The sequence below is a fragment of the Marinimicrobium koreense genome (assembly GCF_003762925.1).
Taxonomy (GTDB): Bacteria; Pseudomonadota; Gammaproteobacteria; order Pseudomonadales; family Cellvibrionaceae; genus Marinimicrobium; species Marinimicrobium koreense.
Window position 1 is genome coordinate 803,916 of the sequence record NZ_RJUK01000001.1, and the last position, 56,803, is coordinate 860,718.

51 protein-coding genes and 5 tRNA genes (2 of these 56 only partly in view) are annotated in these 56,803 nt (G+C 59.7%); 42 read left to right on the forward strand and 14 right to left on the reverse strand.

Annotated features, from left to right (window positions below; all coding sequences use genetic code 11):
- A protein-coding gene (gene uvrC / locus EDC38_RS03425; protein WP_123637335.1) for an excinuclease ABC subunit UvrC crosses the window boundary here: on the forward strand, nucleotides 1–134 show its 3' end. 1,696 nt of this gene lie to the left of the window's left edge; only the last 134 of its 1,830 coding nucleotides appear in the window; its start codon lies off the left edge, out of view; its stop codon occupies nucleotides 132–134.
- Between the two features lie 17 nt (nucleotides 135–151).
- Here the strand turns inward: uvrC and EDC38_RS03430 are convergent.
- The 5 genes from EDC38_RS03430 to EDC38_RS03450 all read right to left on the reverse strand — a co-directional run bounded on the left by EDC38_RS03430 (nucleotide 152) and on the right by EDC38_RS03450 (nucleotide 1,813).
- Nucleotides 152–246: transfer RNA gene (locus EDC38_RS03430), tRNA-Leu, on the reverse strand.
- Between the two features lie 45 nt (nucleotides 247–291).
- Nucleotides 292–379, reverse strand: a tRNA-Leu gene (locus EDC38_RS03435).
- A 26-nt stretch (nucleotides 380–405) separates the two neighbouring features.
- Nucleotides 406–479 (reverse strand) — tRNA-Cys (locus tag EDC38_RS03440).
- A gap of 195 nt (nucleotides 480–674) precedes the next feature.
- Nucleotides 675–1,220: a CDP-diacylglycerol--glycerol-3-phosphate 3-phosphatidyltransferase gene (pgsA, locus tag EDC38_RS03445; protein ID WP_024460117.1), complete on the reverse strand. Its 546-nt coding sequence runs from the start codon at nucleotides 1,218–1,220 to the stop codon at nucleotides 675–677.
- 98 nt (nucleotides 1,221–1,318) lie between these two features.
- Nucleotides 1,319–1,813 (reverse strand): MarR family winged helix-turn-helix transcriptional regulator, encoded by a 495-nt coding sequence (locus EDC38_RS03450; RefSeq protein WP_211331093.1) that lies wholly within the window; start codon nucleotides 1,811–1,813, stop codon nucleotides 1,319–1,321.
- Nucleotides 1,814–2,070: 257 nt separating this feature from the next.
- Between EDC38_RS03450 and ectA the strand changes: the two genes are divergently transcribed.
- From ectA to EDC38_RS03535, 17 genes are all read left to right on the forward strand, one after another.
- On the forward strand, nucleotides 2,071–2,583 hold the full coding sequence (gene ectA, locus EDC38_RS03455; protein ID WP_024460119.1) for a diaminobutyrate acetyltransferase: 513 nt from the start codon (nucleotides 2,071–2,073) through the stop codon (nucleotides 2,581–2,583).
- A 142-nt stretch (nucleotides 2,584–2,725) separates the two neighbouring features.
- Nucleotides 2,726–4,162, forward strand: coding sequence for an aspartate kinase (locus tag EDC38_RS03460; protein WP_024460120.1), 1,437 nt, complete (start codon nucleotides 2,726–2,728; stop codon nucleotides 4,160–4,162).
- Entirely contained in the window at nucleotides 4,150–5,043 is an 894-nt protein-coding gene (locus tag EDC38_RS03465; RefSeq protein WP_123637336.1) for a tetratricopeptide repeat protein, read from the forward strand. Before EDC38_RS03460 ends, EDC38_RS03465 begins: the two co-directional genes overlap by 13 nt.
- Nucleotides 5,044–5,281: 238 nt before the next feature.
- Nucleotides 5,282–6,889 carry a BCCT family transporter gene (locus EDC38_RS03470; RefSeq protein WP_123637337.1) on the forward strand — a complete coding sequence of 536 codons (1,608 nt, stop codon included), beginning with the start codon at nucleotides 5,282–5,284 and terminating at the stop codon, nucleotides 6,887–6,889.
- A complete protein-coding gene (locus tag EDC38_RS03475) occupies nucleotides 6,886–7,866 on the forward strand; it encodes a quinone oxidoreductase family protein (protein ID WP_123637338.1) in 981 nt (326 codons plus the stop codon). Before EDC38_RS03470 ends, EDC38_RS03475 begins: the two co-directional genes overlap by 4 nt.
- Before the next feature lie 173 nt (nucleotides 7,867–8,039).
- The gene (locus EDC38_RS03480) at nucleotides 8,040–8,948 is read left to right on the forward strand and encodes a 5'-nucleotidase (protein WP_024460124.1); all 909 of its coding nucleotides are present in this window, start codon (nucleotides 8,040–8,042) and stop codon (nucleotides 8,946–8,948) included.
- A gap of 256 nt (nucleotides 8,949–9,204) precedes the next feature.
- Nucleotides 9,205–10,179 carry an HTH-type transcriptional regulator CysB gene (gene cysB, locus EDC38_RS03485; protein ID WP_024460125.1) on the forward strand — a complete coding sequence of 325 codons (975 nt, stop codon included), beginning with the start codon at nucleotides 9,205–9,207 and terminating at the stop codon, nucleotides 10,177–10,179.
- Between the two features lie 468 nt (nucleotides 10,180–10,647).
- Nucleotides 10,648–11,613: a YbgA family protein gene (locus tag EDC38_RS03490; RefSeq protein WP_024460126.1), complete on the forward strand. Its 966-nt coding sequence runs from the start codon at nucleotides 10,648–10,650 to the stop codon at nucleotides 11,611–11,613.
- The gene (locus tag EDC38_RS03495) at nucleotides 11,600–12,568 is read left to right on the forward strand and encodes a MerR family transcriptional regulator (protein WP_211331035.1); all 969 of its coding nucleotides are present in this window, start codon (nucleotides 11,600–11,602) and stop codon (nucleotides 12,566–12,568) included. The genes EDC38_RS03490 and EDC38_RS03495 overlap by 14 nt, the downstream gene beginning before the upstream one ends.
- Nucleotides 12,568–13,008, forward strand: coding sequence for a nuclear transport factor 2 family protein (locus EDC38_RS03500; protein WP_024460128.1), 441 nt, complete (start codon nucleotides 12,568–12,570; stop codon nucleotides 13,006–13,008). The genes EDC38_RS03495 and EDC38_RS03500 overlap by 1 nt, the downstream gene beginning before the upstream one ends.
- Nucleotides 13,008–14,453: a cryptochrome/photolyase family protein gene (locus tag EDC38_RS03505; protein ID WP_123637339.1), complete on the forward strand. Its 1,446-nt coding sequence runs from the start codon at nucleotides 13,008–13,010 to the stop codon at nucleotides 14,451–14,453. Before EDC38_RS03500 ends, EDC38_RS03505 begins: the two co-directional genes overlap by 1 nt.
- 11 nt (nucleotides 14,454–14,464) lie before the next feature.
- The gene (locus EDC38_RS03510) at nucleotides 14,465–15,220 is read left to right on the forward strand and encodes an SDR family NAD(P)-dependent oxidoreductase (RefSeq protein WP_024460130.1); all 756 of its coding nucleotides are present in this window, start codon (nucleotides 14,465–14,467) and stop codon (nucleotides 15,218–15,220) included.
- A gap of 23 nt (nucleotides 15,221–15,243) precedes the next feature.
- The gene (locus tag EDC38_RS03515) at nucleotides 15,244–16,518 is read left to right on the forward strand and encodes an NAD(P)/FAD-dependent oxidoreductase (RefSeq protein ID WP_123637340.1); all 1,275 of its coding nucleotides are present in this window, start codon (nucleotides 15,244–15,246) and stop codon (nucleotides 16,516–16,518) included.
- Nucleotides 16,518–17,306, forward strand: a complete 789-nt coding sequence (locus EDC38_RS03520; protein WP_123637341.1) for a DUF1365 domain-containing protein — start codon at nucleotides 16,518–16,520, stop codon at nucleotides 17,304–17,306. The genes EDC38_RS03515 and EDC38_RS03520 overlap by 1 nt, the downstream gene beginning before the upstream one ends.
- A 2-nt stretch (nucleotides 17,307–17,308) precedes the next feature.
- Entirely contained in the window at nucleotides 17,309–18,577 is a 1,269-nt protein-coding gene (locus EDC38_RS03525) for an SAM-dependent methyltransferase (protein ID WP_024460133.1), read from the forward strand.
- Nucleotide 18,578: 1 nt separating this feature from the next.
- Nucleotides 18,579–19,103, forward strand: a complete 525-nt coding sequence (locus EDC38_RS03530) for a DUF2878 domain-containing protein (protein ID WP_024460134.1) — start codon at nucleotides 18,579–18,581, stop codon at nucleotides 19,101–19,103.
- On the forward strand, nucleotides 19,088–19,816 hold the full coding sequence (locus EDC38_RS03535; RefSeq protein ID WP_123637342.1) for a hypothetical protein: 729 nt from the start codon (nucleotides 19,088–19,090) through the stop codon (nucleotides 19,814–19,816). Before EDC38_RS03530 ends, EDC38_RS03535 begins: the two co-directional genes overlap by 16 nt.
- 20 nt (nucleotides 19,817–19,836) lie before the next feature.
- Here EDC38_RS03535 and EDC38_RS03540 read toward each other — a convergent pair whose 3' ends face one another.
- Nucleotides 19,837–20,154: an EscU/YscU/HrcU family type III secretion system export apparatus switch protein gene (locus EDC38_RS03540; RefSeq protein ID WP_123637343.1), complete on the reverse strand. Its 318-nt coding sequence runs from the start codon at nucleotides 20,152–20,154 to the stop codon at nucleotides 19,837–19,839.
- Entirely contained in the window at nucleotides 20,151–21,659 is a 1,509-nt protein-coding gene (fliK, locus tag EDC38_RS03545) for a flagellar hook-length control protein FliK (RefSeq protein ID WP_170162842.1), read from the reverse strand. The genes EDC38_RS03540 and fliK overlap by 4 nt, the downstream gene beginning before the upstream one ends.
- A 93-nt stretch (nucleotides 21,660–21,752) precedes the next feature.
- On the opposite strand from fliK, the gene ccmA reads away from it, so the two are divergent.
- The 7 genes from ccmA (at nucleotide 21,753) to EDC38_RS03580 (ending at nucleotide 27,126) form a co-directional block, all read left to right on the forward strand.
- The gene (gene ccmA, locus EDC38_RS03550; protein WP_123637345.1) at nucleotides 21,753–22,433 is read left to right on the forward strand and encodes a cytochrome c biogenesis heme-transporting ATPase CcmA; all 681 of its coding nucleotides are present in this window, start codon (nucleotides 21,753–21,755) and stop codon (nucleotides 22,431–22,433) included.
- Entirely contained in the window at nucleotides 22,423–23,109 is a 687-nt protein-coding gene (gene ccmB / locus EDC38_RS03555) for a heme exporter protein CcmB (protein WP_123637346.1), read from the forward strand. The genes ccmA and ccmB overlap by 11 nt, the downstream gene beginning before the upstream one ends.
- Nucleotides 23,110–23,135: 26 nt before the next feature.
- Nucleotides 23,136–23,888, forward strand: coding sequence for a heme ABC transporter permease (locus EDC38_RS03560; RefSeq protein WP_024460140.1), 753 nt, complete (start codon nucleotides 23,136–23,138; stop codon nucleotides 23,886–23,888).
- The gene (gene ccmD, locus EDC38_RS03565; protein ID WP_024460141.1) at nucleotides 23,888–24,076 is read left to right on the forward strand and encodes a heme exporter protein CcmD; all 189 of its coding nucleotides are present in this window, start codon (nucleotides 23,888–23,890) and stop codon (nucleotides 24,074–24,076) included. The genes EDC38_RS03560 and ccmD overlap by 1 nt, the downstream gene beginning before the upstream one ends.
- A gap of 77 nt (nucleotides 24,077–24,153) precedes the next feature.
- Nucleotides 24,154–24,624, forward strand: a complete 471-nt coding sequence (gene ccmE, locus EDC38_RS03570) for a cytochrome c maturation protein CcmE (protein WP_024460142.1) — start codon at nucleotides 24,154–24,156, stop codon at nucleotides 24,622–24,624.
- On the forward strand, nucleotides 24,614–26,599 hold the full coding sequence (locus EDC38_RS03575) for a heme lyase CcmF/NrfE family subunit (RefSeq protein ID WP_024460143.1): 1,986 nt from the start codon (nucleotides 24,614–24,616) through the stop codon (nucleotides 26,597–26,599). The genes ccmE and EDC38_RS03575 overlap by 11 nt, the downstream gene beginning before the upstream one ends.
- A complete protein-coding gene (locus EDC38_RS03580; protein ID WP_123637347.1) occupies nucleotides 26,596–27,126 on the forward strand; it encodes a DsbE family thiol:disulfide interchange protein in 531 nt (176 codons plus the stop codon). Before EDC38_RS03575 ends, EDC38_RS03580 begins: the two co-directional genes overlap by 4 nt.
- A 290-nt stretch (nucleotides 27,127–27,416) precedes the next feature.
- Here the strand turns inward: EDC38_RS03580 and EDC38_RS03585 are convergent.
- Nucleotides 27,417–27,493 (reverse strand) — tRNA-Asp (locus tag EDC38_RS03585).
- Nucleotides 27,494–27,513: 20 nt separating this feature from the next.
- A tRNA-Val gene (locus tag EDC38_RS03590) sits at nucleotides 27,514–27,589 on the reverse strand.
- 194 nt (nucleotides 27,590–27,783) lie between these two features.
- Here EDC38_RS03590 and EDC38_RS03595 point away from each other — a divergent pair.
- From EDC38_RS03595 to EDC38_RS03665, 15 genes are all read left to right on the forward strand, one after another.
- The gene (locus EDC38_RS03595) at nucleotides 27,784–28,260 is read left to right on the forward strand and encodes a cytochrome c-type biogenesis protein (RefSeq protein ID WP_123637348.1); all 477 of its coding nucleotides are present in this window, start codon (nucleotides 27,784–27,786) and stop codon (nucleotides 28,258–28,260) included.
- On the forward strand, nucleotides 28,257–29,534 hold the full coding sequence (gene ccmI / locus EDC38_RS03600; protein WP_123637349.1) for a c-type cytochrome biogenesis protein CcmI: 1,278 nt from the start codon (nucleotides 28,257–28,259) through the stop codon (nucleotides 29,532–29,534). The genes EDC38_RS03595 and ccmI overlap by 4 nt, the downstream gene beginning before the upstream one ends.
- A gap of 138 nt (nucleotides 29,535–29,672) precedes the next feature.
- Nucleotides 29,673–33,182 carry a chromosome segregation protein SMC gene (gene smc / locus EDC38_RS03605; protein WP_123637350.1) on the forward strand — a complete coding sequence of 1,170 codons (3,510 nt, stop codon included), beginning with the start codon at nucleotides 29,673–29,675 and terminating at the stop codon, nucleotides 33,180–33,182.
- A gap of 45 nt (nucleotides 33,183–33,227) precedes the next feature.
- Nucleotides 33,228–34,463 carry a cell division protein ZipA gene (gene zipA / locus EDC38_RS03610; RefSeq protein WP_024460148.1) on the forward strand — a complete coding sequence of 412 codons (1,236 nt, stop codon included), beginning with the start codon at nucleotides 33,228–33,230 and terminating at the stop codon, nucleotides 34,461–34,463.
- Nucleotides 34,464–34,534: 71 nt separating this feature from the next.
- Entirely contained in the window at nucleotides 34,535–36,580 is a 2,046-nt protein-coding gene (gene ligA / locus EDC38_RS03615; RefSeq protein WP_123637351.1) for an NAD-dependent DNA ligase LigA, read from the forward strand.
- Nucleotides 36,580–37,185, forward strand: a complete 606-nt coding sequence (locus tag EDC38_RS03620; RefSeq protein WP_123637352.1) for a transglycosylase SLT domain-containing protein — start codon at nucleotides 36,580–36,582, stop codon at nucleotides 37,183–37,185. The genes ligA and EDC38_RS03620 overlap by 1 nt, the downstream gene beginning before the upstream one ends.
- Nucleotides 37,186–37,302: 117 nt before the next feature.
- Entirely contained in the window at nucleotides 37,303–37,728 is a 426-nt protein-coding gene (locus EDC38_RS03625; RefSeq protein ID WP_024460151.1) for a hypothetical protein, read from the forward strand.
- Nucleotides 37,729–38,136: 408 nt separating this feature from the next.
- Nucleotides 38,137–39,120, forward strand: a complete 984-nt coding sequence (gene hemB, locus EDC38_RS03630; protein WP_024460152.1) for a porphobilinogen synthase — start codon at nucleotides 38,137–38,139, stop codon at nucleotides 39,118–39,120.
- Between the two features lie 7 nt (nucleotides 39,121–39,127).
- Nucleotides 39,128–39,403: a DUF3012 domain-containing protein gene (locus EDC38_RS03635; RefSeq protein WP_123637353.1), complete on the forward strand. Its 276-nt coding sequence runs from the start codon at nucleotides 39,128–39,130 to the stop codon at nucleotides 39,401–39,403.
- Nucleotides 39,404–39,410: 7 nt separating this feature from the next.
- Nucleotides 39,411–40,919, forward strand: a complete 1,509-nt coding sequence (locus tag EDC38_RS03640; RefSeq protein WP_123637354.1) for a Wadjet anti-phage system protein JetA family protein — start codon at nucleotides 39,411–39,413, stop codon at nucleotides 40,917–40,919.
- A complete protein-coding gene (locus tag EDC38_RS03645) occupies nucleotides 40,900–41,610 on the forward strand; it encodes a DUF4194 domain-containing protein (RefSeq protein ID WP_123637355.1) in 711 nt (236 codons plus the stop codon). The genes EDC38_RS03640 and EDC38_RS03645 overlap by 20 nt, the downstream gene beginning before the upstream one ends.
- Before the next feature lie 174 nt (nucleotides 41,611–41,784).
- Nucleotides 41,785–45,408 carry an ATP-binding protein gene (locus EDC38_RS03650; RefSeq protein ID WP_123637356.1) on the forward strand — a complete coding sequence of 1,208 codons (3,624 nt, stop codon included), beginning with the start codon at nucleotides 41,785–41,787 and terminating at the stop codon, nucleotides 45,406–45,408.
- Nucleotides 45,405–46,217 (forward strand): ion transporter, encoded by an 813-nt coding sequence (locus tag EDC38_RS03655; protein WP_425462019.1) that lies wholly within the window; start codon nucleotides 45,405–45,407, stop codon nucleotides 46,215–46,217. The genes EDC38_RS03650 and EDC38_RS03655 overlap by 4 nt, the downstream gene beginning before the upstream one ends.
- A 4-nt stretch (nucleotides 46,218–46,221) precedes the next feature.
- The gene (locus EDC38_RS03660; protein WP_123637357.1) at nucleotides 46,222–47,070 is read left to right on the forward strand and encodes an ATP-binding protein; all 849 of its coding nucleotides are present in this window, start codon (nucleotides 46,222–46,224) and stop codon (nucleotides 47,068–47,070) included.
- A 108-nt stretch (nucleotides 47,071–47,178) separates the two neighbouring features.
- Entirely contained in the window at nucleotides 47,179–47,955 is a 777-nt protein-coding gene (locus EDC38_RS03665) for a peptidylprolyl isomerase (RefSeq protein ID WP_211331036.1), read from the forward strand.
- 112 nt (nucleotides 47,956–48,067) lie between these two features.
- On the opposite strand, the gene EDC38_RS03670 is transcribed toward EDC38_RS03665, so the two are convergent.
- Genes EDC38_RS03670 through EDC38_RS03685 form a run of 4 tightly spaced genes read right to left on the reverse strand, consistent with a single transcriptional unit; the run spans nucleotide 48,068 to nucleotide 54,818 of the window.
- The gene (locus EDC38_RS03670; RefSeq protein ID WP_123637358.1) at nucleotides 48,068–48,541 is read right to left on the reverse strand and encodes a Dabb family protein; all 474 of its coding nucleotides are present in this window, start codon (nucleotides 48,539–48,541) and stop codon (nucleotides 48,068–48,070) included.
- Nucleotides 48,538–50,523, reverse strand: coding sequence for a CASTOR/POLLUX-related putative ion channel (locus EDC38_RS03675; protein ID WP_123637359.1), 1,986 nt, complete (start codon nucleotides 50,521–50,523; stop codon nucleotides 48,538–48,540). Before EDC38_RS03675 ends, EDC38_RS03670 begins: the two co-directional genes overlap by 4 nt.
- A gap of 30 nt (nucleotides 50,524–50,553) precedes the next feature.
- Nucleotides 50,554–53,706, reverse strand: coding sequence for an efflux RND transporter permease subunit (locus tag EDC38_RS03680; protein WP_123637360.1), 3,153 nt, complete (start codon nucleotides 53,704–53,706; stop codon nucleotides 50,554–50,556).
- Entirely contained in the window at nucleotides 53,706–54,818 is a 1,113-nt protein-coding gene (locus tag EDC38_RS03685) for an efflux RND transporter periplasmic adaptor subunit (protein WP_123637361.1), read from the reverse strand. The genes EDC38_RS03680 and EDC38_RS03685 overlap by 1 nt, the downstream gene beginning before the upstream one ends.
- A gap of 215 nt (nucleotides 54,819–55,033) precedes the next feature.
- Between EDC38_RS03685 and EDC38_RS03690 the strand changes: the two genes are divergently transcribed.
- On the forward strand, nucleotides 55,034–55,396 hold the full coding sequence (locus tag EDC38_RS03690) for an FxsA family protein (RefSeq protein WP_123637362.1): 363 nt from the start codon (nucleotides 55,034–55,036) through the stop codon (nucleotides 55,394–55,396).
- Nucleotides 55,383–55,937, forward strand: coding sequence for a hypothetical protein (locus EDC38_RS03695; protein WP_123637363.1), 555 nt, complete (start codon nucleotides 55,383–55,385; stop codon nucleotides 55,935–55,937). The genes EDC38_RS03690 and EDC38_RS03695 overlap by 14 nt, the downstream gene beginning before the upstream one ends.
- A 28-nt stretch (nucleotides 55,938–55,965) precedes the next feature.
- On the opposite strand, the gene EDC38_RS03700 is transcribed toward EDC38_RS03695, so the two are convergent.
- Nucleotides 55,966–56,803 carry the 3' portion of a phosphorylase b kinase regulatory subunit alpha/beta gene (locus EDC38_RS03700; RefSeq protein WP_123637364.1) on the reverse strand. The gene runs 2,237 nt beyond the window's last position, so the window shows 838 of its 3,075 coding nt (coding positions 2,238–3,075); its start codon lies off the right edge, out of view; it ends in the stop codon at nucleotides 55,966–55,968.

Here is a 56,803-nt window from a genome sequence, read left to right on the forward strand (position 1 = left end):
GCCGCCGTCGGGAGCTGTTGCGTCATTTTGGTGGGCTGCAGGAGGTACAGAAGGCCAGCGTGGCGGATCTCGCCAAGGTGCCGGGAATCAGCAAACGCCTGGCGGAGGAAATTTACGGCCATTTTCATGGCTGAATACTAGGGTGTGTAGGTGGTGCCCGGAGCCGGAATTGAACCGGCACGACTGCAATAGTCGGCAGATTTTAAGTCTGCTGTGGCCGCTCTCGGACTTCCTGTCCTCCGCGGCACTTGGGCTTCCTGCCCGGCGTCTACCAATTCCGCGGGTACTAAATGGTGCCGGGAGCGGGACTTGAACCCGCACGACCATCACGGTCGCAAGATTTTAAGTCTTGTGTGTCTACCAATTTCACCATCCCGGCGGGGGAGAGTACTTCGAAGGGAAAGTTGGAGGCGCGAGCCGGAGTCGAACCGGCCTAACCGGATTTGCAATCCGGGGCATAACCGCTTTGCTATCGCGCCTTGCTTGAAGAGGGGCGAATTCTAAAGGAATCGCCGAAAAAATCCTAGGGGTTTCCGTGGGTTATCCGGGAATTTTTTGTGTTGGTTGATATTTGACCAAGGTTCCGGGTTGGGTAACGGCGGATGCGCGCTACGCGACCTCCGCAGTTTGCGTAGGGCGGATAAGGCCGCAGGCCGCATCCGCCGTTGCCCAAGCTATTTCAACCTCATAAACGGCCAGGCGGCGCGCAGGTAGAGGATCATGGACCAAAGGGTCAGTAGCGCGGCGCTGTACAGGGTGATGTATCCGAGCCAGTAAAAGAGCGCAAAGGGCAGGTCGGCCAGCAGGACAATCAGGGCCGTCATCTGCAGGGTGGTTTTGATCTTGCCAATGTAGGACACCGCGACGCTGGCGCGTTCGCCCAGCTCGGCCATCCATTCCCGCAGGGCCGAAATTACAATCTCCCGGCCGATAATCACAATGGCCGGGGCGGTGAACCAGGGTGTGGCGTGCAGCTCAACCAGAAGGGCCAGGGCGATGACCACCATCAGCTTGTCCGCCACCGGGTCCAGGAAGGCGCCAAAGGGGGTGGACTGGTCGTATTTGCGAGCGACGTAGCCATCGGCCCAGTCGGTGATGGCGGCAACACTGAATATCATGGCGGAGGCGAAGTGGGCCCACCCGAACGGAAGATAGAAGACCACTACAAACAGCGGGATGAAAACAATGCGGATCAGGGTCAGTTGGTTCGCCAGGGTCATGGGATAGATCGGTCTCTGGTTCTGTCGTTGGGCGAATCATACAGCCGTGAGGCGGGGGTGACCAGTGTTGCGTCGGACCGATCCAACCTACCATGGAGCTATAGGGGCGGGATGGCGCGATCCAGGGCGCCGACGTCCAGGAAGGGCGAGGCATCAATGTCTTTGGCGTCCATCATTTCCGCCACGCGCTGCAGGGCGGCGATGATCATGCTCTGTTCCCATTCATCCAATTCCCGAAACCGTTCCACAAAGTTGTCCTGCAGCGCCGTGGGCGCTGAGGCCAGGATTTTTCGGCCGTGGTCGGTCAAACGGGGGTAGACCTTGCGCTTGTCGGTTTCCGAGCGGATGCGCTCGATCAGCTCCCGCTTCTGCAGGCGGTCCAGAATGGTGGTGACGGTGGCCTGACTCAGGCTCATATCCCGGGCCAGCTCGCTGATGGTCATGTCGCCCTTGGCATGAACGATCTGCAGGAGCAATAACTGTGGCCCCGTGACGCTGGCGGTTTTCACCAGCTTCTTCGAATGCAGGTCGGTCGCCCGGATGACCCGACGCAGCGAAACCAATACCTCTTCAATCTTGTCCGAGGTGCTCATGGACTTGAGCGCCGTCATGTTGCGTTCGGCGCGGGAAGCCAGGCCCTGAGGCAGGTGAGATTCGTCTTTGGTCATGCGCGTGTCTCCGAAGGGCTGCATGGGTTCGGGTGGACTGATCATTTAGCTTAGTGTACTATAGATTTTTATTTAGTTCTCTAACTATTTCAATTCATTCGAATTGTCGGGGCAAACCTTGATTTTTTGCGGGTTTGGGATCATACCCCTATATTGTTGTTATAAACGGGAAGGAGCAGACCATGACCGACACACCCAGTGACAATCTGGATTTTCGCAAGCCCACCGCTGAGGTCGGCTACCTCCTGAATCAGCTGGTGGCTGCCAGCCCGCCCCTTGACCCCAATTCCATTTACTGCAATCTGCTCCAGTGCTCTCACTTCGCCGATACCGCCGTGGCCGTATTCGATGGCGAGCAACTGGTCGGTTTCGTGTCCGGTTACGTAGAACCCAACAAACCGGACACACTGTTTGTCTGGCAGGTGGTGATTGCCGAGGCTGCGCGCGGTAAAGGTCTGGCCAAACGGATGCTCAAACATCTGCTGGGCCGTGAAGCCTGCGCGGAGGTGCGCTACATCGAAACCACGATCACTCCGGACAACGAGGCGTCTTGGGCGCTGTTCCGCAGCCTGGCCCGGGACCTGGATACTGAGCTGAACAGCGAAGTGTTTTTTGAGCGCAACACCCACTTCGGTGGTGAGCACGATGATGAACACCTGCTGGTCATCGGACCGTTCCAGACCAGTCGTCACTGATTGGTCGGACACGGTCCGATAGAAACTGACACCGGCCGACCTGTCGGCCATAAGGTGCCTCGAGATGAGTAGAGGTATCGAACAGGCGGGTTAGCGGGGCGGCACCCCGGTAATCGGCACAATGCTTCAGAATGGAGGACTTATGTCACACACAGTCGAAAAAATCGGCGGCACGTCAATGAGTGAGTACGATGCCGTACGCGACAATGTGGTTATGAAAAACGGGAAAGACGAGGACCTCTACCATCGGATTTTTGTGGTCTCCGCCTACGGCGGCCTGACCGACCTGCTGTTGGAGAACAAGAAAAACGGCCAGCCCGGCGTCTATGGCCTGTTTGCCAGCACCAATGACGATGACCCCTGGATGGAAGCCTTTGACAAGGTGCGCAAGCGCGTGCTGGAACTGAACAAGCAGTATTTTGGCGATACCGACCTTCGCAAAGAAGCTGATGCCTATATCAAGGAACGCCTGGACGATGCAGAACGCTGCCTGACCGATCTGCAGCGCCTGTGTCAGCACGGCCACTTTGAACTGGACGCGCACCTGTTCACCGTGCGTGAAATGTTGGCCAGTATTGGCGAAGCCCACAGTGCCTGGAATATGGCCAAATTGCTCCAGCGTGATGGCGTCAACGCCCGGTTTGTCGATCTCTCCGGCTGGAAAGCGGATGGTGCACTGGCGCTGGATGACATGATCAAACAGTCCTTTGCGGGCATCGATTTTGCCAAAGAGCTGCCCATTGTCACGGGCTACACTCACTGTAAAGAAGGCCTGATGGCCAGCTTTGACCGTGGCTACAGCGAGATGACGTTCAGCCGTATCGCGGTGCTGACCGGTGCCCATGAGGCGATCATCCATAAGGAATTCCACCTGAGCAGTGCCGATCCGCGCCTTGTAGGTGCGGATAAAGTGGTTCCCATCGGTCGTACCAACTACGATGTGGCCGATCAGCTCGCGAATTTGGGGATGGAGGCCATTCACCCCCGCGCCGCCAAGGGCCTGCGCCAGAACGGCATCGCACTGCGGGTGAAAAACACCTTCGATCCGGATCACGACGGCACCCTGATCACCGGCGATTACGTCAGTGAAAAACCCTGTGCGGAAATCATTGCCGGTCGCAAAGGTGTGTACGCGATTGAGGTGTTCGACCAGGACATGATGGGCAATATCGAGAAGTATGATTCCGGTATTCTGCATCAGATTTCGCGCTTCAAGGCGCATGTGGTCAGCAAGGACATCAACGCCAACACCATTGTCCATTACGTTGCCGGCAACCTGAAAACCGTCAACCGCATTCGCAACATGCTGGAAGAGAAGTACCCGGATGCGGAAGTGGATGTGCGCAAAGTGGCCGTTGTGTCCGCCATCGGCAGTGATATGAAGGTGTCCGGTATGCTGGCCAAGTCGGCAACGGCACTGTCCAGCGCCAACATCAGTGTGCTGGCCATTCACCAGTCGATCCGTCAGGTGGATATGCAGTTTATCGTGGACGAGGACGACTACGATCAAGCCGTTAAGAGTCTGCACAAGGCCCTGGTGGAAGTCCATGACCATGGGGACGCCATATGCGCAGCCTGATCAGGCTGGCCGCGCTCTTTCTACTGTGTGCCTCGGTATCGGTGTTCGCCCAGAGCGACGCCGATGGCGAGGCACGTCAGCGTGTGGCCGAAGAAATCGAGAAGCTGGAAGAACCGATGTACAGCCCCTTCATTGAGCGCTATATGCTCGATGAGCTGAAGCAGTTGCGGATCGATCTGTCCAACCAGCGCGCCGAGCTGATTCAGCAGGTGGTGGACCGGGAGATCGAGTCCATTGACCGGGGCGTGACCTATGCAACCAACACGGTCACTTACTTTTTCTATCTGATCGCGGCGGTGAGTTCGATTCTGGTGTTGCTGGGCTGGAACTCCATTCGCGATATGAAAGAAAAAATGAGTAGCCTGGCGGACGAGGAAGTGGGCAAGCTGGTCAACGCCTATGAGGTGCGTCTGCGGGGTATCGAGAAACAGCTGACCCAGAAAACCCGGCATATTGATGCTAACCGCGAGGAGATTGAGCGCACCCAGGAAATTCATTCACTCTGGCTGCGCGCCAATCTTGAGCACACGCCGGCGAATAAAATCGCCATCTACGACCAGATTCTGGCCGTGAAGCCCGAGGATTGTGAGGCGCTAACCTACAAGGCGGATGTGGTGCTCGAGTTGGGCGAACCCCAGTGGGCAGTGAATCTGTGTCAGCAGGCGCTGTCGATCGACTCGGACAATGCCCATGCGTTTTATCAGTTGGCCTGTGCCCACACGGCGTTGGGGCATTACGAAGACGGCGTGCATTTCCTGGGCGAGGCACTGAGCCGCGCGGAAAGTTATCGCGAGTCTCTGATGCAGGATCCGGCGTTGTTCCCATTGCACGACATGCCCGCATTCAAGGAATTGTTGGGGATTCGGGAAGAGGAGTCGTAGATTCTCGTTACGGCGGATGCGCTTCGCTTATCCGCCCTACGCGGGTTGATGAGCTATCCGTAGGGCGGATAAGGCCGAAGGCCGCATCCGCCATAATTAAGCCCCGATAAACACCATAAGCTTGCGTAGGGCGGATAAGCGAAGCGCATCCGCCGTTACCTAACATTCCGCATCCACCGTCGCCATACATTAAAACGACACAACCAATAAACAATAACAGGCCACCGAGGAGTTTCCGATGTTCGACAAACTCGCACAACGCCTGAACTTGAGTGCGATTCCGCAAATCTTCTTTATCTCCGTCGGCATTATCATTCTGTTTGTCGGCTTCGCGATTCCCTTCAATGAACCCTTTGCCCGCTTTTTTGACATGCTGGGCGGTTTTACCTTCACCAACTTTGGTTGGTTCTACGTCCTCAGCGTCAGCGGCTTGCTGTTGTTTCTGATCTGGGTGGCCAGCAGTCGCTATGGTCGGATCCGGTTGGGGCCGGACGGGGAGGGGCCCGAGTACGATACGTTGACCTGGTTCTGCATGTTATTCGCGGCCGGTATCGGTACCATTCTGATGTTCTGGGGCGTGGCTGAGCCGATGTCCCACTTCGCCAACCCGCCGCTTGAAGGTGTGGAAGGCGGCACCAAAGACGCCGCTCGCCTGGCGATGAATATCTCCCTTTACCATTACGGGCTGCATACCTGGACCATTTTCACACTGCCGGCTTTGGCGATAGGGTATTTCACCTATCGTCAGGGATTACCCATGCGCATCAGCAGCGTGTTCTATTCGGTGCTGGGGGATCGCATCTACGGCCCGCTCGGCTGGGCCATTGATATTGTCGCGTTGCTCGGCACGCTGTTTGGGGTCGCGGTGTCGGTCGGGCTGGGGACGCTACAGCTCAATACCGGGATGAATTATCTGTTCGGCCTGCCCAAAGGGCAGGTGGCGGAAATGGCCATTGTGGCTGCCATTACCCTGGTGGCTTCCGTGTCCGTGGCGCTGGGGCTCGATCGGGGCATCAAGCGGTTGTCGGAGTTCAACATCGTTGTGGCTCTGGTCATTCTGCTGTTCGTGGCGGTGGCGGGGCCGACCCTGTTTATTGTTTCCGGTACCGTGCAGAACATCGGCGCCTACCTGCACAATCTGCCCTGGCTGGCTTTCTGGACCGAAGCCTACAACGAGGGCAACTGGCAGCGGCAGTGGACGGTGTTCTATTTTGCCTGGACGATCTCCTGGGCGCCCTACGTGGGCATTTTTATTGCCCGGATTTCCAAGGGCCGCACCATCCGCCAGTTTGTGGCGGGCGCACTGGGGGCGCCGTTGCTGTTTACCATTGTCTGGTTTTCCGTGTTCGGCATGGCCGCCATCGATCTGGATCTGAACCACGGCACGGACATCGCCGGGCAGGTGCAGGCGGATGTGTCCGTGGCGCTGTTCAGTTTCCTCGAGCAGTTTCCGATCGCCACCCTGATCTCGACCCTGGCGGTGATTGTGATTGTGGTATTTCTGACCACCTCCGCCGATTCGGCGGCACTGGTGGTGGACCTGTTGTCGCGCAAGGACAGCCAACCTTCGCGCACCGCTCAGCGCGTGTTCTGGACCCTGCTCCTGGGGTTGGTTGCCGCAACGCTGTTGCTGGGGGGCGGACTGCAGGCGCTGCAGAATGTGATTACTGCGCTGGGCTTCCCGTTCTGTGTGCTACTGGTGTTCATGGCTTACTCATTGACCCGCGCCCTGCATGCGGACTATCTGGGGTATTCTATGGAGGAGCTCGCCGAAGGTAAGGCACCGGCGATGGGACCCATGGGTTCTCTGCCCAGTGATCGCAAAGGTCGAGGAGATGACGAGTGACTGAACATCGTGCCTACCGGGTTCACCAGCCCGGTGATGAAAACGCCCTGAGTCTGGAGCACACGCCCGTGCCCGAACCGCGTGCGGGGCAGGTGAGGGTACGCCACAAGGCCATCGGCCTGAACTTTATCGACATATACCACCGCACGGGCCTGTATCCCCTGGACCTGCCGACGGGGCTGGGGCTGGAGGCCGCCGGGGTGATCGAGGCTCTGGGTCCGGACGTCCATGGCTGGAAGAAGGGCGATCGGGTGGCCTATTGCAGCGGCCCGCCCGGGGCCTATGCGGACTCCCACGTCGTCGCGGCGGATCGGCTATTGGCCTTGCCGGATGGCGTCGAGTATGAGGTTGCCGCCGCCACCTTGCTCAAGGGCCTGACCGCGGCCTACCTGTTACACCAGACCCATCCCGTTCAAGCCGGGGAAACCCTGCTGTGGCACGCCGCCGCTGGTGGTGTCGGGCTGCTGGCCTGTCAGTGGGCATCGCATATGGGGGCTCGTGTTATTGGTACCGTCGGTTCTGATGCTAAAGCGAAGCTGGCGCTGGCGCGGGGCTGTGCGGAAGTAATTCGTTACCGCGAGGAATCCGTGGTGGATCGGGTTATGGCCCTGACAGACGGCAAGGGCGTGCCGGTGGTGTATGACTCGGTGGGCAAGGATACCTTTGATGTCTCTCTGGATTGCCTGGCCCGGCGCGGGCTGATGGTGAGCTTTGGCAACGCCTCCGGCGCCGTGCCGGAGTTCAGTCCCTTGCTACTGGCTCAGAAAGGTTCTCTTTTTATCACCCGACCCACGCTGGGGCATTACGCAACCACGCGGGAGGAGTTGGAGACTCTGGCCGGGCTCTGGTTTGAGGCGGTGCTGTCCGGTGCGGTCACGGTGGATATCAATCAGACCTACCGGCTGGACGAGGTGCCTCGGGCGCATCGCGAGCTGGCAAACCGGCAGACCACCGGGGCCAGTGTTATTATTCCGTAAAGCGGATTGGGTTGCGGCGGATGCGCGCTGCATCTTTACGTTGGGTAACGGCGGATGCGCTTCGCTTATCCGCCCTACGGAAACCACGGCAGTCCGCGTAGGGCGGATAAGGCCGAAGGCCGCATCCGCCGCAACCCAACTCGAACATCATCAACCATCAGGACCCCAACACCATGCCCAAAGGCTTCGGCACCAAACTGGTCATCGCCATTTCGTCCCGCGCGCTGTTCGACCTGGATGAGAGTCACCAGGTGTTCATCAACGAAGGCCTAGAAGCTTATGCCAACTATCAGATCGAGCGAGAGGACGAACCTCTGAAGCCGGGCGATGCCTTTCCCATGGTACAAAAGCTGCTCCACCTGAATGAAAGCCTCGAAGGCGACCCCCGGGTCGAAGTGATTCTGCTGTCCCGCAACAGCGCCGATACCGGCCTGCGGGTGTTCAACTCCATTGAGCATTACGGTCTCAATATCACCCGGGCCGCGTTCTGCAGTGGCAGCAGTCCGTACCGCTATATCTCCGCGTTCGGCTGCCACCTGTTCCTCTCCACCGATGGCGAAGACGTGCGTCAGGCGCTCAACCAGGGCGTGGCGGCCGCGACCCTGGTCGCCGCCAAGAACAAGTCCGAGCAAGAAGAGGAGCTGCGTTTTGCCTTTGACGGCGATGCGGTGCTGTTTTCCGATGAGGCGGAGCAGGTGTTCAAAAGCCAGGGCCTGAGTGCCTTCGCCGAGAGCGAGAAAGCCTCTGCTAAAACCCCCTTGAGTGGTGGACCGTTCAAGGCGTTCCTGTCCGCACTGCAGGGGTTACAGAGCGAGTTCACCGAGAGCCGCTGCCCTATCCGCACGGCCCTGGTGACGGCCCGTTCGGCGCCCGCCCACGAACGGGTCATCCGCACCCTGCGCGCCTGGAATGTGCGTATTGATGAGTCCCTGTTCCTTGGCGGACTGCCGAAAGGGGAGTTCCTGAAAGCCTACGGGGCTGATGTGTTTTTCGACGACCAACAGCAGCACATCGAGTCGGCCAGCGAACACGTTGCCAGTGGCCATGTCCCCCATGGCGTGGCCAATCAGGCCAAGGGTTGAGCGTCGGGTCGGCCGCACAATTGCAGGCGGCAGCGGGAGTCTATATAGTCTAAAGTTATAGCGAAGGGTTATTTTTTGATCAGAGGCTGGCAATTTGGCTTCTGAGGCTCTATTCTACAAAAGAATAATTACCGCAATTTTTATAACACCGTCCTTTTGTTAACACCGCGCTCTGGGTGCTCGAGTCGACGGGTGGGTTCAACGGTCTTTCGTGTCGGGGCGCACGGGACTGTCCGAAGGACGATCGGAGGACATTATGAAGCTGCAACAACTGCGTTATATCTGGGAAGTGGCGCACCACGACCTGAATGTGTCCGCGACCGCCCAGAGCCTGTACACCTCTCAGCCGGGCATCAGCAAGCAGATACGCCTGCTGGAAGACGAGCTGGGTGTGGAGATCTTCTCCCGCAGCGGCAAACACCTGACCCGCATTACCCCCGCCGGTGAGGCGATTCTGAAAACCGCCGGTGAGATTCTGCGCAAGGTCGACAGCATCAAGCAGGTGGCGCAGGAGTTCAGCAACGAGCGCAAGGGCAGTCTGTCCATTGCCACTACTCACACCCAGGCGCGCTATGCCTTGCCGCCGGTCATTCAGTCCTTCATTCAGCAGTATCCCGATGTGTCCCTGCACATGCATCAGGGAACACCCATGCAGATCTCCGAAATGGCCGCCGATGGCACGGTGGATTTTGCCATCGCCACCGAAGCCATGGAGCTGTTCAGTGATCTGGTGATGATGCCATGCTACCGCTGGAACCGCTGCATTGTGGTGCCGCGCGAGCATCCGCTGGCACAGGTTGAGCCGCTGACCCTAGAAGCGGTCGCCAAGTATCCCATCGTGACCTATGTGTTTGGATTCACCGGCCGCTCGAAGCTGGATGAAGCCTTTATGAACCGGGGACTGGCACCGAAGGTGGTGTTCACCGCGGCGGATGCGGATGTGATCAAGACCTATGTTCGCCTCGGGCTGGGCATCGGTATTGTGGCCAAGATGGCGGTGGATGAGCGCCTGGATTCAGATCTGGTGGCGCTGGATGCGAGCCATCTGTTCGAGAGCAGTGTGACCAAGATCGGCTTCCGCCGCGGGACTTTCCTGCGGGGCTTCATGTACGACTTCATCGAGCGTTTCGCGCCCCATCTGACCCGCAATGTGATCGACGAGGCCTACAACCGCCACTCCCGCGCGGAGTTGGAGGAGCTTTTTGCCCATATAGAGCTTCCCACTTATTAGTGAGTAAGTGGGTGAATCGAGTCCGGTTTGTGGTTGACGCCCTTCGGGCTCAAAGACGTCGGACCCGGAGTGCACCTTGGGTAACGGCGGATGCGCTTCGCTTATCCGCCCTACGCAACCTCCGTGCTATCCGTAGGGCGGATAAGGCCAAAGGCCGCATCCGCCGTAACCCAAGTCGCGGTCAGGAGGGCAAATAGCTCCTGGAACGTAATATTGGCACTGAGGGGCGCGGAGGGGATACCCTTTCAAGACCGTAAGCGGAGGGACTCCGCGCGTCGAGCCCCCAGGGATGGGTTCACGGCGTGTCTTGAAAGGGTATCCCCTCCACGGCCCGGACTTGATGCCTCACCTAATATCGATTTTTATCCTGTTACTCCCACCAAAAAACTATACAAAACCTCTTGCCTTGTACAATAAATCGGCGTACAACTTATACAAAGCCTAGCCACTTGTATAAGAGGTGCATCGATGGATACCCACGCAGACGTCAAAATTCCGGTTGGCATCAGTGAATGCCTGCTCGGCGAGCGGGTTCGCTTTGATGGCGGACACAAACGCAACCGCTTTCTGACCGACGTCATGAGCCGTTACTTCGACTATCGACCCGTCTGCCCCGAAGTGCTGATTGGCCTGGGCATTCCCCGCAAGCCCATCCGCCTGGTCGCCACCGACAAAGGCACCCGCGTGCGTGGTGTTCAGGACGACAGCCTCGATGTTACCGAGGCTCTGGCCGCCGAGGCCGACAAGGCGCTGGAACGTATGCCGGACATCTGCGGCTACGTGATGATGCAGAACTCCCCGAGCTGCGGCGCCTTCCGTATGAAACGCTACGGCGAAAACGGCTACCCGCTCGACAGCGAGGGGATCGGAGCCTATGCCGAACGTTTGATGGAATTGCACCCGCTGCTGCCGGTGGAAGAGGCTGGGCGCCTGACCGATGCCGGTCTGCGTGATAACTTCATCTCCCGGGTGTTCGCCTATCACGACTGGAAAACCTCCGTCGAGCCGGACCCCACGCCTGCCAAGTTGGTGGACTTCTACTCCCGGTACAAATACCAGGTAATGGCTCACCATGTGCCCAGCTACCAGTCCATCGGTCGGTTGGTGGCCCAGGCGGGAACGCGGGACATCCATGAACTGTGCAATGAGTTTCTGACCGCATTTATGGCCGCGCTGAGCCATAAAACCACGCGCAAGAGCAATACCAACACCATGCTGCACCTGCGTGGCTACCTGCGCGACCTGCTCGATGGCAATGAACAGCAGGAGCTGTCCGAGGTCATCGACGCCTATCACGCCGGTGATGTGCCGCTGGTGGTACCGCTGACGCTGCTCAAGCACTACCTGCGCAAGGTGGATAATCCCTACCTGCAAAAGCAGACCTTCTGGGCGCCGCATCCGGAAAAGCTGGGCCTTCGCAATGCCAACGTCTGAAGATCGGGAGTCGATGGTTTCCGAAGCGGTGCCCATCCGCAGGGTATCCGAGCTGACGGGCGTGAACAGCGTGACCCTGCGGGCCTGGGAGCGGCGCTATGGGCTGCTCAAACCGCTGCGCACCGCCAAGGGCCACCGACTGTATCGACCGGAGGATATTGCCCGGGTAGAGGCCATTCAGCGCTGGCTCGCCCGCGGCGTTGCGGTGAGTCAGGTCCGGGCGCTGCTGGATCAGGGCGCTGAGGCTACCGAGGTGGATCTGTCGCCAACCGATCCCTGGCAGCAACACCGCCAGGTGATGGCCCATGCGCTTGCCGCGCTGGACGTGCATGCTCTGCGAAAGCGGCTTGCCGCATTGACCGCCGAGTATCCGATGCCGGTTCTGGTGGATCACTGTATTGAACCGCTGCTGTCGCAGTGGCGATCCGATGTCGGTCAGGGACGGCCTCAGTATGGGGTAACGTCGCAACTGTTGTGCTTCGAATCCGTGCTGTATGACTACTTCGCCTCGGCACGCCATCGGCAGTCGGCGCCGAAGGGGGCACCGCGTCTGTTGCTGGTAGATAACGGACGCACCCCGGATTCCGTGCTGCCGATGATCTTCGCGTACAGTCTGGGCGTAAACAGGCTTCAGGTGGACTTCTTTGGCCCGGTGCCTCAGGCGGAGTGGTTGTACGCGGTGGACCAGCGGGGCGCGAATGCAGTGTTGCTCTACACCGACAGCGTTCCCGAACCAGGTTTGGAGGCCGCACACCGCGATCTGGAGCGGCAACTGGCGGTTCCGATCTGGTTGGCGGGCCGGCAGACGGCGCTGGTGGACAGCGCGCTACAGCCTCATTGCCTCGGACAATCCCATAGTGAAATTCTGGCGGCGCTGGAGGCACGGCTTCCCGTGCGGGTCGAAGGTCCTGATTTCTCTGATAACGGGTCCCCCGGCTCTGGAGCATCACGATAATGACAGACAAGCTGATCACTAAAGTCACTACCCTCTACGAGCGATTTGATCCCGCGCTGATTGGTGCTCTGGATCAGATTTACGATACCGACGTGGTGTTTGAAGACCCCCTGCATCGGGTAGAAGGCCTGGTTGCTCTGCGCCGCTACTTCTCCGGCATGGTGCATGGGCTTCAGGAATGCGGCTTTACCTTCAATCACATTCTCGAACAGCGAGGGCACGCCGATGAACCGGATCAGGCAGTCCTGCTGTGGACCATGCATTACCGCCATCCGAAGCTCAAAGGTGGTCAGCGATTGAGCCTTGAGGGGAGCAGTCATCTCCAGTTTCGGGAGCGAGTGGTGTACCACCGTGACTATTTCGATGCCGGCGCCATGCTGTATGAGCATATTCCGGTATTGGGGTACGTGATCGGTAAGCTCAAGGCGAGGTTAGGGTAATGGTGAGTTCGGAAAACCAACGTATTCTTGTCTGGCTGCGCAATGATATGCGTCTGCGCGACAATCCAGCACTCTATAACGCCGCTGAAGCAGGGGAGGGCGTGGTTGCTGTCTATGTGTTGTGCGAGGATTTTATCGAGCGGCACAGCACGGCGCCGTCACGGCTGGATTTTATTCGACGCCATTTACGTCAGATGCAAACCGATCTGGCCGAGCGGAACATCCCCCTGGTATTGCTTCGGGTTCGCCGGGCCGGTGAAATCCCCCATCAGTTGCTATCCCTGAGCCGTCGGGAAGGCTGCCATTCGCTGTATTTTAACGCGGAATATCCCCTCGATGAGCTGAACCGGGACCGCGCAGTGGCGGAGTATTTCCATGATCACGATCGCCATTACAAGCGGTTTCATGACCGGGTGATTCTGCCCCCGGGAAAAGTGCGTAACGGCCAGGGTGAGCCCTATCAGGTGTTTACCGCGTTCAAACGGCGCTGGATCCAGATGGCCCGTGAGCTGCCGATGGTGCCTCACGGCCTTCCGGCCGTGCAGCCGAAAGCCTTGGGACAGGTCAGCGACGCCGGGATGACCCTGGATAGTCTCTTCCGGGGGGTTCATCTCAAGGACCTCTCGGCACTTTGGCCTGCGGGCGAGGAGGAGGCGTTGAGCCGCCTCGCCGAGTTTGCAGACGGACCCATTCGGGACTATAAAAGCAAACGGGACCTGCCTGCGGAGGCCGCTACATCGACGCTGTCACCCTATCTGGCGGTGGGCAGCCTGTCGCCCCGCCAATGCCTGACCGCCGCGCTGAGTGCCAATGAAGGGCGCTGGGACGAGGGCAGTGAGGGCGTGACCACCTGGATCAGCGAGCTGGTCTGGCGGGACTTCTATCAGCATGTGACCGTGGATTTTCCGGTGGTGTGTAAACACAAGCCGCTCCAGGGCCACACCGACGCCTTCCCCTGGCGCGACGATGAAGAGGATTTCAACCGCTGGCGTCGCGGAGAAACCGGCATTCCCATCGTGGATGCGGCGATGCGACAGCTGCTCGACACCGGCTGGATGCACAATCGGCTCCGAATGATCGTGGCGATGTTTCTCACCAAGAATCTGCGCATTGACTGGCGTCTGGGTGAGCGCTGGTTCATGTCGCAGCTGATCGACGGCGACTTTGCGGCCAATAACGGCGGCTGGCAGTGGAGCGCGTCCACCGGGACCGATGCGGCGCCTTATTTCCGTATTTTCAATCCCGTGACCCAATCCGAGCGTTTTGATCCCGATGGCCGGTTTATCCGTAAATATGTTCCAGAGCTGGCAAGGGTTTCGACAAGACAGATACACCAGCCGCCACCGGTGCCGGGTTATCCCGCGCCGATGGTGGACCTGAAAGCCAGCCGCAAGGAGACCATTGCGTTGTTTCAGCAGCTCAATGGCTCATCGTCAAAGGGCTAGAGGAGTCGTTTATGAGCCAGTCCCAGTGGATATGGGTTACAGGTGCCTCGACCGGTATTGGTGAAGCACTGGCCCGTCGGTTATTGCAGAACGGCCACAACGTGGTGATCAGCGCCCGCTCCGCGGACAAACTGGAATCACTGGCCCGGGCGTTTCCCGAGCGATGCCACGCGCTTCCCGTCGATCTGACGGATCGAGAGGCACTGAGCCAGGTAAGCGATCGGTTGAAGACCATTACCCATCACCTTGATTCCGTCGTAATCAACGCCGGCACCTGCGAATACATCGACGTCAAGCATTTCGATGCCGCCCCTTTTGCCCCGGTGATGAACATCAATGTGGTCGGCTCGGCCAACACCGTCGAGCTGGCACTGCCGTTTCTGCGTAAATCACCCAACCGTGCCCAAGTGGTCGGGGTGGGGAGTATGGTCACGGTGCTGCCGCTGACCCGCAGCGAGGCCTATGGTGCTTCGAAGGCCGCCATGGAGTATTTCATGCACTCTCTGCGTGTCGACCTGGCACCCGAGGGCATTGATGTGACGCTGGTTCGCCCCGGTTTTGTCAAAACCCCGCTCACCGACCGCAATGACTTTGAGATGCCGTTTCTGGTGGAAGCCGAAACGGCGGCAGAGCACATTGCCCGCGGTATGGCCCGTCGTCAGCGGATCGTGCAATTTCCCTGGCAGTTGGTGTGGACCATGCGTCTTATCAGCTGGTTACCCCTGGGCTGGAAAACAGCTCTTTTGAAAAAGATGGTGAAAGATTGAGCGACACAAATAGAACAAACGCTATGAAAGAAACGGGCTACGAAACAAAACAGATTGCGATTGTCGGCTCCGGTATCAGCGGATTGACGGCGGGGCACCTGCTGGCCAAGCGTCACCGGGTCACGGTGTTTGAAGCCGGTGAGAGCATTGGCGGCCACACGGCCACCAAGCGCGTCAATGTGGCTGGACAAGATTACGATGTGGACACCGGTTTTATCGTTTTTAACGACCGTACTTATCCGAATTTCATCAAGCTGATGTCCCGACTGGGCGTTCCCAGTCAATTGACCGAAATGGGTTTTGGCGTTACTCAGCCGGGGAGTCATCACGAGTACAGCGGCAGTGGCGTCCGTGGTCTGTTCGCTCAGAAGCGCAACCTGTTTCGACCGGCGCACTGGCGGATGCTTCGGGAGATTCTGCGCTTCAATCGAGCCTGCACTCAGGCCCATGAGCAAGACCGGGTCGACCCGCAGATGACTCTGGGGGAGTACCTGGAACAGGAGCGCTATAGCCGGTTTTTCCGGGAACACTATATTCTGCCTATGGTTTCTGCGATCTGGTCCTCGGGCCTGTCCGGCGCGGCAGAGATGCCACTGATCTTCTTTATCCGGTTTTTCCACAACCACGGGCTGCTGACTGTCACCCAGCAGCCCCAGTGGTACACGGTCAAAGGCGGCTCCCACAGTTACCTGCCTCCACTGACCCGCGAATTCGCTGACAGCATTTATACCGGTTGTCCGGTTCGCCGCGTGGAGCGAACAGAGCAGGGCGTGCGCCTGACCACAGACCGCTTTGGTGAGCAGGCTTTTGATGAAGTCATTTTTGCCTGTCACAGCGATCAGGCGCTAAAGCTTTTGGTGGATCCGACCGACCGAGAATATGACATTCTGTCGGCCATTCCCTACCAAGACAACGACGTTGTCTTGCACACTGATGCCAGCATTCTGCCCAAGGCGCGGGGCGCCTGGGCCAGTTGGAATTACCGGCTCAGCCCCGGTCGGGACAATGAAGCGGTGTTGACCTACAACATGAACATGCTTCAACGGCTCGAGTGTCCGGAAACCATTTGTGTGAGTGTCAATGCCACGGAATGGCTCGATGAGCACAAAATCCTCGGACGCTATCGCTACAGTCACCCGGTATTCAACCGGGAAAGTATTGCAGCCCAGGCGCGCTGGAGTGACATCAGTGGTGTCAATCACACCCATTACTGCGGTGCTTATTGGCGCAACGGTTTTCACGAGGACGGTGTGGTATCGGGCCTGCGCGTCGCCAAAGCGCTGGGAGAGTCCTTCTGATGCACAGTGCGATCTATCAAGGCTGGGTGCGCCATCGCCGCTTTGTGCCTCGCGGGCATGAATTCCGGTATCGCTCGACCCTGTTTTACCTGGATCTGGATGAGTTGCCTCGGCTGTTTGAGGGGCTGTGGTTCTGGGGCCTTAATCGTCGCCGGTTAGGCTGGTTTCGGCGGGAGGATTACCTCCATCCCCAGAAAACGGACCTGAAAGACGCCGTGCGCGAGGAAGTGACTCGCCAGACGGGCCAGTGTCCGTCGGGTCCGATCCGGTTGTTGACCAACCTTCGCCAATGGGGGCTGTGTTTCAACCCGGTCAGTTTTTATTACTGCTTCGAACCTGACGCCGAGAAGCCCAGTGTCATCTTGGCCCAGGTGAACAATACGCCCTGGAATGAACGACATTGTTACGTGATTCCCTGCAACCCGAATACCGGCAAGAGTCGATTGGGGTTCAGGAAAGCGTTCCACGTATCGCCGTTCAATCCGATTGACATGGAATACCGGTGGATCAGCACGGCGCCGGACGAATCCCTACTGGTCCATATGGAAAACTGGCGCGAGGGCGCCTGTCATATGGATGCAACGCTCAGCCTCGAGCGGCAGGCATGGGAACCATCGCGCCTGAATCGCATTTTGTGGCAGCAGCCCTGGCTGACGATCAAGGTGCCTCTGGCCATTTATTGGCAGGCACTCAAACTCTGGTTAAAGCGGGTGCCTCCCTATGGGCATCAGACGGCCCCGGCTTCTGAACGATCCACCACCCAAATTACGCTGGCACCCAGGAGGTAGTTGTGACGCATTCCAACCCCAGCATCGCACGTTTTAAAGGTCATCGTCTGGCCAAACCGCGCTGGAACCAGGCGCTGGCCAAACGTTTGATTCTCAAAACGCTCTCCGCCATGGAGGAGGGCTGCCTTCGGCTGCACGATGGCGACGAGTGCCACGAGTTCGGTCAGCCGGCCGACCAGGCGGTGTTGGTGGCGGATCTGCATGTGCACGATCCCATGGCCTACGCCGAAGTGGCCTTTGGAGGTTCAGTGGGTGCCGGAGAAGCCTATATGAGCGGCTACTGGTCGACCCCGAACCTGACCCAGGTCACGCGCATTTTTGTCCGCAATATGCACGCGCTGGACAAGATGGACGCCAGCCAGTCTATGTTCGGAAAAGGGCTGCTTCGACTGTTCAGCTGGATGAATCGAAACTCGAAAGAGGGCGCCCGACGCAATATCGCCGCGCACTACGATCTGGGTAATGATTTTTTCCGACTCTTTCTCGACCCGAGCATGATGTATTCCTCGGCCATCTACCCGCGTGCCGAGTCCACCCTGGCGGAGGCTGCCGAGTACAAACTGCAGCGGATCTGCGAGAAGCTGGAACTTGGGCCCGATGACCACTTGTTGGAAATCGGCACCGGCTGGGGTGGTATGGCGATCTACGCCGCCCGGCATTACGGTTGCCGGGTGACGACCACCACCATCTCTCGTGCCCAGTGGGAGCATGCCCAGGCGCAAGTGAAAGAAGCGGGGCTTGAAGATCGGATAACACTGCTGTTCAAGGACTACCGGGACCTGACCGGCGAGTACACCAAACTGGTGTCGGTGGAAATGATCGAGGCGGTAGGGCATGAACACTTCCGGGAATATTTTGAGCGCTGCTCCCGTCTGTTGACCAGCGATGGGCTAATGTTGATTCAGGCCATCACCATTGCCGATCAGCGCTACGAGCACGCCCGCAAACACGTGGACTTTATCCAGCGGTATATTTTCCCCGGCGGCTCGCTGCCTTCGGTCGCATTGATGAGCGACCTGACGCGCCGCTTTACCGATCTGAACCTGCTGCATCTGGAAGATATCGGCCAACACTACGCGCGCACCCTGAGAGATTGGCGGCTCGCCTTTGAGGCGCAGCTCGACCGAGTGCGGGCAATGAAATTCGACGAGCGCTTTATCCGGATGTGGGAATACTATCTGTGCTATTGCGAGGGGGGCTTTATCGAGCGCAGCATCGGAACCGCACAGCTGTTGATGGCCAAGCCCAAGTATCGTCCGGAGCCGGTCTGACGTGGAACTCAAACGGCACTACTGGTGGATCAACGCGGTCATTTCACAAATCGGCTGGTTTGTGTGCGTACTGCTGGGCAATGTACCGGGCGTGGCATTCACGTTTCTGTTTGTCGTGCTGCACTTCCGGTTCGCGCCGGTGCACCCGCGGGACTGGCTGGCCGTCTGTGTCGCGCTGCCCATGGGTGTTGCGCACGACAACCTGCTCGGCTACTTCGGGGTGTTGGATTACAGCGCTGAGTCCGCCTCTGGATTGGCGCCGGGCTGGTTGACCTGTCTCTGGGTGATCATGGCACTGACTCTGCATCATCCTCTGAAGGCGTTGTACGAACGTCCCTGGTTGATCGGCGTGGTTGGCGCGGTGGGTGGCCCCATGGCGTATCTGGGGGGCGTTCGTCTGTCCGGTGTGGAGTGGGGCCTGCCGGTCACTCAGGGTTTCCTGATCATGATGGCCATCTGGGTCTGGTTGTTGCCGCTGCATCGGTGGCTGGTGTTACGAGGAGAACGGTTATGTGGAAAAGTCTGATATCAGGTGTGGCGGCAAGCCTGCTTCTGCTGCCGACGGCTCAGGCACTGGCCGAAGAGAGCGAGTACGAGATCATTGGCGCGGCCTATCATGCCGACAAGATAGAGCAGTTGCTGTACGAAGAGCGGTATACGCCGGTAAATGACAGCGGCAAAGGCGAAGTGCATTACGTGGACCCGGACGGAGAACGCATTGCCGAGAAAACCCTCGATTACTCCCACGGTGAAACCAGCCCGTCATTTGAGCTTCGGGATTTGCGCCAGGATCTGCACTGGAGTGCGCGCTGGAGTGATGATGAGGAGCAGATCCGCTTGACGCGAGGTTCCCGGGAAGAACCGGAAAGTGAATCGGTAGAGGTCAAAAGCCGGCAGGTGATCGACGCCGGTTTCGATCCATTCATTCAGAGTCATTGGGATCGTCTGATGGACGGGGAGCGGGTGACCTTCCACTTCGCCTTTCCCAACCGACTGACCAACGTCCGGCTGCGCGCCGAGCGCATTGAAGCCGACGACTCGCCCATTCAAAAACAGGAAGAGGGCTGGGTGTATTTCCGTATCCGGGTGAACAGCGCTGTGCTGTCACTGTTCGCGGATAATCTGTACCTGGCATATGATCCTGAGGACACACGCCTGATGGTCTTTCGCGGTCGTTCCAATATTCCGGACGCCGATGGAGAGGGACGGGATGTAGAGATTCACTATCGGTACCCCTGAGGTGCCGATAACATCCAGGGTCACGATGGCCCTGGCGTAAACCCTTCGGGTTGTTTGCCCTGTAGCTCGTAGGCGAAGGCAATGATGTGAGCCACGGCCCGGTAGAGGCTCTCGGGAATTTCGTCGCCCAGCTCCAGGGTCACGAGAAGATTCACCAATTCTCGGTTATCGCACAGCGGTACCCCCTCAGCTTCGGCAATGGCCATGATCTCCCGCGCCACATCGCCCTGGCCCTTGGCGCTGACGTGGGGCGCGTGGGTGCCGTCATAAAACAGAGCCACCGCCTTTTCAATTTCATCCGGGGTGAACCCGTTGTCCCCGTTGGTTCGCCTGTTCATGTTGTGATGTCCACCAGTGAGTAGTGAATGTCGGTCATGGGCCTGGGTGGGGCGCCTGTGTGGCATTCCAGCTGGGTCACTTCGATGCCTTCTTTTTCCAGCCGCTGCTGCAGGTCGTTCAGGCGCGCGCGGATGGTGTTGGCGGTCTGCTCCTGTTCCGCCCACAGACGTGTCGCCACTTTCTGATCCCGTACCGTCACCTGAGCGTGCAGGGTGCCGGCATCCGGCAACTCAAAACTGAGCTGCACCTGCCACTGACGGATTTTTCCGCTGCGTTTTCCCGCTTCGTCTTTTTCCGGCTCCGGCTCTATTCTCAATAGTAACGGTTGAACCTCCTGTCCCAAACGCATGGGCACTTCCAGGGTCAGAGTCTGGGGCGCAGGGCCGGCGTCCGCCGGGGCAAACTGTTGGGTCAGGGCCTGGCTCTGCTGAACCTGAATCCGGGCCAGACTGTGCAGCGTCAGCTGATGGACCATCTGTAATAATTGGGTGCGCAGACTTCTGTCGGCGAGTTCGGGTGCCGGGCGCGCCGATACCTGCTCCAGCAGCGCACTCAGATTCAGTTCATTGCCGCGCATCAGTTCCGGTGTCTGACCGAGCCGGCTCAGCTCCGTTCGTACCTGATGCAGTACTTTCAACAGTGCGCCTTTCCAGTCCCCGTTCAGGACCCGTTGCGCCGCATCAGTGCCGCCACGCTCGGCTTGGGTCGACGCCACTCCGACTCCCGCTGCGTCGCGAGCCGCCGGGCGTAGGGCGGTCAGCAGTTTATTCTCCAGAAACACACCGCTCTCGCTCAATGCTTCGCGCAATGCGCCCGGTCGGGTCAATTGGCTGGGCTCCCGCAACTGCTGAGCGGCCTGCCTCAAAGCCTGTTGCAGGTTACTGGAGAACAACGTCCGTTGTTGCCGGATGTTGAGTAGCTGGTCCATGCGGACGAGTGGCGGGGAGAGGTCCGGGGCGTCCTTCATCGGGAGTGCCCGTCTCAGCGCCTCGCTGAGCAGCGCAGGTCCATCGCTTGCGCGGGGCGCGGATGCGCCGGTCTGGAGCCCGCCCGCCTCGGAGAGCGAGGTCGCTTTGGGAGCGGCGAGCTGCCACAAGCGGTTTTCGGCCAGATAGACGGCCACCTGCTGCCCGGGTTTGAGTGGCCGATCAGTATAGGTCACCACGTTCTGCTGTTGCACGTTGAGTCGGACCAGCTTGAGCTGGGCGGCATTGAGCAACTGCTGCTCGTCGGCCAGACGGGCGAGCTGTTGGGTCCGATTGGCGCTATCGGGTCGGCTCTGCCACTGCAGTAAGGTGTCCACCAGGCGGTTGATCAATTGCTGGCGCTGCTCGGCCGTGACCGGCGCGACCTGACGGACCTCCGCCGATACCGCTGAGGCGGGGGAGCGAGCCAGGGATTCGGTCAGCAGGCGCATCAGGCCGGATTCGCCTGCGGGACGCTCGCCGGAGGCGGGGCGCGTCAAGGGCAGAATCGGATTTGTCGGAGACAGCTTATCAACCATGTCGGGTCCAATCGGGCTTTTCATTGTGGGGAGCGATGCAACCCCGTTATAATCCGTCGCTCACCAGTATAGCGGCCAGCGGGCCGTTTTCGTATGGCGAACGGCGGCACTATTTTGGCGGAGCTCCTCCTGACATTAGAGAACCTGACCTGCGAGCGCGATGAGCGCCCCCTGTTCAGTGGTCTGACCGCCCAGCTGCACGCCGGAGAGCGGGTCCAGATCCTGGGCCCAAACGGTTCCGGCAAAACCACTCTACTGCGAACCCTGGCCGGTATAGGCGTTCCTGCCCAGGGGCGCATTGAATGGCGTGGCACCCCGGTATCCGCCTGTCGCTGGGCGTTCCGTCAGTCTCTGCTCTACATCGGCCACGCCCCGGGCATCAAGGCGGCGCTCACCCCCCTGGAAAACCTGGCCTGGTATCGGGCGCTCAGCGCCGGCAGCCAGCAGGGCGATATGGTGGCGGCTCTGGAGCGGGTCGGTCTGGCCGGTTACGAAGATATTCCCTGTTATCAGCTATCGGCCGGTCAGCTGCGTCGGGTGGCTCTGGCCCGCCTGTACCTGTCCCGGGCACCGCTTTGGATTCTGGATGAACCCTTTACCGCAATCGACCAGAAAGGGGTGGCGGATCTGGAGCAGCAGCTGCAGCACCACACCCGTGAAGGGGGCCTGGTGATTCTTACCTCCCACCAGGAGGTCCGGCTGCCGGAGCTGCGCCCGCTCAACCTGCTGGATTATCCGCCGCGTGTGGAAGAGGAGGTGGGCGATGAGTACTGAGGCGGGCAGTGCCTTTATTGCCACCCTGAAACGGGATCTCCTTCTGGCCGGTCGTCACCCTGGTGACTGGATCAATCCACTGGTCTTTTTCCTGATTGCGATCACCCTGGTGCCGCTCGGTGTCGGGCCGGAGTCAGAGTTGCTCGCCGTGCTGGCGCCGGGAATTCTGTGGGTCATGGCGCTGCTCGCGACCCTGCTGTCACTCGATGGCCTGTTTCGCTCTGACTTTGACGATGGCGCTCTGGAGCAGTGTCTGGTCAGCCCGTCATTGCTCTACCTGACGGTCCTCGCTAAAGTGTTGGCCCACTGGCTGGTCACCGGGTTGCCCCTGACGTTGATGTCACCGCTGCTCGGCTTGATGCTGGCACTGCCGGAGGGCGGTTATGGGGTGCTATGTCTGTCGCTGATGATTGGCACCATCACCATGAGCCTGATTGGCTCGGTCGGGGCGGCCCTGACCGTATCGCTGCGCCGTGGCGGATTGCTGCTGTCCCTGATCGTGATGCCGCTGTATGTTCCGGTGCTGATTTTCGGCGCCAGCGCCGTCAACGACGCCGCCCTGGGCAATCAGGTGGGGGTCGCCCTGGCCGTGTTGGGCACCTTTGGGGCCATGGCCGCCGTGCTGGCCCCGTTTGCGGCGGCAGCAGCCCTGCGCATCTGCGTCGACAGTTACTGATACAAGAATCTGAGGAGCACCACCGAATGGCTTCCTGGCAATGGTTTCACCGACTTGGCTCTCCCCGCTGGTTCTATGACAAGACCGGCGCCTGGCTGCCCTGGCTGACCGCCATTGCTCTGGTGTTGCTGGTGCTCGGCACCGTCTGGGGGCTGGCCTTTTCGCCTGAGGACTTCAAGCAGGGCAACAGCTACCGGATCATCTATATCCACGTGCCCGCCGCGTTTCTCGCGCTGGCGGGCTATTACGTGATGGCACTGTGCGGGGCGGTAGGGCTGATCTGGCGAATGAAGCTGGCTTTCATGGTGATGAAATCCGCCGCCCCCATCGGCGCAGCCCTGACCTTCGTCTCCCTGGTCACCGGCGCCATCTGGGGCAAACCCACCTGGGGCACCTGGTGGGCCTGGGATGCGCGCATTACCTCGATGTTGATACTGTTTTTCCTTTATCTGGGCATCATGGCGCTGCAGAGCGCCTTCATGAGCCGCGAGGCGGCGGATAAAGCCAGTGCCGTGCTGGCTCTGGTCGGCACCGTGAATATCCCGATCATCTACAAGTCCGTGGACTGGTGGTACACCCTGCATCAGCCCGCCACGCTCAAGTTGACGTCGGCGCCCACCATTCACGCCTCGATGTTGTACCCTCTGTTGACCATGATCCTGGCGTTTTACGTATTCTATGCGGTGGTGCTGCTGCGCTACACCCGCTATGAAATACTGCGCCGCGAGAGCCGTACCGGCTGGGTGCGAGAGCTGATTGCCCAAGAGGAGCGTCACTGATGAGTTTTTACTTTGACTCGTTTGCCGAATTTTTGCGAATGGGAGGGCACGGCCCCTACGTCTGGGTGTGTTATCTGATCACCTGGGGAACGCTCCTGTACCTGTTGCTGAGCCCGGGTATCCGCCGCAAGCGCTGGTTGCGCCGACAGGCGGCACTGCTTCGCCGCTCGGCGCGGTCAGCGGAGTAACCGGCGGCGGTGACGCCCCAATCCTGATACACTGCGGCTTCTTTCGGCCGCCTTCGTGAAGAGAAGTGAAGTAGCCTATGCATCCCGTCCGTCGACAACGTCTGTTCATGGTGCTTTTTGTGGTGGTGTTCTCCACCCTGGCAGTGGGTCTGATGGCTTACGCCTTGCGCGCCAATATCAATCTGTTTTACCCGCCCGGTCAGATCGTCTCCGGTGAGGCGCCGGTGGATACCCGGATCCGCGCCGGAGGCTGTGTGCGTCCGGGCAGCGTGCAGCGCTCCCAGAGTGGCGATCTTGAGACCCGCTTCGACCTGACCGATGGCGTGGTGGACTTCACCGTGACCTATGGCGGTATCCTGCCGGATCTGTTCGCCGAGGGAGAAGCGGCGGTGGTCAACGGGACGCTGGGAGCGGATGGCGTTTTCCGGGCCACGGAAGTACTGGCCAAACACGATGAAGAATACATGCCCCCGGAAGTCGCCGACGCAATGTCGGCGGCCGGCGGCGATCATGACGAAGGCTGTGGAGTGATGGTTTATGGTCCCTGAGATTGGACATTTTGCGCTGATTCTGGCGCTGGCCTTCAGTCTCGCTCTGGCCACGGTTCCCCTTGCGGGCTCGCTGACCGGCAATCAGCTGCTGATGCACACCAGCCGCTCCCTGGCTACCGGTCTGTTCTTTTTTGTCGCCGTGTCGTTCGTCTGTCTGACGATCGCCTTTGTTCAGGATGATTTTTCCGTGTCCTACGTGGCCGGGCACTCCAACTCCCTGATGCCGGTGTACTACAAGATCAGCGCTGTCTGGGGCGGGCACGAGGGTTCACTGCTGCTTTGGGTGTTGATGCTGTCCGGCTGGACGCTCGCCATTGCACACCTGAGCAAAAGCCTGCCTCTGAGCCTGCGCGCCCAGGTTCTGGCGGTGATGGGTTTTGTGGCAATCGGCTTTTTACTGTTCATGCTGCTGACCTCGAATCCGTTTGACCGGCTGCTGCCGCTGCCGCCGGAGGAGGGCAGTGATCTGAATCCGCTGCTCCAGGACTTCGGGCTGATTGTGCATCCACCGGTGCTGTACATGGGGTACGTGGGGTTTGCAGTCAGCTTCGCCTTTGCTATCGCCGCACTGATCAGCGGCCGGATGGATGCGGCCTGGACCCGTTGGGCCCGCCCCTGGACCAATACCGCCTGGGCTTTTCTGACCCTGGGAATCGCCCTGGGGAGTTGGTGGGCTTACTACGAGCTCGGCTGGGGAGGCTGGTGGTTTTGGGATCCGGTTGAAAACGCTTCTTTCCTGCCCTGGCTGGTGGGTACCGCGTTGATTCACTCCATGGCGGTAACCGAGAAACGAGGGTTGTTCAAAAGCTGGACCCTGTTGCTGGCCATTTTTACCTTTGCTTTGAGCTTGCTGGGCACCTTTCTGGTTCGCTCAGGAGTGCTGACGTCGGTGCATGCTTTCGCGAATGATCCGGAGCGGGGTGTGTTCATTCTGATGTTCCTGTTGCTCGTGGTCGGCGGCTCATTGACCCTATATGCACTCCGGGCACCGGTGGTACACACCACAACGCGGTTCACGGCAACCGCGCGGGAAACGTTCCTGTTGGCCAATAATATCCTGCTGGTGAGCATCATGATCAGTGTGCTACTGGGCACGCTGTATCCGCTGATTGCCGATGCCCTGGGCTGGGGCAAGATTTCCGTGGGGCCGCCGTACTTCAACGTGTTTTTTGTCCCGCTGATGGGCTTGGTGTGCCTGCTTATGGCACCGGGCGTTTCCAGTAACTGGAAGCGGACCACCTGGCAACAATTGCGTCAGCTTCTGTGGAAGCCTCTGACCATCAGTGTGGCGGGCGGTGCGCTGTTTCCCGCCCTGTATGGTGACCAGTATTCCTGGCAGGCCGGCCTGGCGGTGTTTTTCGCGCTGTGGATCGTCACCGCCGGCATCTCGGATTTGAGCTACCGGCTGCGTCACAGCGAACGCTGGTGGACCGGCCTGAGAAAGCTGACCTTGAGTTATTGGGGCATGCAGCTGGCGCACGCCGGTATCGCGGTCACTACGATCGGTGTCTGTCTGAATACCGTGTACACCGAGCAGCGGGATGTCCGCATGGCGCCCGGCGAGTCAGTGCGCACAAGCCACTATGAATTTGTGCTCGAGAGTGTTGAGCGGGTCCGTGGGCCCAACTATCTGGCGGATGAAGCCCGTATCCGCGTTTCCAAAGACGGTGAGTACCTGTTTCAGATGACGCCCCAGAAGCGACGCTATCTGGCCGGCGGTAACCTGATGACAGAGGTGGCCCTGGACCCGGGACTGTTCCGGGACCTTTACGTCGCCATGGGTGAGCCGCTGGAGAATGGTGCCTGGGCCATGCGGGTGCACATCAAACCGTTCGTACGCTGGATCTGGCTCGGGGCGATTTTCATGGCCCTCGGTGGGGGGCTGGCTGTGGCCGATAAGCGCTACCGCCGGCTGGCCCAGAAGGAAGCCGATAGTCACGCGCCTACCCTGGGAGGCGAGGTCACCGAATGAATCGTCTGAAGCTGTTTATCCCGCTGATGATTTTTGCAGTACTCGCGGTGCTGTTCTGGCGCGGGCTGAGCCTTGATCCAACCGAAATGCCGTCCAGCCGAATAGGCGATCCGATGCCCGCGTTCAATCTGCCCACGGTACGGGATGCCGATGCGCAGATTACCGAGCAGACCTTCAAGGGTGAGGTGAGTCTGGTCAATGTCTGGGCCACCTGGTGCGCCGCCTGTCGGATCGAGCACCCGTTTCTGGTGCGGTTGGCCGAGCAGGGAATGCCGATTTATGGCATCAACTATAAAGACGATGTAGAAGAGGCCAAGCGCTGGTTGGCGCAGTTACATGATCCTTATCGTCTGAGTGTGGTCGATCAGGACGGTCGTCTCGGGGTGGATCTGGGCGTGTTTGGGGCGCCTGAGACCTATGTGGTCGATAAGCAGGGCGTGATCCGTCATCGCCATGTTGGGATTATCGACCAGCGTGTGTGGGATGAGGAGCTTGGGCCCTTGGTGGAGCGGTTGCAGGTCGAGTAGGGCGGATAAGCCGTAGGCGCATCCGCCGTAACCCAACCCAAAACCCAGCCGAACCGAACTTCTTGGCGGTTTATTGTCTTTGCCTGATCTCATTGGCAGCGCTTTGCGCTGCGCGGACCGGACGGGAAAGATTCGCCTCATCCTGAGGCTCACCCTTCGGGCGGCTTCGCCGTCCCAATTTGTTCCCGACAAATTGGTCGACCCCGCGGGTTCGAGCCCCGTCCGCGGCGTACCACGGCAGTTTCTTACAGGCACAAAAAAGCCCCAACTTGTGGGGCTCTTTCTTAATATGGCGGACCGGACGGGACTCGAACCCGCGACCTCCGGCGTGACAGGCCGGCATTCTAACCAACTGAACTACCGGTCCAACGGTAGCGTGAACGGATGTGGTGGGTGGTACAGGAGTCGAACCTGTGACCTACGCCTTGTAAGGGCGCCGCTCTACCAACTGAGCTAACCACCCCCGTTCAGGAGCTGCGTATTCTAATGAAACGAGGGCTCAGGTCAATTCCTTTTTGGCATTTTTTTCAAAAAACTTTCTCTGGCGAATTTATTCGGGTTTCTCGCCACCTGAGAGAGGGGCTTGTTATACTCTTCGCTCTCGAATCAGCAAAGGGGGCGTTTGCCTTGAGGTCATTGGTGCGGACTTGGTGGTTTATGGGGTGGCTGTTGGTGCTGCCCTGGTCGGCAGCGCAGGGCGCCGTGGATATCCGTGAATTTGACAGCGAGACGGACCGGCAACGGTACCAGAGCTTTATTGATGAGCTTCGCTGCCCCAAGTGTCAGAACCAGAATCTGGCGGGATCTGATTCTCCGATTGCCAAGGACCTGCGTGATCAGGTCTACCGGATGATCAAAGAAGGGCGCGCCGACAAGGAAATCACCGATTTCCTTGTCGAGCGCTACGGCGACTACGTACTTTACCGCCCCCCACTGAAAGCGGCCACGCTGGCGCTCTGGCTCGGGCCGGTAGTGGTGTTGTTGCTCGGTATCATCATCCTTATCTGGGTAGTGCGTCAGCGACGCAGCAGCGGGCTGGCCCCGACCGAGACGGCCAAAAACCTCACTGATGCCGAACGCTCCGAGCTGGACCGGCTGTTGAATTCTTCCGACGACGAGAATCCCGAACGATGATGACTCCTTTGTGGTGGGTCATGGCCCTGATGGTGGTCGTGGCTCTGGCGTTTTTTCTTTGGCCCATGCGACGCAAGGCGACCGGTTCCCACCTTGAACAGGTGCGCCGGCGCTACCTGGAAACCAATGTGGCGCTGTTTCGCAAGTACCTGGCGGAGCTTGAGGCCGACCGGGATGCCGGGCGCATCAATCAGGAAACTTTCGAGCAACTGAAACTGGAGCAGGAGCGAGCCCTGCTGCAGGAGGAGCGCGAGCTGGCCAGCAGTAAGCCGGTTCGCGGGCGGGCGCTGCCCGGCGGTCGCGTGCTGGTGATTGTGGCGGCGGCATCCATGGTAGGCAGTCTGGTGTTTTATGAGTGGCGCGGTGCCAGCGAAGATGTGTTTCTGGCAGATCTTCAGGCGAATAAGGCTCGTCTTGATCGGGAAGAGCGGATGAGCGACCAGCGGGTCGATCCCAGCCGGACCTGGGAGCTGGTGGAGCACATTCAGGCCCGCCTGAAAAAAGAACCGGACTCCACTCAATATCTGTTCCTGCTGGCGCACTATTCCCGCGAACTGGGCCACTACGACCAGGCGGTGGACGCCTACGAGCGGATACTTGCGCTCGAACCCGGCTCCGCGCGTATTCGTGCCGAATTGGCGGAAACCCTGTTCATCCGGGACGACAATCGGATTGGCGAGCGCGCCCAGACCCTGATCGAAGAAGCGCTGGCCGCCGACCCCCAGGAGACCACGGCGCTGGGGCTGGCGGGTATCAATGCCTTTGGTCAGCGCAACTTTCAGGACGCGATTGATTACTGGCAGCGCGCACTGGAGGTAATGAATCCGCAATCCGGCAACGCCATGGCGTTTCAGAGAGGGATTGACCGGGCCCGTCAGGCGCTAGGGGAGTCCGGTGAACCCCAGACAGCCGACGCCTCGGAGGGCAAGGTCAGCGTCACGGTTGAAGTGTCGCTTAGCGAGCAGGTCCAGTACGACGGTGACGAAACAGTGTTCGTTTACGCCCGTGCCTGGGATGGATCACCCATGCCCCTTGCCATTCAAAGGGTGGCGGCGAGTCAATTGCCATTATCCATTACTTTGGATGAAACTATGGCCATGTCACCGGCGGCCTCACTGGCCACAGTGGAGCAGGTAGAACTGGTCGCACGGCTATCGCCCAGTGGGGACGCTGTGCCTCAGGCCGGCGACTGGGAGGGGCGTATGGGTCCGGTTGACCTGGAGAACCGCTCTGAGCCCCTGACCCTGGTCATTGACGAGCCCATCGCCGAATAGCACAAATCCGTGTAGAATCCTCGCTTTTGCTGAGCGCTCCGAAGCCCGAGTCTTTGGAGCGCTAAAATTCTAATGATTTCAATGGGCTAGGCGACGGCAATCCGGGCGCCGAACGTCGAAACAGAGTGATAGGGACCTATGCGCCTCAAGTGTATCAAGCTGGTCGGTTTTAAATCCTTCGTCGACGCGACCACGGTCAACTTTCCCAGCAACCTGTGCGCGGTCGTGGGCCCCAACGGCTGCGGCAAGTCCAACATCATTGACGCCGTCCGCTGGGTAATGGGGGAGTCCTCCGCCAAAAACCTGCGCGGCGAAGCCATGACCGACGTCATTTTCAACGGTTCCAACGCCCGCAAGCCGGTGGGTCAGGCGTCCATCGAGCTGGTGTTTGATAACTCGGACAAAACCGTGCAGGGCGAATACGCCGCGTTCAACGAAATTTCCATCAAGCGGAAGGTCACCCGCGAAGCCCAGAACTTCTACTACTTGAACGGCACCAAGTGCCGCCGTCGGGATATTACCGACATCTTCCTCGGCACCGGCCTCGGCCCGCGCAGCTATGCCATCATCGAGCAGGGCATGATCTCACGCCTGATTGAGGCCAAGCCCGAAGAGCTGCGGGTGTATATCGAGGAAGCGGCGGGCATCTCCAAGTACAAGGAGCGGCGCCGTGACACCGAAAACCGCATGCGCCGCACCCAGGAAAACCTGGAGCGCCTGACCGACATTCGTGATGAGCTGGAGCGTCAGCTCAGCCGCCTGCAGCGCCAGGCACAGGCCGCGGAGAAGTACACCGAATACAAGAAAGAAGAACGCCAGCTCAAAGCCCAGTTACAGGCCCTTAAGTACCGAAACCTGGACGATCAGGCCAAGGCAAAGCAGACCGGTATCCGCGACCTGGAGCTGCGCATGGAGTCTTTCGTCACCGATCAGGTGAACAAGGATACCCAGATCGAGAAGTGTCGCAGCCAGTACACCGAACTTCAGGATAAATTCAATGAAGTTCAGGGCCGGTACTATGCCATTGGCGCGGACATTGCCCGCATTGAACAGACCATCCAGCACGCCCAGGAGCGCAGCCGCCAATTACAGACCGACCTGGAGCAGACCGAGCGGGACAGCCGCGAAGCGGAAGACAGCCTGCAGTTTGACCGGGAGAAAGCCGAGGGCTGGGAAGCCGAGCTGATGGAAATAGAGCCGGAGCTGGAACTGGTTCGGGCCGCCGAGGAGTCCTCCGGGGACGCTTTGCAGGAGTCGGAAGAGGCCATGCAGCGCTGGCAGACCGAATGGGATACCTTCAACCAGCGTGCCGCCGAGCCCCGCCAGCGGGCGGAAGTTCAGCAGTCCCGGATTCAGCATCTGGAACAGGTTCAGCAGCGCCTGCTGCAACGGATCGAGAAGCTCAAGGAGGAGAAATCCAACCTTCAGTTGGGCTCCGACGATGAAGAAATCGAACAGCTGAACGAACAGTTGGCCGAACTGGACCTGGTGGTCGAAGAAAAACGCGGTCGCAGCGAAGCGTTGGGCGAGGAACTGGAAACCCGCCGGGAAGACAACAACCGCCTGGCGGACGAGCTGGATCAGGCGCGCAGCAAGCTACAGAGCCTGCGCGGCCGCCACGCCTCCCTGGAAGCCCTGCAACAGGCCGCCCTGGGTGAGAAGAGCGAGGCCGTCGCCGACTGGCTGGCCGAGCAGCAACTGACCGACCAGCCGCGCGTGGCGGAAACCCTGACCGTGTCCGACGGCTGGGACAAGGCGGTCGAGACTGCCCTGGGCAATAGTCTGCAGGCCGTCTGCGTGGACGGTTTTGATGCGGTAGCCAATACCCTCGCGGGACTCAGCCAGGGTGAACTGGTATTGATGGATACGGCCCGCCGGCCGGGCGCCGTCACCGGTGACAAGGCGGAGCGCCTGCTGGACAAGGTTCAGGCCGACTGGGATCTGAGTGAGTTGCTGCGCGGCGTCTACATCGCCGAAGACTTGCCCTCCGCCCTGGCGCTGCGCTCACAGCTGGAGGCCGGCGAGTCGGTGATTACCCGCGACGGCCTGTGGCTCGGTCCCCAGTGGCTGAAAGTGGCCCGGGACACCGACGCCAGCGACGGTGTGATTGCCCGCCGTCAGGAGCTTGAAGAGCTCGACGCCAGCATTGCGGAACTCGAGGAAACCGTTGCCCGTCTGGATGAGGCCCGCACCGAAGGCCGCGAGGCCGTGCAGACCCTCGAGCGCGAGCGGGAAAACCTGCGTCGGGAATCCGACGAGCAGAGCCGCCGCGCCGGTGAGTTGCGAGCCCAGTTGAGTGCCAAGCAGGCCCGTATCGAACAGATCAGCGTTCGCCGCGAGCGCACCGAAACCGAAATCCGGGAAGCCAGTGAACAACTGGACCAGGAGGGCGAACAGCTCGCCGAAGCCCGGATGATCCTCAGCGAAGCCATCGAATCCATGGAAATGGACACCGATGAGCGTGAGCGCCTGTTGCAGCAGCGGGATGAAATCCGCTCCGGTCTGGATCAGGCCCGGCAGAAGGCCCGGCACGATCGCGACAAGGCCCATGAAATGGCCATGCGCGCCCAGTCTCTGAAAACCCAGCTGGACAGCATTCGCTTGGGTATTACCCGCCTGCAGGAGCAGACCCAGCGGCTGCGCGAACGCAAAGAACAATTGCTGGAAGCACTCGGCGAAACGCGGGATCCCGCCGAGGAGCACCAGCTTGAGCTGGAAGCGAATCTGGACAAGCGCCTGGCGGTCGAAGGGGAGTTGAGCGAGGCTCGCCGCGCCCTTGAAGAGGTCGAACAGGAGCTGCGCACCGCCGAGCAGGCCCGGCACAAGGCTGAGCAGGAAGTTCAGGCGGTGCGGGCCCATCTGGAACAGGAGCGCCTGGCCGCCCAGACCTTTGAAGTGCAGCGGGCCGGGCTCGCCCAGCAACTGAAAGAAGATGAGTTTGACCTGGACACCTTGTTGGCGGACCTGTCCGAGGACGCCGAAGTGAAGCCCCTGGAGCAGGAGCTGGAACAGGTGGCCGGCCGCATTGCGCGCTTGGGCGCCATCAACCTGGCCGCCATCGACGAGTACCAGACCGAGTCAGAGCGCAAACAGTACCTGGACGCTCAGGATGAAGACTTGCGCGAAGCGCTGGAAACCCTGGAAAACGCGATCCGCAAAATCGACCGCGAGACCCGGACACGGTTCAAGGAGACCTTTGACGAGGTCAACAAGTCCCTCCAGGAGCTGTTCCCTAAAGTGTTCGGCGGCGGACACGCCTATCTGGAACTTACCGGCGAAGATTTACTCGATACCGGTATTGCCATCATGGCGCGGCCACCGGGCAAGCGGAACAGTACCATTCACCTGCTCTCCGGTGGGGAGAAGGCGCTGACGGCCATTGCCCTGGTATTCTCGATTTTCCGCCTGAATCCGGCACCATTCTGTATGCTGGACGAAGTGGACGCGCCGCTGGATGACGCCAACGTGGGCCGCTATGCCCGCATGGTGGAAGAGATGTCCCAGCACGTGCAATTCATTTATATTACCCACAACAAGATTGCCATGGAGATGGCGCACCAGTTGATGGGTGTTACCATGCACGAACCGGGCGTATCCCGCCTGGTTACTGTGGATGTGGACGAAGCCGCGGAACTGGCAGCGGTATAATGCGCCTCGGGCGAGCAGACAACGGAGTAACTGACGGTTAACGCTATGGGTGACTGGCTGACGATACTGATTATCCTCCTGATCCTCGGGATTCTGCTCGATGGCTGGCGGCGTATGCACAATGCCCGCAAAGACTCCCTGAAGGTTTCGCCCTCGGTACGCCGCTCAGCGGGGTCGAGCAAGGCGGCCGCCGACGACTATAGCGCCGAGCTTCCCAATGGCGGTGCGCGCGTGGTGGCCTATCGGGAGACGCCGGAGGATGAGCGTCCTTTCCATCACGCCCCCGTGGATGAAGTCGATGACGATCGGGACCTTGATGGTCAGGATTTTGATGATAGAGCGTTTGACGATCGCGAAGCGCTGCAGGAAGAGGACGGTGAGCTGGCCGAGGACGACGAAACCAACCTCGATGAGCAACTGGCCGAACTGGACAGCGAAGCGGCGGAAGCCGAGACTCGGCCGCCCGCCACCTCCAAGCTGACCTCTGAACGCCAGCGCCCGGAAACCCACCGGGGCATTCCGGAGCAGGTCACGCTGAATCTGGACGAATCGGTGCCCATTCTGATGGAAACCACCGGCGAAGATACCTTTGAGGACGATCCGGAGCGGATCGAGCCCACCTTGGGTGGAAACGCCGACAGCAGCGTATCCAGCGCCAGGGCGGCCAAGCCGGAACCCTCGAGCCCCGCCCGCAGTGAGGCTAAAAAGCCCGAAGCGCCGGTGGCAAAATCGCCCAAACCCGCGCCCGCAAAACCCGAGCCCCGGAAAGCCGAAAAAGCACCCTCTGACCGTCGCACAGCCAAACCGGAGGAGCCGCCGAAGGCGCCACCGCAGCCCGAAGAGGTGCTGATCGTGAACGTGATGGCGCCCACCGGTGAGCAATTCCGTGGGGACGCTCTGTTGGACTCGCTGGTGTCAGCGGGCCTGCGCTTTGGTGACATGAACATTTTCCATCGCTACGAAGGGGCCAAAGGTGGCGGCCCGATCCTGTTCAGCCTGGCCAATATGGTCAAGCCCGGCGTCTTTGATCTGGACACCATGGCGGACTTCACAACGCCCGGCGTCAGCCTGTTCATGACGCTACCGCTTGAAGAGCGGGTCGAGCTGGACAATGTGGAAGTGTTCGACGAAATGCTCGAAGCCGCCCGGGCCATTGCCCTGGAGCTGGGGGGCGAGCTCAAGGACGAAAACCGCAGCGTCATGACCCGGCAGACCCAGGAACACTGCCGCCAGCGCATCCACGAGTTCGAGCGCAAGCAGCTGTCCCGGATGCCGCACTAGGCGACCTGGGCACGAGCCCACGCTGAACCGTCTGACAATGAAGTAACCCGACTGCCAGGATAATTCCGTACATGGCCAAATCGACCTCTGCCATTCCGGCCGAGACCAGCGCCCGGGCGCAAACGCTCCGGGCCGAGATTCAGGAACACAACTACCGCTACTACGCGCTGGACGAGCCCCGGATTCCCGATGCGGCCTATGACCGGTTGATGCGCGAGTTGCAGGATCTGGAAGCCGAGTATCCCGAGTTGGTGACGCCGGACTCACCTACCCAGCGGGTTGGACAGACACCGCTGAGCGCCTTCGCCACGGTCACTCACGAACTGCCGATGCTCTCCCTCGATAACGCGTTCGGCGAGGACGACCTGATCGCCTTCGACCGGCGGGTCCGGGATCGGCTGCAGGACGACGCCACTATTGAATACGCCTGCGAGCCCAAGCTCGACGGCATTGCAGTGAGCCTGCTGTACCGCGATGGCCTCCTGGTGCGCGGCGCCACCCGGGGAGACGGCACCCAGGGCGAAGACATTACCCAGAATGTCCGCACCATCGACTCGATTCCCCTGAAACTGCGTGGCTCCGGGTACCCACGGGTGCTCGAGGTGCGCGGTGAAATTTACATGCCCAAAGCCGGCTTCGAAGCCTTGAACGAAAAGGCCCGGGAAAAGGGCGATAAATTGTTCGTCAATCCACGCAATGCGGCCGCTGGTAGCCTGCGGCAGTTGGACGCGCGCATTACCGCGACGCGCCCCCTGGAGATGTGTGCCTACAGCGTGGGTTATGTCGAAGATGGCGAGGTACCCGCCAAGCACTCGGAAACACTCGAGGCGTTCCGTGACTGGGGCCTCAAGATCAACCGTGAAATGCGGGTAGTGCAGGGCGCAGATGCCTGTATTGAGTACTACCAGCAATTGGGCGAACGGCGGGCGCAGCTGGATTACGACATCGACGGTATCGTGTTCAAGGTCAACCGCCGGGACCTGCAGGACGAGCTGGGCTTTGTGGCCCGCGCGCCGCGCTGGGCGATCGCCTATAAATTTCCCGCTCAGGAAGAAATGACCCAACTGCTCGACGTCGAGTTTCAGGTCGGGCGCACTGGCGCGGTCACTCCGGTGGCGCGGCTGGAACCGGTGTTCGTCGGCGGCGTCACCGTTTCCAACGCCACCCTGCACAACCGTGACGAAATCGAGCGACTGGGCGTCAAAATCGGTGATACCGTCATCGTGCGCCGCGCCGGGGATGTGATTCCGCAGATCGTCTCGGTGGTCACCGACCGCCGCCCCGACGATGCGCGTGAGATTGAATTTCCAGACCACTGTCCGGTGTGCGGCTCGCCGGTCGAACGGGTACCCGGCGAGGCCGTGGCCCGCTGCGACGGCGGCCTGATCTGTGCCGCCCAGCGTAAAGAGGCCATCAAGCACTTTGTCTCCCGCAAAGCACTGGACGTGGATGGTCTTGGCGACAAGCTGGTGGATCAGCTGGTGGAAAAAGGCCTGGTTAACGCGGTGGCCGATCTTTACCACCTGACCCGTGAAGACCTGACTGGGCTGGAACGCATGGGCGAGAAGTCCGCGGACAACCTGCTCAAAGCACTGGACAACAGCAAACAGACCACCCTGGCCAAGTTCATCTACGCCCTGGGTATCCGTGAAGTGGGGGAGGCCACCGCCCGCAATCTGGCCCAGTACTACGGCAGTCTGGATGCCCTGGCCCAAGCGGATGAAGAGCATCTGCAACAAGTGGACGATATCGGCCCTGTAGTAGGCCACTTCGTCGCCGAGTTCTTTGCCCAGCCCCACAACCGCGAGGCGGTAAAGGCTCTGCGCGACGCCGGCATTTCCTGGACGGAACAGGCGCCCATTGACCGTGGGTCCTTACCCCTAGCGGGGCTGACCTACGTCCTGACCGGATCGCTGGAATCCCTGACACGGGATGAGGCCAAGGAACGTCTGCAGGCCCTGGGTGCCAAAGTGGCGGGCAGTGTGTCGAAGAAAACCGATTACCTTGTCGCCGGCCCCGGGGCCGGCTCCAAGCTGAAAAAAGCCGAGGAGTTGGACGTGGATATAATGGACGAGGCCGGCCTGCTTGAGTTGTTGAACCAGTGGGAGCAGAACTGATGCGAGCGCTGAGTCTGATACTGTTGGCACTGACCACACTGGTTGGTTGCGCCTCCGCTCCGCCCAAGAGCAGCGACAACATCTGCGACGTCTTTGACGAAAAGCGAGGTTGGTACAAAGACGCCCGGCGCGCCGAGCGCCGTTGGGGCTCGGACATCCCGACGTTGATGGCCATGATGTACCAGGAATCAACCTTTCGCCCCAAGGCCAAGCCGCCGCGCACGAAAATCCTGTGGGTGATCCCGGGTCCGAGAAAGAGCAGCGCGTTTGGCTATGCGCAAGTAAAAGACGAGACCTGGAAAGAATACCAGCGCATGAGCGGTAATCACTGGGCCAGCCGCAGCTATTTTGCAGACGCGATTGATTTTGTCGGCTGGTACAATGCCCAGAGTAAAAAGCGGGTTGGCATCGACAAAAACGACGCCCGAAATCTGTACCTGGCGTACCACGAAGGTCACGGCGGCTATAAACGGCGAACCTTTGATCAGAAAGCCTGGCTGGTGGGTGTTGCCGGTAAAGTAGAGCAACGGGCTCGCCGATATCGCGAGCAATTGAAGTCCTGCGAAAGGCGTTTCAAAGGCCCTTGGTGGTGGCCGTTGCGGTGAGATAGTGTCGGATTACGTGCTGTGCGCTAACCCGACCTACGGAACTGCGAGTAGGTCGGGTTAGCAAAGCGTAACCCGACAAAAACATTGGTCAAGCAGTCGTGAAAAGGAGCGGCTATGGATCAAGAATCGATTGTGTATGGTTGCATCAAGGACATGGCGTATCTTCCCTCGGAAGGGCAACGCCTGCTGGTCAATCGCGACGCGATGTTGACGTTGCCACATGCGGACGATTGGCCGTTTTTGTCCCAGGAGATGTTTTCGATCCCGCAGGTGGAGGTCCGTCCAGGACACTACCAGACGGAGGTGATGCATTTCGGCGCATCCTATAAAGCCGTTGAGTATGAGTGGGATCAGTGGATCGCACAGTTTGAGGATTTACTGAGCAAGATGTATTGGGTTTCGGCCACGGTACACCTGGAGACGGAGTTGTGCGGCACGCATACGTTCACTTGGGAGTCCACGGCAAGCTACCACAAGCCGGGCTCAGGAGATATGCAGGTACGCTGCGAGTGGTCGCACGAGGGTGCTCTGGCGGTTTGAAGGCGACGATACGATAACTTTCGGTTTAACCCGAGAGCCCGGCGGCTACGGGGTATAGCCATTGGAGACCCGCCGTGAACCCATCCATGGGGGCTTCTCGTCGACATCCATGTCTCCGAGAGTCTCCAATGGCTATACCCCGCATCCGCCTCAGCACTGACGTAAGCGAGTTGGGTGCGGCACCGGGATCGCTACGACCGCACGGAGGCGGATGCAAGGTAAGGGGTTTCGGAACCGTCGCTTCAGGGAGAAGCGATGGAGCCCCATGGATGGGTTTATGCGTTTCCGAAACCCCTTGCCTTGTAGCCGCCGGACCTTCAGATTGGTGCGTAAGGGACTTAGTAGACCGTCGGACATATTGAATCAAAGAGAAAACCGCCCACTTCAAAAATCGATCAGAGGTAATCAATGACCAACGATACTCATCCCGAATTTCGGTTTCGTCGGCTGCGGCGGACGGGCGCGCTGCGGGACATGGTTCGGGAGACCCGGCTTGAGGTCAGTGACCTGATATTGCCGTTGTTTGTCGAAGAAGGCATTGATCAACCCGTCGAAATCGGCAGCATGCCCGGCGTGGTTCGCTACCCAGAAGCCCAGCTCGCCGACAAAGTCACCAGCGCCTGGAAAAAAGGCATTCGGGCGGTACTGCTGTTTGGCGTGTCCCGGCATAAAGACGCCGAAGGCTGCGACACATGGAACCCCGAAGGCCTGATGGCGCGGATGATCCGCACCGTCAAAGCCGCCCAGCCCGAGATGTGCGTCATCAGCGACAACTGCTTCTGCGAATATACCGATCACGGTCACTGCGGCGTCGTCCATGGGGACGATGTCGACAACGACGCGACCCTTAAAAACCTGCAGAAGCAGGTCGTGGTGGCGGCCAAGGCCGGGGTCGACATGATTGCCCCCTCCGGCATGCAGGACGGCATGATCGCCGCCATCCGTGCCGCACTGGATGCCTCCGGTTATGGCCATATCCCGGTGATGTCCTACTCCACCAAATTTGCGTCCGCCTTCTATGGTCCCTTCCGGGATGCCGTGGACAGCAACTTTAAAGGCACCCGGGCCAGCTACCAGATGGACCCCGCCAATCGTCGGGAAGCGCTGGCGGAATCCCTGCAGGATGAGGATGAAGGGGCGGACATTCTGATGGTCAAGCCGGGTATCGCCTATCTGGACGTGCTGGCGGACATTCGAGCGCATTCCGCTCGGCCGCTGGCGGTGTATCAGGTCAGTGGCGAGTACGCCATGATCAAGGCCGGCGCCGAGGCCGGAGTGATTGACGAACGGGCGGTTGCCATGGAAAGTCTGTTGGCGTTCAAGCGCGCTGGGGCCGACTTGATCATTACCTATTTTGCCGAAACCGTAGCCGACTGGCTGAACGAATCCTGAGGTAGTCATGAAAGCGATTTTTGCCCTGATGGGCGCCAGTGTCCTGATGATTGTGGTCGGCGTGTTGCTGATTCTGAATCAGCCTGAATCCGAACCAGAGGAGCCGGCCCGGGATATCGCGGTCATTCCCGCGCCTGCCGAGCGTGATTCTGAAATCCCCCAAATCGAGGTGAATGCCGAACCCGGCAGTGAGGCCTGGTGCGAGCAGATGATGAACGTCCCCAATGCCGACTGGTCGCGGGAGGATTCCCAGACCTTTGCCGACCAGTGTATTTACGATTAACTGCTGAATGTTCTTCACCGACGAACGTCCCCATTTCTTCAATCCGCTGACGGGAAAGTACCGTGAAGTGGTCGCGGAATGCCTGCGTCTGTTGTACCAACGGCTATACACCGATCTGCGGGATTATGGCGCAGGCCTGAATCGGGAAGGGCTGCTGGATATTTTCAAGGAAGCGATAGCCCGCACTCCGGTTCTGGACAGTCGCGACGAGCCCGGTGACAGCGAGGGGCGCTTCAAAACCCAACGGGAACTGGCCGGTTTTATTGTCAATCGACTGCTCGAAGCCGGCTGGCTGGAGCGTCGGGTAGATGATGCCAACCTGCAGAGCAGCTACGGCTTTTCCCGCATGGGACGGCTGTTTACTCAGCCCTTTGCAGCCAACCAGCACAATGACTTTCGCACCCGGCACCGTAACACCCGCAATACCCGCAACAGTCTCCAGGCCTTTCTGGATCGCGGCGAAGTCCACGACCTGCTGGATGCCTACGAATACTCCGAGCGGATCATCAGCGACTTCACCGATGTGATTGCAGAGCTGGAAGAACGTAAGCGGCAGTTGGTCCGCGATGTCGAAGCCCGGCAGTTGGTGCAACAGGCCAGCGATGAATTTTTCGACTTTATGGAAAAAGTCTTCAAACCCGATCTGGAAGTCCGGCTGTCCGCCGATAGCGTAGAGAAATACCGGGACCAGGTGGCCCGGATCATCAGCCGCATTCGGCGCAAACGCAAATACGGCGAAGGCGACCCCGAAACGGCCGAGAAAGACTGGCGCGCGGTGATGGAGTTGCGCCTGCGAGCACTCTTGCCGCAACGGGTGGTGCCGGGTAGCTCGCTACTGGAAACCCTGCTGCAGACCATCGAGACGCGACTGAAAAATGCCTGCGATGTGATGTTGCCGGCCCTGCGCAAGGCCCTGAATACGTTTACCCAGCGGGCCGATATCATCATCCGCCAGCTAAGCTATATTCATGCCCAGAGCGGTGACGGCGCCCTGGAGCTGTGTCAGTTGTTGGCGGCGCAACCTCGCGAGCGACAGGACGAACTGTTGCAGCGTCACGGAGAAGACTGGTCCGCACTGCACTTGCGCTATATCGACCCAGGCCAACTGGTGCTGCGTGAGCGACGCGCCCGGGCCCCCATTCGCAGTGACCTGGACGATGATCAGCCCCTGGACCGGGACGCGCAAAGACAACTGTATATTCAACAAGCTCTTGAGCAGGCGTTTTCGCTGCAGGGCAAGGACGTGCGTGCCTACGTACAACAGGCGCTGGACGAACAGGGCCAGGTCAGCAGCCGGTCGTTGACCGCGGTGAGTCTACCCGAGCTATTGAGCCTCGCGCGGGCCACCGAAGTGGGAGCGGCGGCCAACCTGTCCTCCGAGTTCGGTTTTCGGGTGCGTCAGGATGAGGCCTGGTTGGCGGAAAGTCCGCGCATTACCGAGGGTGATTTCTTCACCCACCGCGACGAATACATTATTGAACTGACCGAGGATGCCAATGAGCCCTCTGACCGATAGCCTAGAACGGGCCCTGGAGTCTCACAACCTGACGCTAAAGGAGTGGCGGGAGTTGATTCAGCGACTGCTGGATTACGGCGTATTGTGCCGAGACGACAGTCAGGTGGAAGCCGAGCTGTACGATCGCTTTGAGCGCATTGAAGCCCTGGTGGATGACTACCTCAGCCTGATGGGGGTTCGTCTGCAACACGATACGCGCTTTCAGTTTGTCCGCCTGATCCCGCCCGGTGCGAGAGTGCCCGGCATTGAAGATGAAAGTGACGAGCCGTTTAACGGCGGTTTTCGCACCCGCCTGAATCAGGCGGAAATCGCCCTCGTGCTGATTTTACGCGCCGAGTATGACAAGGCGGTGCGCGATGGTGTGATTGACGAACAGGGCTGCGCGACCCTGTCACTGGAAGCGGTGGCGCTGGCGAGTAAGAACCTCCTGCAACGCAGCCTGCCCGAAGCCATGGCGGAGCGCCGTCAGCTGTTCCGCCGGTTGCGTCAGTTGCGGCTGATTCACTACGCCCAGGAGGCGGATCTGGAGCAGACCGATAGCTGGATCAAGGTGCGGCCTTTGATTGTGAACCTGGTGAACAACGAGTGGCTGGATAATTTGCGGCATGACATTGAAGCCGAAGCGCCGACCGCGGAGGTGTCCGGCGAGGCCGAACCGGAAGGCGCATCGATATTTTCCGGGGAGCGGTGATGGCGGCCGAGGTGGGTTACGGCGGATGCGCTGCGCTTATCCGCCCTACGCAAACCACGGCAGTCCGCGTAGGGCGGATAAGGCCAAAGGCCGCATCCGCCGTAACCCAAACTTGCCGTAACCCCAGCCACATGACCGAACAAGAACCAAGACGCACTTGGTGAGACCTGATTTATGTATCTGAAGAAGTTCATCTACATCCACTGGGGCAACATCCCCAATACCGAATGTGAATTCGGCCCGATCAATCTCTTCTCCGGAGGGAATGGTTCGGGTAAAACCACTGCGGCGGATGCCATTCAGACCATCATGACCGCCGCCCACGACAACCTGTTCCATTTCAACCCCGGGCAGGACGAAGCCAGCCAGCGCGGGCGCGGTGGCAAGCAGGTGCGCACGCTCGCCTCCTACGTACTCGGCTGTGACGACGGTGCCTACGCGCGGCCCGAAGGTTGTGATGGTTACCTCGGTGCGGTGTTTTACCCGACCCCGGGAGAAGCCAGTGAGCCGTTCACCGCACTGATCGGAATGCGCGCCCACCTGGAAGGCTCCGGCCAGCAACGGGTCGCGCGCCTGGACGAGCTGCAATTCATGTTATTGCCGGGCGTTCAGCTCGGGCTATCCGATTTACTGAAAAGCGATACCGGTGGCCGCTATGTGCTGCCCCTGGACCGGGCGTATGGCCTGTTGCGGAAACAGTTCGGCCCCGAGTCCGTGGAGAAGTATGACAAGAAAAAAGCCTACCTGGGTCGACTGTATGGTCTGATCCGGGACCGGCAGGATGCCGTGTCCGAAAGGGAGGCGATGAACGCCGCCAGGGCCTTCTCCCGCTTTATGGCCTACAAACCCATCAAAGGGATCGACGAGTTTGTTGCCAACGAAGTGTTGGAACCGCGCGACCTGGGTGAAGCAATCCGCTCGGTATCCGCCATGTTGAAACGTATCCACGGTATGGAAGCGGATGCCCGACAACTGCGCGAAGCGATCGAGCGACTCAATCAAGGCCGGCTTACGGCCGGTCACTTTGTCGATCAATGGCTCGATTGGCAATTGCTGCACTACGGCCTGGCCCGGCGCCGCTACAACGACTGCCAGAACCGCTACCTGACCGAAAAGCGTAAGCAGCAGACCCAGCGCGAGTCGGTGGAAGCGAACCGGCAGGCCATCGAATTGAGCGAGCAGCGCCGGGATGACCTGCAGCAACAGTTGCTGGATCTCAACACCCGACGCCTGGGCATTCCCGGGTTGCGGGAAAAAGACCAGCTCGCCCAGGAGCGCAAGGCGGAGGAGCAGCGGCTGGACGCGACGGTGCCGAAGCTGTTGGAACAACTGCAGAAAGTCGATCGCAATCGCGAGAGTGCCAAAGTCTTGCACGACGGCTTGCGACGCACATCCCTGTCGCTGGTGTTGCCGGAGTTGGCCGATAAAACCCGCAACGCCCGCCTCAAAGCCATTGCCGAAGACGATTCCCGGCTGGATGCCCATGAGCTGCTCAACCGGGACTGGATTGACATCAGCCCACTGGAATCGCGCCTTGATCAGGCCCTGGCGCAACAACAGCAGCACCGGCAGTGGTGGGCAGACTGGTTTGAGAGTGAAGAGGGTAATGCCAACCTGCGGGATCGCCTGGCGCGCGAGTGCGACAAGCGCCAGCAGGCCTGCGATCAGGTACAGGCACGAACCGAGCGTTTGGGGCGGGAAATGGGCGCATTGGAAGCCCGGGAAGTGAGCTATCCGCCCTACGTGCAACAGGCGTTGGCGGAACTTCACAAGCAGCTTCCCGAAGCCGATGCCCGGGTGCTGTGCGATCAGGTGGAGGTGACCGACCCGGAGTGGCAGTCCGCCATCGAAGGCTATCTGGGGGGCGCCCGTTTTGGTTTGATTGTGGACCCGGATTATGAGGCCGATGCCATTCGATTGGTTCGCTCCCTGAGTGGCGTCGGTCAGAAGGCCCGGGTGATTCAAGGCCACAAGGCCCGGCGGGATAATGAAAAGCTGGGTGCCTTGCCTCAGGGCAGCGTGGTGGAAGTGATGCAGTTCAACCACGACACCGCCGAGCAATACCTGAAGGCGAGCTACGGCTCAGTGCAGCGGGTACCGGATGCGGATACGCTGCGCAATACCCGTCGCGGGGTCACACGGGACTGCCTGGGCTCGGGAAATTATTCCTTGTTCCGCTGCGATATTGCCGACAGCGATCTGGTGTTCGGCCAGAGCGCCCGAGAGCGCGCCCTGGCGGCCCGCCGACAGGAGCAGGAAGCGTTGACCCGTGAATGGCAGGCAAGCCGGGATCTTGCCGTCGAGGCGCAACAACTGCTGGCCGCCGTGGACGGACTGCGTGTCCCCGAGCATGGCGACTGCCTGCAGACCATGCTCAGCGCCCAGCGGCGCCTGCAGTCGTTGGAGCAGCAGGCCGAGCAGCTCGACCTGAGCGCCGGTGAGGCTCTGGAAGAGGAGCTCCAGGCGTTGAAGGGGCGGGTGGATGAGCAGGCGGCTCAGGCACGGGCATTGAACGAAGAGCGAGCCAACCTGCTGGCGGAATTGAAGAATATCGACAGTCGCTGCCAGACTCTGGATCGGGATCAGGACCAGACTCTGGCCGTGGTGGAGCAGTGCGAACAGAGCCTGGAAGGCCTGGATGCGCTCGCGCCGGGGTTCGATGCCGAGGCGCGGCTGGCTGAGGTCGACGAGGATCTGCGCGAGGCCCGCTATTATGAGGCCCGTCTCGCGGACGTGCAGGGCGAGTTGAAAAGTGCCCTGCACAAACTGCAGCAGAGCGTGCTGCATCACAATCAGCAGTGCCGCCCGGCGGACGCCTTCGCGCTGGAACTGGACTTCAGCGACGAGTTCGGACGGGAGAATTTTGCCCGCATCTGCCAGTTACGCCGCCAGTTCGACAGCCTGTACAACCGGGACAAGAACCACATCCTGGCCCAGCGCCACAGCGAACTGCAATCCCTGCGGGACAGCTTCAACAATGCGTTTGTCACCAACCTCTGTCACTCGATCTACCAAGCCATCAATGATGGCAAGCGGGTACTGGAGGACCTTAACCGGGAGCTGGAGCACCACCGTTTCGGTGCGGACCGGGAGCGGTTCCGGTTTGATTGGCAGTGGGTGCCGGAATTCAAAGAGTACTGGCAGTTTTTCAAGGCGATTATCGATAATCCCAGTCTCGGCGACGGTGCCACCCTGTTTGATATCGAGCTTGAACCCAAGCATCAGAAAGTGCGCGAGCGGCTGATGACCATGCTGCTGGATGAGGACGAGCAGAAGGCGCTAAGGGATCTGGAGCGCATCGCGGATTACCGGAATTACCGCCGCTACGAAATCTACAAGGAGCCGGAGGGCAAGCAGCCCATTGCTCTAAGCCAGTACGGGACCGGTTCTGGTGGCCAATTGGAGACGCCCGCGTATATCATCCGCAGTGCGGCCATTACCTCGGCGTTCCGCTTTGGCGAGGGTAACAGCCATTTGAGGATGGTGTTGGTGGATGAGGCCTTCTCCAAAATGGATGAACACCGCTCGCGGGAGGTCATTCACTACCTGACCGAGAGCCTGGGGCTGCAGTTATTGTTCATCATGCCCAGCAGTAAATCCGGTCCGTTCCTGGAGCTGATTTCCAACCAGTTTGTGTTCAGCAAGTGCGCCACCCGCGAGCGGGTAGGGGAGTTGCAGACCCGGGTGGTGTTGGATCGACAGGAGTGCGACCGGGAGCGGATTCAGGAATTGATGGCAAACCACCGCCAGACGATTCGCCAGCAGGCGGAGTTGGATTTTCTGGAAGAAGTCGAATGATATCAAACGATACTCTACAATCCCGGTTCAACCAACTGCGTACCAACAAAGCCTTCGAGCTGTTTGTGGTGGGCATCATCATCTTCTCGGCCCTGGTCATCGGGGCCAAGACCTATGATATTCCGCCGCTGATCTCCAACGCGATTGTCATCACCGACTGGTTTATCACCATCTTCTTTCTGGTGGAAATTACCATCCGTTTCCTCGGGGAGCCCCGCAAGCGGGACTTTTTCAAGTCCGGTTGGAACATCTTTGACACCACCATCGTGGTCGTCAGCCTGATCCCCATTGAAGACAGCGAACTGGCCCTGGTGGGCCGCCTGGTGCGGGTGTTCCGGGTGCTGCGTATGGTGTCCATCATCCCGGAGCTGCGCACGTTGCTCATCTCCCTGCTCAAAGCCCTGCCACAGCTCGGTTATGTGGCGCTGATGATGTTCATCATCTTCTATATCTACGCCGCCATCGGCAGCATGTTCTTTGCCAGCGTCAATGAGGAGCTCTGGGGCGATATCGCCATCAGTATGTTGACGCTGTTCCGGATCATGACCTTTGAAGACTGGACCGATGTAATGTATGAAACCATGACGGATTACCCGTTCAGTTGGGTCTTCTACGTGACCTTCATTTTCCTGTCGGCCTTCGCGTTTCTGAACATGATCATCGGGATCGTCGTGAACGTGTTGGACGAGCAGCACCGCAAAGAGCGCCAGGAAGAGGGCGAGCCGACCTTGCGGGAGTTGCAGAATGAGCTGCGCGAGTTGAAGGATCTGGTGCGTCAGTCGAGCCGACCCCGAACACCTCAGGAGTAACCTCATGGCCACAATGGATTCCATCATTGATCGTCTCGATCAGCTCCTCGACCGGGCGGAGCGTTTGCTGCCTGCCACTGACCCGACGATTGACTGGACCGCCCAGGCCTTTCGCTGGCGCACTGCCAACGGTCGGGGATTTCTGCAGGCGGTGCGCCACCCGCATCGGGTGGCGCTGGAGGCCCTGCAGAATATCGATGCCCATAAAGAGGCCCTGGTGCGCAACACCCGACGCTTCATAGAGGGCAAGCCGGCCAACAATGTGCTGCTCACCGGCGCCCGCGGTACCGGGAAGTCCACCCTGATCAAGGCCGTCTGGAATACCTTTTCCGATCAGGATCTGAAACTGGTCGAGGTGGACAAGGCCGACCTGCCAAACCTGAGCGATATTCTGGTGTTGCTCGAAGAGCGGCCGGAGCACTTTATTGTGTTCTGCGATGACCTGTCCTTCGAGGAAGGTGATATCAGTTACAAGGCCCTGAAATCGGCGCTGGATGGGTCGATTGCCTCTCCGGCGGAAAACATTGTGTTTTACGCCACCTCCAACCGGCGCCACCTGTTGCCCCAGACCATGCGCGACAACCTGGATGTCAGTTATGAGGAGGGCGAACTTCGCCCGAGCGACAGCATTGAAGAGAAAACCTCACTGTCGGACCGGTTCGGTTTGTGGTTGAGCTTCTATCCGTTCAGCCAGACCGAGTACCTAGCCGCCGCCCGCTATTGGGTAGAAGCCTTGGGCGGACACTGGGATGAAGACGTGGAAGCGGAAGCTTTGCTGTGGCACCGGACCCGGGGTGCTCGCAGCGGCCGGGTTGCCTGGCAGTTTGCCCGGGACCATGTCGACCCCGCCTGACGCAAGCGACATTACAAACTGTTAACAGCCCTCTACAAAAGGTTACAGAATCGTGGCCCTGGCTTTGCTAGAGTGGCTGACATAACGACCAACTGTAAGGAATCCCCCATGTTCAAACCTTTTATGGCAGCCGGTGCTCTGGCAACGGCGGCGCTGCTCTCCAGTACCTCAGCCTTGGCGACCATTGTTGAATTCGAGACCGAGCTGGGTAATGTTCAGGTCAACCTGTACGATGAAAGTACCCCGGAGACCGTCGAAAATTTTCTGTCTTATGTGGAGTCCGGCGCTTACGACAATACATTCTTTCATCGCCTGGTGCCCGAGTTCATCCTCCAGGGCGGCGGTTTCCGATACATCGAAGACAGTGGCGATGTGAAGAGCATTGAGACCGGTGACCCGGTGATCAATGAACCCGAGTGGTCCAATCGGCAAGGTACTATTGCCATGGCCAAGCTGGGCACTGATCCAAACAGCGCGACCTCTCAGTGGTTTTTCAACCTCGAGAACAATCACGAAAACCTGGACGTACAGAACGGCGGCTTTACCGTGTTCGGCGAAGTGATCAGCGGTATGTCCGTTCTGGAGGACATTGCCGAGCTGCCCCGTTTCAATCTGCAGGGCGCGTTCACCAATCTGCCGTTGCGCAATTATGGCGAAGAGGAGCTGGAAAACGATGTGGAAGTCGATTCCACCCATCTGGTGAACCTGCTGTCCGTGCGCATCATTGACGATGCGGAGAACTCAGCAGCCGACCTGGATCCGGTTCCCAATACACTGATCGATTCCGTGGAAGACAAGGAATCCGGTGGCAGCTCCGGTGGTGCCATGGGCTGGTTGACGTTGATGCTGGGGTTGTTGGGTTTGCGGAAGGTTTTGGTGAGTTGAAACTTTGTCGGGTTACGCGCTTCGCGCTAACCCGACCTACCGGAAAGCAGCGAAGTCCTTCGTAGGTCGGGTTAGCGCGCAGCGCGTAACCCGACAATCAAGCTCCGAGATTTCACACTTCAATTGAATCAAACACCGTGACCTTGCGCCACAGGTGCGAACATTCCTCCACAAACTTCTGGTGGATCGGGTGCACCTGGTAGGCATTCTGACCTTCGACATCATCAAACATCAACAGCTCGGATACCTGGTAGCTGTTATCCACCACGTCCCGCTTTTCCGTTGAGGCCGGCACACCGATGTGAATGCCGCGCACAGTTTCAATGTCCTTGAGGGTTTTCAGGCCCGCGATCAGGGCATCGCGATCTTCCGTCGATTCCGGATTCTTCAACCAGAAAAACACCGTATGGGTCAGCTTCGGAATCGCCACGGCTCCGTGCTTGTGGTGTTTGTGATGGCCATGACCGTGGTCACCCTGCTGCTTTTCTTCACCGTGATTGTGGGCCTGAGCCGATGGCAGCATGGCCGCAGCGCCCAAAGCCGCTGCACCGGTGATGAATTGCCGACGATTGGAGAGATCTTTCATTGTGATTGTGCTCCTTTTGGGAGGTTTTTATGAAGGCCGGTATCGGTCAGGATGACCAACCAGTCTTGTGGTGAAAGGTTGCATGCCGCGTCCCGCTCCGGGTTCAATTGCAATCTGCGTCCTTGATGCGACTCGTGATAATAAACCCCAAGCGCCGTTTCGCCACGCTCGGCGACAAGCGCTTCGAGCTTCCAGAAGGGTAGGGAGCCCTTGATGCCGTAATCCCCGGTTGGTCGGAAATAGATCTCAGCGCCACCCTCAGTGAAGAGTTCATCAAACACCAGGCGCAGCTCCGGACGCAAGGCCACCTGGGCCAGAAGATGACTGAGAATAAGCGGGCTGATGATGGTTTCACCACGCTGATGCCCGAGCAGAATGGCATTGTCCGGATCACTCAGCTCCACCAGCAGTTGCGGCGGATCATCGGTCTGTTTCAGGTGCTCTTCGAGAATGCTCTGTCCGACGATGGCACGGGCGTCGGCCTCTTCACCACTGTTTACCCGGTCACTGCTGGTCAGAACAATGCTGTCATACTGGGCGGGTTCAATGTCATACAGCTCGCCTTCCTGCATGAAGTCGGTTTCGATATGGCGACATTGCGCTTTGATACTGCCCATGTGGTAGCGATCAATGAAATTCTCCCTCTCCTGAGCCGGCAGTATTGAGACGATGTCCAACTCAAACCGATACTGGCGATAACTGCCCAGCTCGTGCACCAATGCGGGAAGGCGATCGTTCCAGCCGAGAATCAACACTTTCTTTTTGGTCAGGCGGTTGGCGGGTTTATGCTTGTCATCCAGCGCTTTGCGCTCAAGCGGATTCAGCCGGTACCCCGAAGCCTTGAGTGGCTGGGTATCATTGAATTCCGGAGCAATGAACACGACTTTATCCGTCTCGGTTACGACGGTGTCCGAAGGAGCATTCAACTGCACACGCCAGTGTTCCTCTTCGCGGCGCAGCAATCCGCAGATCACAGCACGTGGACAGCGCACGGCGATGGACGCGAGAGAATCACCGGCAAAATGTTCGCCGCTGCGGACATAAAACTCGTTACCGCTCTGATCGGTCAGCAGCTCATTGTAGACCTCTGATAAACCGGGATGAATCAGATTCTGGGCCATGAGGCTGGCAATGGTGGCATCCCCTGGGACCACCTGAAGGGGCCCGGAATAAGCGCGGCGGGCAATGGGCAGCTTACGCAGGTCCTGGATTTCCGCCACGACAAATGGCCGGGTGACATTCTGCCTGCGGGCCAGAGCATCCAATGACATCAGTGCCTTGATGGTCTCTACATCGGCGCTGACCAGACTGTTGAGTTCGTGGGAATCGCTGGGAATGATGACCGCGGCGGCGTTCAGACAGGCCGCCCGATGCAGGGCATCGGGCTGCAGAGCACTGCCGGAGCGCAGCACAATCTGCCTGGCTTTGCGACCGATGCCCGGCTCGGCGCGCAGTTCTTCAGCCTGTAGCGCCGACATATCCTCTGCCAACACCACCAGTTTGAGACGGGAACTGTCGTGCCCCAACAGGTGCTGGCGCATCGACCCGGAGGCACTCAAAAGCTCTCTGATCAGGGGCAGGGTGCGGCTGTTCCAGCCAATGATGACCACATGATTCCGAAAGGCCACTGGCGTCAGGCCCCGCTCAAGCGCGGTCATCCGGGCGATCAATGAGCGAGTGAGAATGGCCACCAGGGTACCCATGAATACCACATAGCCACTGACCGTGAGAATCGTCGACACAAAGCGCAGCCAGGAGCCCTGATCATCGCCCAGATAGCCCGGGTCCGTCAGGCGCAGAAACGCCCACCAGACGGCGTCACCGACGTCTTCGCCTTCGCCGGCCGGGAACGCCAGTAGGCCGCCGGTAATGGATATGAGGGCGATGATTGCACCCACCACCAGCAACTGAAACAGGGCGCCTTTGACGAACTGGCGCTCAACAAAAAATTTGACCCGGTCTATAAAACGCAGTGGCAGCATGGCAGCTCCTGTCCCGACGAGCTCAGTGCATCAGTGAGGGCTGCCAGTATACCGGTTTTTGCGCTCAGTCCAATTCAGAACCATGACGGTCAGCGAAGGCAGCATGGTCAGCGTCACCAGTGTGGCGCCGATAATGCCCGCCATAACGATCACCCCGACCCCGCGGTACAGCTCGCTGCCGGCGCCCGGCAGGAACACCAGGGGTGCCAACCCGACAATGGTGGTAATGGTGGAAATGGCAATGGGGCGCAGTCGCGAGCTGACCGCTTCGCGCACCGCATCGACCGAGTCCATGGCCTCCTCCTTGAGGTTACTGATGGCACGGTGAACGATCAGAATCGGGTTATTGACCACGGTGCCCATAAGAATCAGAAAGCCGAGCATGGAGATCATATCGAAGGGCTGACTGATGCCGCCCAGGCCGAGCGCCGAGGTGGCGCTACCCAAGAGGTTGAGCAAGGCGAGCCCGGCAATCCCGCCGGCAATGCCCAGCGGAATGGTGGTCATGATCAGCAGCGGATAGCCCCAATGGGTAAAGATGGCCACCATCAGCAGATAGACAATGAACAGCGCGACCAGATAGTTGCTGCTCAGAGACTCCCGGGTGGCGTCCAACTGGTCGGCCGCCCCGGAAATATTCAACGTCACCCCCGTGGGCACCTGCCCATTTTCCTGCAGATAGCCTACGACGTCTTCGCGCACGCGCTCGACACCGGTCTCCAGGGCGACTGAGCGGGGTGGGATGATGTTCAGCGTTACGGTACGGCTGCCGTCGAGCCGGCGAATGCTACTGGTATCCACCGTTTCCTCCATCCGGGCGAAATCGGACAGGGGCAGGGTACCGCGCTCGGGCACAAAGACGGCGATATCCTGAAGCGTATCCAGGTCCGCGCCGGGACCCAGCTGGTTGTACAGGTAGATATCGATTTTGTCATCGGCGAGGAAGAACTCATTCACAAAAGCTCCGTCGGTCAGCGCCGACACAGAGAAGCCGATGTCCTCGGTAGTCAGGCCGAGCTCCGCCGCCCGATCCCAATCGGGGCGGATTTCCAGTAGCGGCTGGGCCAGGGATAGACTGGAAGGGCGGGTCTGGATGCTCGGGTTGTCAAACACGGCCTCAGCGCGCGCGTAGGCGGCCTGCGCCACCTGAAACAGGCTGGCCAGATCCGGCCCGGAGATATCCAGGTTGACGCTGCGCGTGCCGCCGTCGTTGCTGCTGATGATCGAACCGCGCGCGGCAAATGCCCGCATTCCGGGATAGGTTTCGTATTGCTTGACCAGGGCGGCCATCAGCTCCTCGATCTGCCCGGGATCCTTGGATTCGGTGATGATCCTCAGGCTCTGGGGCGAAATACCCAAGTTGATGTATTTCATCGCCGGTACCTCGGTTTCACCCCGTTCGAAGGCTTCCGGCTCATCGTCCACGTAAGGCATGAAATACTCCTGAAGCTCCATGCCGATGGCTTCCATGGTTTCAAGGTTATAACCCGGCGGGGCATTCATGGAGGCGAAGGTTTTCGGCTCTTCACCCTCGGGCAGGTATTCCGCTGGCGGTGTGAGGAACAACACAATGGCACCACTGATCACAATGGTGGCGACAATGGCACTGATACGCCGCCGGGGTGTTTCGATCAGCCAGTGAATTTGCCGGGTGATCCGCTGCTGAAGCGGATGGGCTTCGTCGCCACCGGAGGCGCCTTCAAATTTCAGCCGGGCGCTAGCGGTGGGGATGACGGTAATCGCCACCAGCATGGACACCAGGATCGATGCGGAAATGGCGATCGCAATATCCGAGTAGAGTTGTCCCGCCTCTTCGGCGATAAACACTACCGGCAGAAACACCATCACTGTGGTCAGGGTAGAGGCCAACACCGCCGGCCAGACCTTCTGGACCCCGGCAACGGCGGCCTGCAGTTTCTTCAGCCCTTTGCGACGCTCGAGTTCGATGCTTTCGAGCACCACAATACTGTTGTCCAGGGTCATGCCGATGGCGAAGGCGACCCCAGCCAGGGAAATGACGTTGATGGTCCGGCCCGCGATCAACAGCCCCAGGAAAGCCGCGATGGTACAGATGGGAATACCCACCACACCCAGCGCAGTGGCCCGAAACGAACGCATGAACGCGTACATTATCCCGGTTGCCAGCAGGGCACCAAGAATCAGGTTTTTCCAGACATTGAACACCGAGGCCTGCACATACACCACATCATCAGCGGTCAGGGCCAGTTCCATGCCTTCCGGGTTGAGCAGGTCCCGGTTGATGTTTTCCACCTCGGCCATCATGGCGTCCTTGATGGCAATCACGTTGGAACCGCTCTCCCGGCGCACCGACAGACTGATGACGGGACGGGTGTTGACGTAAGAGGTCTGGCGAATTTTGAAGTGATCGAGTTCGACGTCGGCCACATCGGACAGTCGGGTGATGCTGTCCCCCCGGCGCTCGAGGATGAGGTTTTCCAGATCCTCCAGATCTTCGAAGCGACCCATGGTGCGCAGCAGGTAGCGTCGCTTGCCGCTTTCCACTTCACCGCCGGACAGGTCCCGATTGCGCTCGCGGATGGCATCGCGCACTTGCGTGAGAGTGATCTCCCGCTCCGCGAGACGCTCGGGGTTCAGGTGAATCTGGATCTGGCGTTCGGCGCCACCCCCGACGTTGACTTCAGATACCCCGGGCACGCCGGACATACGCGGCCGGACATTGTCTTCGATAAAATCACGCATCATGTCCATGTCCAATCCCCGAGGATTGCCCTCCAGCGGGGAGATTCTGAAATACATGAACGCGTTGGAAGAAAACGACGTGGCGTAGACACTCGGCTCGTCGACGTTTTCCGGGTAAGAAGGGACCTGGGTCAGGGCGTTATTGACGCGGATCAGGGTTTCGTTGATGTCCACCCCAAATGGAAACTCGAGCTCGATCTGGGCCGAACCGAAATCGGCACTGCTCTGCATTTCCACCAGGTAGGGAATGTTCCTCAGGTACTCCTCCTGTTCGATCAGGATCTCCTTCTCCACATCCTGGGGCGTGGCGCCGGGCCAACTGGTACGAATGGAAATGGTACGGACTTCCAGGTCCGGAATCATCTGCACCGGAATGCGCAGCGCGGCCAGGATACCGAGTACGCAGATGATCAGAACGGTGACGGTGACCAGAATGCCGTGGCGAACAACCCAGGAAAACATCAGCGTCTCCCTCCCTGGTCATTCGCGTGACTCTCTGCAATGCGCTCGGGGACAACGTTTTGGCCTTCCTGCAAGGCTTCATTACCCAGGGTAACCACCACATCGCCCGACGAGAGACCCGAGCGGATCTCCACCCAACCAGAGGCACTGATTCCCGGAGTGACCTGTTGCTCGCGTACCCCGCTGACTTGCCCCTGTTCCGCTTCGGTAATCACCCAGACACTGACCCGGCCATCCGGGTAGCGGATCAGGGCGTCACGCGGTACCGCGAGCCCGGTACGGTCGGTATTGAGCTCCAGAAGCCCCGAGGTGGACAGGCCGGGAATCAACTCCGGTGCATCGTCTGGCGGTGTCACGCGCAACAGAAACGTTCGTGCGCCGGTCTCGCTGAGTGGCACCTTGCGATGCACCCGTCCGATGACTTCGGTGTCGGGGTAGGCGTCAAACCGTAGGGAGAGGCTGGATTGTTCGCTGACCCTCGGGAAGTACCGCTGGGGCACCTGGAAATGCACCCGCAGTGGCGCACTGGCCACCAGCTCCATGAGCGGGTTGCCGGGAGACACCCACTCGCCCAGATCCACCTGACGAGAGCTGACCACACCATTGAAAGGCGCTCTGAGCTGGTGTCGCTCCAGTTCCGCCTCCAGGCGATTCAGTCGGGCCCGGGCGGCATCGCGATTGGCCCGGCTGACCCGCTCCTCCGCTTCCAGGCGCCGAATGTCACTGGCGGCAATGGCGCCATCGCGCAGCGATCGGGCTTCATTGAGCTGCCGCTCGCTGTCGGCCCACTGCGCCTCGGCGCTGGCAAGGTCTGCGGCGGCCTGATCCCGATCGATACTGACCAGCTCGGAATCCAGCTCCAGCAGCAGATCCCCAGCCTCGACCCTGTCCCCGGCATCCACGGCCAGCCGGGACACCAGCCCGGCCACCTGGGGCGAGAGCAGCGATCGCTGCTCGGCGGTAACCGAGCCGGTCAGGGGAACCGTTTCGATGACCGGCCGCTCAACCACCCGAACCGCCTCGACTCTGGGCGGCTCCTGGGCCGAGGTCCAGGACGCCGCCAGAAGCAGTAACAGGCCATACAATGGGCGAGGGGAGGCGATCATAGTCATACCGGTTTGTCTCCTGAGTTCCTTCGATGCGATCCAGCATACCGCCTGAGGGAAGCGGCGCAAATATCCACCGCGTTAAGATTTGTCGTCAAACCCGCGCAGAGCGGGGCGTTTTGCTCGGCTTTATGCTAGGGTATGCTTCCCGGTGCGGGCGCTGTGGCGCCGTCGAGGGCCAGTCCTCCGCACCCTGGTACCAGAATTACGGAAACCGCAGTATGAACGATCAGTACGACCGCCGGAACGCCGCCTGGCGCGCCGCCCAACAATGGCGAGAAAAGGCCCAGTCCAGCTCTCGGTGGCGAGGCCCCAAGCTATTTCTGGCCTGGGTGGTGTTTGGCCTTCTGATGCTTATTGGCCTGGTCATAGCGCTGGTATTTTTGCTGGTGGGCTGGCTGGCCATGCCGCTGCTGCGCCGGCGCTTTCGCAAGCGCACCGAACAGATGCGCGCCCAGGCTGAGCAGGCCGCCCGGCGAGCTGGTGGCCATGGTCCCGGCTCCGGCAACCGGGGCAATGTGATCGAGGGTGACTATTCCGTTGATAAATCCTCCTCCGAGAGCGACCGCCATGATCGCTCATAGCGCCAAGGGGCTGGTCATCGCCCTGGTACTCGGCGTGCTGTCTGGCTGCGCGCTGTTCCAGCCGGATGTGAGCCGCAACGCCTGGCCCGAAGATATACCGCCCCGCTCGGATTTTGAGGCACTGTACGCGGCGGATGAGCGCAATCAGGCGGTCCAGTCCCGGGAGGAGTATCTGGTCTGGATTACCCGCTTCTATGAAGGCTGGAAGCTCTATCCGCAGGGCTGGAGCGACCTGGTGCCGGACATTCTGGCCGAAGTGGAGGATCCGGACGAGCGCGCCGAGCTCGAAGCGGAGCTGTACGAGGCCGGGCGTTTCATCGCCAGTGAATGGTCGAAGGACGCCGAGACCCGCAAGGTGCGTACCCGGCAGTTGTCCATCTGGGGCAATGCCATGCGCGAAGCGGTCACCCGGGGAGAAACCCGGGAAATGATCGAGCAGATCGCGCGCGACGTCGATCGACTCAAGGCCCAGCGCCTGACCTATTCCGATATCACCCCGGGGCGCTACTACGCCGAAGATGAGGATGATGTATTCCGCTAAGGGGTGACTTGGGTGCCACCCCGGCCTGTCAGGCAGGCTGGGTGGCGCTGTCCAGTTCCGCCAGAACCTGATTCACATAGCTCTGCAAGACCTCTGGCGACTGCTCCAGTAGATTATCAATATCCCGGGTGCCCGGTTTGGCGTGATCCTTCTCCGCAACGTACTGCCGTGCCGCCGCTTCCAGCACCTGACTGAACACGACCGGCTGCTCAAAATAGGCCTCGGGATTCGCCTCGCAGTAATGAGTGAAGGCCGACAGTGCTTCCACCACCGCCGTTTTGTAGTAGGCCGGATGCAACTGCTGGGTCAGGCGGTCAATCAACTGGGCAAAACTTTCCTCACCCGAAGTCATGGAACTGCGCACCAGCTCGCACTCCAGCGTTGACTCCTCACTGTCCCGGTCGCCGAACTCCAGGGTGACGGCGTGGGCCAGACTCTGCCAGATGGCCCTGAGAAAATCATTGTCCAGCCGTGTCACCAGACCGCGTGCCAGGCGCCATTCAAACCAGTCCGCGTCCAGCGCATGGAACTGCTCGGCGGCGCTGCGCGGCAGGGCACCGGGCTCGGGTTTGCTTAACTGGACTTCCTCGGTGAAAATCCGCCGCTGGTAGGTCAGTATGTCAATCAGCCGCTGCGTCACGGTCGACGGCGGCAGCACGCCCAACTCGTCCAGGGAACAGTAGTCATCGCTGATTCGCCCCTGGCGCAGGCACAGTTGCATGAAGTTGTGCAGATGAATGGAGCGCAGCCCGTCAAACAGCTCCGGACGCGTGCGCACCAGGGTGCCGATCTGGGCGAGCATTTCCTGGGCCAGGGTCCGCTCTACCGGGTCCTTGTAGGTCCGGGATACCCCCTCCATCAGCTCG

Excerpts from the sequence above, each read along its gene's own strand:
- pgsA (WP_024460117.1), bottom strand. The coding sequence starts at position 1,220 with ATGACCCTGGCGAACCAACTGACCCTGATCCGCATTGTTTTCATCCCG.
- EDC38_RS03450 (WP_211331093.1), bottom strand. The coding sequence starts at position 1,813 with ATGAGCACCTCGGACAAGATTGAAGAGGTATTGGTTTCGCTGCGTCGG.
- ectA (WP_024460119.1), top strand. The coding sequence starts at position 2,071 with ATGACCGACACACCCAGTGACAATCTGGATTTTCGCAAGCCCACCGCT.
- EDC38_RS03460 (WP_024460120.1), top strand. The coding sequence starts at position 2,726 with ATGTCACACACAGTCGAAAAAATCGGCGGCACGTCAATGAGTGAGTAC.
- EDC38_RS03465 (WP_123637336.1), top strand. The coding sequence starts at position 4,150 with ATGCGCAGCCTGATCAGGCTGGCCGCGCTCTTTCTACTGTGTGCCTCG.
- EDC38_RS03470 (WP_123637337.1), top strand. The coding sequence starts at position 5,282 with ATGTTCGACAAACTCGCACAACGCCTGAACTTGAGTGCGATTCCGCAA.
- EDC38_RS03480 (WP_024460124.1), top strand. The coding sequence starts at position 8,040 with ATGCCCAAAGGCTTCGGCACCAAACTGGTCATCGCCATTTCGTCCCGC.
- cysB (WP_024460125.1), top strand. The coding sequence starts at position 9,205 with ATGAAGCTGCAACAACTGCGTTATATCTGGGAAGTGGCGCACCACGAC.
- EDC38_RS03490 (WP_024460126.1), top strand. The coding sequence starts at position 10,648 with ATGGATACCCACGCAGACGTCAAAATTCCGGTTGGCATCAGTGAATGC.
- EDC38_RS03495 (WP_211331035.1), top strand. The coding sequence starts at position 11,600 with ATGCCAACGTCTGAAGATCGGGAGTCGATGGTTTCCGAAGCGGTGCCC.
- EDC38_RS03500 (WP_024460128.1), top strand. The coding sequence starts at position 12,568 with ATGACAGACAAGCTGATCACTAAAGTCACTACCCTCTACGAGCGATTT.
- EDC38_RS03505 (WP_123637339.1), top strand. The coding sequence starts at position 13,008 with ATGGTGAGTTCGGAAAACCAACGTATTCTTGTCTGGCTGCGCAATGAT.
- EDC38_RS03510 (WP_024460130.1), top strand. The coding sequence starts at position 14,465 with ATGAGCCAGTCCCAGTGGATATGGGTTACAGGTGCCTCGACCGGTATT.
- EDC38_RS03515 (WP_123637340.1), top strand. The coding sequence starts at position 15,244 with ATGAAAGAAACGGGCTACGAAACAAAACAGATTGCGATTGTCGGCTCC.
- EDC38_RS03520 (WP_123637341.1), top strand. The coding sequence starts at position 16,518 with ATGCACAGTGCGATCTATCAAGGCTGGGTGCGCCATCGCCGCTTTGTG.
- EDC38_RS03535 (WP_123637342.1), top strand. The coding sequence starts at position 19,088 with ATGTGGAAAAGTCTGATATCAGGTGTGGCGGCAAGCCTGCTTCTGCTG.
- EDC38_RS03540 (WP_123637343.1), bottom strand. The coding sequence starts at position 20,154 with ATGAACAGGCGAACCAACGGGGACAACGGGTTCACCCCGGATGAAATT.
- fliK (WP_170162842.1), bottom strand. The coding sequence starts at position 21,659 with ATGGTTGATAAGCTGTCTCCGACAAATCCGATTCTGCCCTTGACGCGC.
- ccmA (WP_123637345.1), top strand. The coding sequence starts at position 21,753 with ATGGCGAACGGCGGCACTATTTTGGCGGAGCTCCTCCTGACATTAGAG.
- ccmB (WP_123637346.1), top strand. The coding sequence starts at position 22,423 with ATGAGTACTGAGGCGGGCAGTGCCTTTATTGCCACCCTGAAACGGGAT.
- EDC38_RS03560 (WP_024460140.1), top strand. The coding sequence starts at position 23,136 with ATGGCTTCCTGGCAATGGTTTCACCGACTTGGCTCTCCCCGCTGGTTC.
- ccmD (WP_024460141.1), top strand. The coding sequence starts at position 23,888 with ATGAGTTTTTACTTTGACTCGTTTGCCGAATTTTTGCGAATGGGAGGG.
- ccmE (WP_024460142.1), top strand. The coding sequence starts at position 24,154 with ATGCATCCCGTCCGTCGACAACGTCTGTTCATGGTGCTTTTTGTGGTG.
- EDC38_RS03575 (WP_024460143.1), top strand. The coding sequence starts at position 24,614 with ATGGTCCCTGAGATTGGACATTTTGCGCTGATTCTGGCGCTGGCCTTC.
- EDC38_RS03580 (WP_123637347.1), top strand. The coding sequence starts at position 26,596 with ATGAATCGTCTGAAGCTGTTTATCCCGCTGATGATTTTTGCAGTACTC.
- EDC38_RS03595 (WP_123637348.1), top strand. The coding sequence starts at position 27,784 with ATGGGGTGGCTGTTGGTGCTGCCCTGGTCGGCAGCGCAGGGCGCCGTG.
- ccmI (WP_123637349.1), top strand. The coding sequence starts at position 28,257 with ATGATGACTCCTTTGTGGTGGGTCATGGCCCTGATGGTGGTCGTGGCT.
- smc (WP_123637350.1), top strand. The coding sequence starts at position 29,673 with ATGCGCCTCAAGTGTATCAAGCTGGTCGGTTTTAAATCCTTCGTCGAC.
- zipA (WP_024460148.1), top strand. The coding sequence starts at position 33,228 with ATGGGTGACTGGCTGACGATACTGATTATCCTCCTGATCCTCGGGATT.
- ligA (WP_123637351.1), top strand. The coding sequence starts at position 34,535 with ATGGCCAAATCGACCTCTGCCATTCCGGCCGAGACCAGCGCCCGGGCG.
- EDC38_RS03620 (WP_123637352.1), top strand. The coding sequence starts at position 36,580 with ATGCGAGCGCTGAGTCTGATACTGTTGGCACTGACCACACTGGTTGGT.
- EDC38_RS03625 (WP_024460151.1), top strand. The coding sequence starts at position 37,303 with ATGGATCAAGAATCGATTGTGTATGGTTGCATCAAGGACATGGCGTAT.
- hemB (WP_024460152.1), top strand. The coding sequence starts at position 38,137 with ATGACCAACGATACTCATCCCGAATTTCGGTTTCGTCGGCTGCGGCGG.
- EDC38_RS03635 (WP_123637353.1), top strand. The coding sequence starts at position 39,128 with ATGAAAGCGATTTTTGCCCTGATGGGCGCCAGTGTCCTGATGATTGTG.
- EDC38_RS03640 (WP_123637354.1), top strand. The coding sequence starts at position 39,411 with ATGTTCTTCACCGACGAACGTCCCCATTTCTTCAATCCGCTGACGGGA.
- EDC38_RS03645 (WP_123637355.1), top strand. The coding sequence starts at position 40,900 with ATGAGCCCTCTGACCGATAGCCTAGAACGGGCCCTGGAGTCTCACAAC.
- EDC38_RS03650 (WP_123637356.1), top strand. The coding sequence starts at position 41,785 with ATGTATCTGAAGAAGTTCATCTACATCCACTGGGGCAACATCCCCAAT.
- EDC38_RS03655 (WP_425462019.1), top strand. The coding sequence starts at position 45,405 with ATGATATCAAACGATACTCTACAATCCCGGTTCAACCAACTGCGTACC.
- EDC38_RS03660 (WP_123637357.1), top strand. The coding sequence starts at position 46,222 with ATGGCCACAATGGATTCCATCATTGATCGTCTCGATCAGCTCCTCGAC.
- EDC38_RS03665 (WP_211331036.1), top strand. The coding sequence starts at position 47,179 with ATGTTCAAACCTTTTATGGCAGCCGGTGCTCTGGCAACGGCGGCGCTG.
- EDC38_RS03670 (WP_123637358.1), bottom strand. The coding sequence starts at position 48,541 with ATGAAAGATCTCTCCAATCGTCGGCAATTCATCACCGGTGCAGCGGCT.
- EDC38_RS03675 (WP_123637359.1), bottom strand. The coding sequence starts at position 50,523 with ATGCTGCCACTGCGTTTTATAGACCGGGTCAAATTTTTTGTTGAGCGC.
- EDC38_RS03680 (WP_123637360.1), bottom strand. The coding sequence starts at position 53,706 with ATGTTTTCCTGGGTTGTTCGCCACGGCATTCTGGTCACCGTCACCGTT.
- EDC38_RS03685 (WP_123637361.1), bottom strand. The coding sequence starts at position 54,818 with ATGACTATGATCGCCTCCCCTCGCCCATTGTATGGCCTGTTACTGCTT.
- EDC38_RS03690 (WP_123637362.1), top strand. The coding sequence starts at position 55,034 with ATGAACGATCAGTACGACCGCCGGAACGCCGCCTGGCGCGCCGCCCAA.
- EDC38_RS03695 (WP_123637363.1), top strand. The coding sequence starts at position 55,383 with ATGATCGCTCATAGCGCCAAGGGGCTGGTCATCGCCCTGGTACTCGGC.